Source organism: Bradyrhizobium xenonodulans, from assembly GCF_027594865.1.
GTDB classification, from domain to species: domain Bacteria; phylum Pseudomonadota; class Alphaproteobacteria; order Rhizobiales; family Xanthobacteraceae; genus Bradyrhizobium; species Bradyrhizobium xenonodulans.
Window position 1 is genome coordinate 5,185,578 of the sequence record NZ_CP089391.1, and the last position, 54,040, is coordinate 5,239,617.

General features: G+C 64.6%; 60 protein-coding genes and 1 riboswitch (2 of these 61 only partly in view). Of the genes, 30 read left to right on the forward strand and 30 right to left on the reverse strand.

Annotated features, from left to right (window positions below; translation table 11 throughout):
* The 4 genes from I3J27_RS24770 to cax form a co-directional block, all read left to right on the forward strand.
* Positions 1–445: the 3' portion of a helix-turn-helix transcriptional regulator gene (locus I3J27_RS24770; protein ID WP_270161263.1), read on the forward strand. Its footprint begins 233 nt before the window's first position; 445 of the gene's 678 nt are visible here — the last part of the coding sequence; its start codon lies beyond the left edge, outside the window; it ends in the stop codon at positions 443–445.
* Complete coding sequence (locus I3J27_RS24775) at positions 442–1,419, forward strand: NADPH:quinone oxidoreductase family protein (RefSeq protein WP_270161266.1); 978 nt, start codon at positions 442–444, stop codon at positions 1,417–1,419. Before I3J27_RS24770 ends, I3J27_RS24775 begins: the two co-directional genes overlap by 4 nt.
* Positions 1,420–1,455: 36 nt before the next feature.
* Positions 1,456–2,211 (forward strand): PaaI family thioesterase, encoded by a 756-nt coding sequence (locus tag I3J27_RS24780; RefSeq protein WP_270161271.1) that lies wholly within the window; start codon positions 1,456–1,458, stop codon positions 2,209–2,211.
* A 167-nt stretch (positions 2,212–2,378) separates the two neighbouring features.
* The gene (cax, locus tag I3J27_RS24785; RefSeq protein WP_270161273.1) at positions 2,379–3,473 is read left to right on the forward strand and encodes a calcium/proton exchanger; all 1,095 of its coding nucleotides are present in this window, start codon (positions 2,379–2,381) and stop codon (positions 3,471–3,473) included.
* A gap of 51 nt (positions 3,474–3,524) precedes the next feature.
* Here cax and I3J27_RS24790 read toward each other — a convergent pair whose 3' ends face one another.
* Positions 3,525–4,724, reverse strand: a complete 1,200-nt coding sequence (locus tag I3J27_RS24790; protein ID WP_270161275.1) for a TrmJ/YjtD family RNA methyltransferase — start codon at positions 4,722–4,724, stop codon at positions 3,525–3,527.
* Positions 4,725–5,114: 390 nt separating this feature from the next.
* Between I3J27_RS24790 and I3J27_RS24795 the strand changes: the two genes are divergently transcribed.
* Positions 5,115–6,329 carry an NADP-dependent isocitrate dehydrogenase gene (locus I3J27_RS24795; protein WP_270161278.1) on the forward strand — a complete coding sequence of 405 codons (1,215 nt, stop codon included), beginning with the start codon at positions 5,115–5,117 and terminating at the stop codon, positions 6,327–6,329.
* Between the two features lie 105 nt (positions 6,330–6,434).
* A complete protein-coding gene (locus tag I3J27_RS24800) occupies positions 6,435–6,929 on the forward strand; it encodes a DUF3455 domain-containing protein (protein WP_270161280.1) in 495 nt (164 codons plus the stop codon).
* Between the two features lie 4 nt (positions 6,930–6,933).
* Here I3J27_RS24800 and I3J27_RS24805 read toward each other — a convergent pair whose 3' ends face one another.
* Both I3J27_RS24805 and alaS read right to left on the reverse strand, forming a co-directional pair.
* Entirely contained in the window at positions 6,934–8,160 is a 1,227-nt protein-coding gene (locus I3J27_RS24805) for a cyclic nucleotide-gated ion channel (RefSeq protein WP_270161282.1), read from the reverse strand.
* A 6-nt stretch (positions 8,161–8,166) separates the two neighbouring features.
* The gene (gene alaS, locus I3J27_RS24810) at positions 8,167–10,845 is read right to left on the reverse strand and encodes an alanine--tRNA ligase (RefSeq protein ID WP_270161288.1); all 2,679 of its coding nucleotides are present in this window, start codon (positions 10,843–10,845) and stop codon (positions 8,167–8,169) included.
* A gap of 234 nt (positions 10,846–11,079) precedes the next feature.
* A riboswitch (glycine riboswitch) is annotated at positions 11,080–11,168 on the forward strand.
* Between the two features lie 159 nt (positions 11,169–11,327).
* Between alaS and gcvT the strand changes: the two genes are divergently transcribed.
* From gcvT to gcvP, 3 genes are all read left to right on the forward strand, one after another.
* Positions 11,328–12,476, forward strand: a complete 1,149-nt coding sequence (gene gcvT / locus I3J27_RS24815; protein ID WP_270161290.1) for a glycine cleavage system aminomethyltransferase GcvT — start codon at positions 11,328–11,330, stop codon at positions 12,474–12,476.
* Positions 12,477–12,486: 10 nt separating this feature from the next.
* Positions 12,487–12,855 (forward strand): glycine cleavage system protein GcvH, encoded by a 369-nt coding sequence (gene gcvH, locus I3J27_RS24820; RefSeq protein WP_270161292.1) that lies wholly within the window; start codon positions 12,487–12,489, stop codon positions 12,853–12,855.
* Between the two features lie 231 nt (positions 12,856–13,086).
* Positions 13,087–15,951, forward strand: coding sequence for an aminomethyl-transferring glycine dehydrogenase (gcvP, locus tag I3J27_RS24825; RefSeq protein WP_270172878.1), 2,865 nt, complete (start codon positions 13,087–13,089; stop codon positions 15,949–15,951).
* 138 nt (positions 15,952–16,089) lie between these two features.
* On the opposite strand, the gene I3J27_RS24830 is transcribed toward gcvP, so the two are convergent.
* The 4 genes from I3J27_RS24830 to I3J27_RS24850 form a co-directional block, all read right to left on the reverse strand.
* A complete protein-coding gene (locus tag I3J27_RS24830; protein WP_270161294.1) occupies positions 16,090–17,064 on the reverse strand; it encodes a hypothetical protein in 975 nt (324 codons plus the stop codon).
* Between the two features lie 59 nt (positions 17,065–17,123).
* Positions 17,124–18,122 (reverse strand): hypothetical protein, encoded by a 999-nt coding sequence (locus I3J27_RS24835; protein ID WP_270161296.1) that lies wholly within the window; start codon positions 18,120–18,122, stop codon positions 17,124–17,126.
* 301 nt (positions 18,123–18,423) lie between these two features.
* A complete protein-coding gene (gene recA / locus I3J27_RS24840) occupies positions 18,424–19,512 on the reverse strand; it encodes a recombinase RecA (protein WP_106951821.1) in 1,089 nt (362 codons plus the stop codon).
* A 722-nt stretch (positions 19,513–20,234) separates the two neighbouring features.
* Positions 20,235–20,357: a hypothetical protein gene (locus I3J27_RS24850; protein WP_270161299.1), complete on the reverse strand. Its 123-nt coding sequence runs from the start codon at positions 20,355–20,357 to the stop codon at positions 20,235–20,237.
* A gap of 533 nt (positions 20,358–20,890) precedes the next feature.
* Here I3J27_RS24850 and I3J27_RS24855 point away from each other — a divergent pair.
* Positions 20,891–21,091 carry a hypothetical protein gene (locus I3J27_RS24855; protein ID WP_270161301.1) on the forward strand — a complete coding sequence of 67 codons (201 nt, stop codon included), beginning with the start codon at positions 20,891–20,893 and terminating at the stop codon, positions 21,089–21,091.
* A gap of 12 nt (positions 21,092–21,103) precedes the next feature.
* Here the strand turns inward: I3J27_RS24855 and I3J27_RS24860 are convergent, their stop codons facing one another.
* On the reverse strand, positions 21,104–21,259 hold the full coding sequence (locus I3J27_RS24860) for a hypothetical protein (RefSeq protein ID WP_270161303.1): 156 nt from the start codon (positions 21,257–21,259) through the stop codon (positions 21,104–21,106).
* Positions 21,260–21,625: 366 nt separating this feature from the next.
* Here I3J27_RS24860 and I3J27_RS24865 point away from each other — a divergent pair, with 366 nt between their 5' ends.
* Positions 21,626–21,793: a hypothetical protein gene (locus I3J27_RS24865; protein ID WP_270161306.1), complete on the forward strand. Its 168-nt coding sequence runs from the start codon at positions 21,626–21,628 to the stop codon at positions 21,791–21,793.
* An 802-nt stretch (positions 21,794–22,595) separates the two neighbouring features.
* Here the strand turns inward: I3J27_RS24865 and I3J27_RS24870 are convergent.
* Positions 22,596–22,835 (reverse strand): DUF2798 domain-containing protein, encoded by a 240-nt coding sequence (locus I3J27_RS24870; RefSeq protein WP_270161311.1) that lies wholly within the window; start codon positions 22,833–22,835, stop codon positions 22,596–22,598.
* Between the two features lie 779 nt (positions 22,836–23,614).
* Here I3J27_RS24870 and I3J27_RS24875 point away from each other — a divergent pair.
* Both I3J27_RS24875 and I3J27_RS24880 read left to right on the forward strand, forming a co-directional pair.
* Complete coding sequence (locus I3J27_RS24875; RefSeq protein WP_270161314.1) at positions 23,615–23,803, forward strand: hypothetical protein; 189 nt, start codon at positions 23,615–23,617, stop codon at positions 23,801–23,803.
* A gap of 165 nt (positions 23,804–23,968) precedes the next feature.
* Positions 23,969–24,202: a DUF6894 family protein gene (locus I3J27_RS24880; protein WP_270161316.1), complete on the forward strand. Its 234-nt coding sequence runs from the start codon at positions 23,969–23,971 to the stop codon at positions 24,200–24,202.
* 52 nt (positions 24,203–24,254) lie between these two features.
* Here I3J27_RS24880 and I3J27_RS24885 read toward each other — a convergent pair whose 3' ends face one another.
* Both I3J27_RS24885 and I3J27_RS24890 read right to left on the reverse strand, forming a co-directional pair.
* Positions 24,255–24,509, reverse strand: a complete 255-nt coding sequence (locus I3J27_RS24885; RefSeq protein ID WP_270161326.1) for a hypothetical protein — start codon at positions 24,507–24,509, stop codon at positions 24,255–24,257.
* Between the two features lie 103 nt (positions 24,510–24,612).
* Positions 24,613–24,909, reverse strand: a complete 297-nt coding sequence (locus tag I3J27_RS24890; RefSeq protein WP_270161330.1) for a hypothetical protein — start codon at positions 24,907–24,909, stop codon at positions 24,613–24,615.
* Between the two features lie 363 nt (positions 24,910–25,272).
* On the opposite strand from I3J27_RS24890, the gene I3J27_RS24895 reads away from it, so the two are divergent.
* Positions 25,273–25,737, forward strand: a complete 465-nt coding sequence (locus I3J27_RS24895) for a PaaI family thioesterase (RefSeq protein WP_270161333.1) — start codon at positions 25,273–25,275, stop codon at positions 25,735–25,737.
* A gap of 124 nt (positions 25,738–25,861) precedes the next feature.
* Here I3J27_RS24895 and I3J27_RS24900 read toward each other — a convergent pair whose 3' ends face one another.
* The 3 genes from I3J27_RS24900 to I3J27_RS24910 all read right to left on the reverse strand — a co-directional run bounded on the left by I3J27_RS24900 (position 25,862) and on the right by I3J27_RS24910 (position 28,605).
* Positions 25,862–26,155 (reverse strand): HdeA family protein, encoded by a 294-nt coding sequence (locus I3J27_RS24900; RefSeq protein ID WP_270161335.1) that lies wholly within the window; start codon positions 26,153–26,155, stop codon positions 25,862–25,864.
* A gap of 170 nt (positions 26,156–26,325) precedes the next feature.
* Positions 26,326–28,359 carry a pyrroloquinoline quinone-dependent dehydrogenase gene (locus I3J27_RS24905; protein WP_270161337.1) on the reverse strand — a complete coding sequence of 678 codons (2,034 nt, stop codon included), beginning with the start codon at positions 28,357–28,359 and terminating at the stop codon, positions 26,326–26,328.
* 15 nt (positions 28,360–28,374) lie between these two features.
* Complete coding sequence (locus I3J27_RS24910; protein WP_270161340.1) at positions 28,375–28,605, reverse strand: hypothetical protein; 231 nt, start codon at positions 28,603–28,605, stop codon at positions 28,375–28,377.
* Positions 28,606–28,789: 184 nt separating this feature from the next.
* Between I3J27_RS24910 and I3J27_RS24915 the strand changes: the two genes are divergently transcribed.
* Both I3J27_RS24915 and I3J27_RS24920 read left to right on the forward strand, forming a co-directional pair.
* Positions 28,790–29,194: a hypothetical protein gene (locus I3J27_RS24915; protein WP_270161343.1), complete on the forward strand. Its 405-nt coding sequence runs from the start codon at positions 28,790–28,792 to the stop codon at positions 29,192–29,194.
* A gap of 124 nt (positions 29,195–29,318) precedes the next feature.
* Complete coding sequence (locus tag I3J27_RS24920) at positions 29,319–29,645, forward strand: hypothetical protein (RefSeq protein WP_270161345.1); 327 nt, start codon at positions 29,319–29,321, stop codon at positions 29,643–29,645.
* A gap of 70 nt (positions 29,646–29,715) precedes the next feature.
* Here the strand turns inward: I3J27_RS24920 and I3J27_RS24925 are convergent, their stop codons facing one another.
* From I3J27_RS24925 to I3J27_RS24935, 3 genes are read right to left on the reverse strand one after another with little or no spacing between them, the layout of a single operon-like run.
* Complete coding sequence (locus I3J27_RS24925) at positions 29,716–30,072, reverse strand: carboxymuconolactone decarboxylase family protein (RefSeq protein WP_270161348.1); 357 nt, start codon at positions 30,070–30,072, stop codon at positions 29,716–29,718.
* 21 nt (positions 30,073–30,093) lie between these two features.
* Positions 30,094–30,561, reverse strand: a complete 468-nt coding sequence (locus tag I3J27_RS24930) for a DUF6691 family protein (RefSeq protein WP_270161352.1) — start codon at positions 30,559–30,561, stop codon at positions 30,094–30,096.
* A 5-nt stretch (positions 30,562–30,566) separates the two neighbouring features.
* A complete protein-coding gene (locus I3J27_RS24935; RefSeq protein WP_270161359.1) occupies positions 30,567–30,995 on the reverse strand; it encodes a YeeE/YedE family protein in 429 nt (142 codons plus the stop codon).
* A gap of 85 nt (positions 30,996–31,080) precedes the next feature.
* On the opposite strand from I3J27_RS24935, the gene I3J27_RS24940 reads away from it, so the two are divergent.
* The 3 genes from I3J27_RS24940 to I3J27_RS24950 all read left to right on the forward strand — a co-directional run bounded on the left by I3J27_RS24940 (position 31,081) and on the right by I3J27_RS24950 (position 34,179).
* The gene (locus tag I3J27_RS24940) at positions 31,081–31,401 is read left to right on the forward strand and encodes an ArsR/SmtB family transcription factor (RefSeq protein WP_270161363.1); all 321 of its coding nucleotides are present in this window, start codon (positions 31,081–31,083) and stop codon (positions 31,399–31,401) included.
* A gap of 30 nt (positions 31,402–31,431) precedes the next feature.
* On the forward strand, positions 31,432–32,871 hold the full coding sequence (ccoG, locus tag I3J27_RS24945; protein ID WP_270161369.1) for a cytochrome c oxidase accessory protein CcoG: 1,440 nt from the start codon (positions 31,432–31,434) through the stop codon (positions 32,869–32,871).
* Between the two features lie 138 nt (positions 32,872–33,009).
* Complete coding sequence (locus I3J27_RS24950) at positions 33,010–34,179, forward strand: GNAT family N-acetyltransferase (protein WP_270161374.1); 1,170 nt, start codon at positions 33,010–33,012, stop codon at positions 34,177–34,179.
* A 4-nt stretch (positions 34,180–34,183) separates the two neighbouring features.
* Here the strand turns inward: I3J27_RS24950 and I3J27_RS24955 are convergent, their stop codons facing one another.
* From I3J27_RS24955 to I3J27_RS24970, 4 genes are all read right to left on the reverse strand, one after another.
* Positions 34,184–34,390, reverse strand: a complete 207-nt coding sequence (locus I3J27_RS24955) for a type II toxin-antitoxin system HicA family toxin (RefSeq protein WP_270161376.1) — start codon at positions 34,388–34,390, stop codon at positions 34,184–34,186.
* Positions 34,387–34,590 (reverse strand): type II toxin-antitoxin system HicB family antitoxin, encoded by a 204-nt coding sequence (locus I3J27_RS24960; RefSeq protein WP_270161378.1) that lies wholly within the window; start codon positions 34,588–34,590, stop codon positions 34,387–34,389. Before I3J27_RS24960 ends, I3J27_RS24955 begins: the two co-directional genes overlap by 4 nt.
* A gap of 57 nt (positions 34,591–34,647) precedes the next feature.
* Entirely contained in the window at positions 34,648–35,313 is a 666-nt protein-coding gene (locus I3J27_RS24965) for a DsbA family oxidoreductase (protein ID WP_270161379.1), read from the reverse strand.
* Between the two features lie 78 nt (positions 35,314–35,391).
* On the reverse strand, positions 35,392–36,213 hold the full coding sequence (locus tag I3J27_RS24970; RefSeq protein ID WP_270161380.1) for a helix-turn-helix domain-containing protein: 822 nt from the start codon (positions 36,211–36,213) through the stop codon (positions 35,392–35,394).
* Between the two features lie 101 nt (positions 36,214–36,314).
* Between I3J27_RS24970 and I3J27_RS24975 the strand changes: the two genes are divergently transcribed.
* The gene (locus I3J27_RS24975; protein WP_270161382.1) at positions 36,315–36,545 is read left to right on the forward strand and encodes a hypothetical protein; all 231 of its coding nucleotides are present in this window, start codon (positions 36,315–36,317) and stop codon (positions 36,543–36,545) included.
* A 36-nt stretch (positions 36,546–36,581) separates the two neighbouring features.
* On the forward strand, positions 36,582–36,980 hold the full coding sequence (locus tag I3J27_RS24980) for a hypothetical protein (protein ID WP_270161383.1): 399 nt from the start codon (positions 36,582–36,584) through the stop codon (positions 36,978–36,980).
* A gap of 146 nt (positions 36,981–37,126) precedes the next feature.
* Here the strand turns inward: I3J27_RS24980 and I3J27_RS24985 are convergent, their stop codons facing one another.
* Together I3J27_RS24985 and I3J27_RS24990 are read right to left on the reverse strand one after the other, a co-directional pair.
* Entirely contained in the window at positions 37,127–37,699 is a 573-nt protein-coding gene (locus I3J27_RS24985) for an SET domain-containing protein (protein WP_270161390.1), read from the reverse strand.
* A gap of 192 nt (positions 37,700–37,891) precedes the next feature.
* Positions 37,892–38,623, reverse strand: coding sequence for a TetR/AcrR family transcriptional regulator (locus I3J27_RS24990; RefSeq protein WP_270161398.1), 732 nt, complete (start codon positions 38,621–38,623; stop codon positions 37,892–37,894).
* A gap of 106 nt (positions 38,624–38,729) precedes the next feature.
* On the opposite strand from I3J27_RS24990, the gene I3J27_RS24995 reads away from it, so the two are divergent.
* The 6 genes from I3J27_RS24995 (at position 38,730) to I3J27_RS25020 (ending at position 43,009) form a co-directional block, all read left to right on the forward strand.
* Positions 38,730–40,127, forward strand: a complete 1,398-nt coding sequence (locus tag I3J27_RS24995; RefSeq protein WP_270161404.1) for a carotenoid oxygenase family protein — start codon at positions 38,730–38,732, stop codon at positions 40,125–40,127.
* A gap of 38 nt (positions 40,128–40,165) precedes the next feature.
* Positions 40,166–40,429 (forward strand): hypothetical protein, encoded by a 264-nt coding sequence (locus I3J27_RS25000; protein ID WP_270161407.1) that lies wholly within the window; start codon positions 40,166–40,168, stop codon positions 40,427–40,429.
* Between the two features lie 76 nt (positions 40,430–40,505).
* Positions 40,506–41,090, forward strand: a complete 585-nt coding sequence (locus I3J27_RS25005) for a hypothetical protein (protein ID WP_270161412.1) — start codon at positions 40,506–40,508, stop codon at positions 41,088–41,090.
* Between the two features lie 21 nt (positions 41,091–41,111).
* Entirely contained in the window at positions 41,112–41,666 is a 555-nt protein-coding gene (locus I3J27_RS25010; protein ID WP_270161414.1) for an inner membrane-spanning protein YciB, read from the forward strand.
* A gap of 106 nt (positions 41,667–41,772) precedes the next feature.
* On the forward strand, positions 41,773–42,069 hold the full coding sequence (locus tag I3J27_RS25015; protein WP_270161419.1) for a hypothetical protein: 297 nt from the start codon (positions 41,773–41,775) through the stop codon (positions 42,067–42,069).
* 19 nt (positions 42,070–42,088) lie between these two features.
* The gene (locus I3J27_RS25020; RefSeq protein WP_270161422.1) at positions 42,089–43,009 is read left to right on the forward strand and encodes an SH3 domain-containing protein; all 921 of its coding nucleotides are present in this window, start codon (positions 42,089–42,091) and stop codon (positions 43,007–43,009) included.
* Positions 43,010–43,260: 251 nt separating this feature from the next.
* On the opposite strand, the gene I3J27_RS25025 is transcribed toward I3J27_RS25020, so the two are convergent.
* On the reverse strand, positions 43,261–44,916 hold the full coding sequence (locus tag I3J27_RS25025) for a fumarate hydratase (RefSeq protein ID WP_270161428.1): 1,656 nt from the start codon (positions 44,914–44,916) through the stop codon (positions 43,261–43,263).
* 200 nt (positions 44,917–45,116) lie between these two features.
* Between I3J27_RS25025 and I3J27_RS25030 the strand changes: the two genes are divergently transcribed.
* The 3 genes from I3J27_RS25030 to I3J27_RS25040 all read left to right on the forward strand — a co-directional run bounded on the left by I3J27_RS25030 (position 45,117) and on the right by I3J27_RS25040 (position 46,890).
* Complete coding sequence (locus I3J27_RS25030) at positions 45,117–45,590, forward strand: hypothetical protein (RefSeq protein WP_270161430.1); 474 nt, start codon at positions 45,117–45,119, stop codon at positions 45,588–45,590.
* Positions 45,591–45,925: 335 nt separating this feature from the next.
* Positions 45,926–46,099: a hypothetical protein gene (locus tag I3J27_RS25035; protein ID WP_270161433.1), complete on the forward strand. Its 174-nt coding sequence runs from the start codon at positions 45,926–45,928 to the stop codon at positions 46,097–46,099.
* 116 nt (positions 46,100–46,215) lie between these two features.
* Positions 46,216–46,890 (forward strand): methyltransferase family protein, encoded by a 675-nt coding sequence (locus I3J27_RS25040; RefSeq protein WP_270161437.1) that lies wholly within the window; start codon positions 46,216–46,218, stop codon positions 46,888–46,890.
* 297 nt (positions 46,891–47,187) lie between these two features.
* On the opposite strand, the gene I3J27_RS25045 is transcribed toward I3J27_RS25040, so the two are convergent.
* From I3J27_RS25045 to fliR, 6 genes are all read right to left on the reverse strand, one after another.
* Positions 47,188–47,895 (reverse strand): glutathione S-transferase, encoded by a 708-nt coding sequence (locus I3J27_RS25045; RefSeq protein WP_270161440.1) that lies wholly within the window; start codon positions 47,893–47,895, stop codon positions 47,188–47,190.
* A 209-nt stretch (positions 47,896–48,104) separates the two neighbouring features.
* Positions 48,105–48,785, reverse strand: coding sequence for a lectin (locus I3J27_RS25050; protein ID WP_270161446.1), 681 nt, complete (start codon positions 48,783–48,785; stop codon positions 48,105–48,107).
* A gap of 145 nt (positions 48,786–48,930) precedes the next feature.
* On the reverse strand, positions 48,931–49,941 hold the full coding sequence (locus tag I3J27_RS25055; RefSeq protein ID WP_270161449.1) for a Tim44 domain-containing protein: 1,011 nt from the start codon (positions 49,939–49,941) through the stop codon (positions 48,931–48,933).
* Between the two features lie 236 nt (positions 49,942–50,177).
* Positions 50,178–52,757 carry a cell cycle histidine kinase CckA gene (gene cckA / locus I3J27_RS25060; RefSeq protein ID WP_270161452.1) on the reverse strand — a complete coding sequence of 860 codons (2,580 nt, stop codon included), beginning with the start codon at positions 52,755–52,757 and terminating at the stop codon, positions 50,178–50,180.
* Between the two features lie 154 nt (positions 52,758–52,911).
* On the reverse strand, positions 52,912–53,991 hold the full coding sequence (gene flhB / locus I3J27_RS25065; RefSeq protein ID WP_270161456.1) for a flagellar biosynthesis protein FlhB: 1,080 nt from the start codon (positions 53,989–53,991) through the stop codon (positions 52,912–52,914).
* A gap of 10 nt (positions 53,992–54,001) precedes the next feature.
* Positions 54,002–54,040 carry the final stretch of a flagellar biosynthetic protein FliR gene (gene fliR, locus I3J27_RS25070; protein WP_270161459.1) on the reverse strand. 732 nt of this gene lie beyond the right edge of the window, so 39 of the gene's 771 nt are visible here — the last part of the coding sequence; the start codon falls outside the window, past its right edge — the gene reads right to left on this strand; its stop codon occupies positions 54,002–54,004.

Sequence of the window (54,040 nt, forward strand, 5' to 3'; positions counted from 1 at the left end):
GGCCGGGTACGGCGATTCAGCCCTCGCCGTCCGCGGAATCGCGGTGCCGATGATCGGGTTGGATGGGCAGCGCTACGTCGCCCATGCCCTCCCTTTGACCGCTGGCGCGCGCCGGCGTGCAGGTGCGAATTACAGCGCCGTCGCGGCGTTGTTCGTTCGCAAGGTGGCGCTGACGACAACGTCGCATTCCGAGGTGATCCGGAAGGCATTCAAATTGACGCCGACCGAGTTGCGCGTCCTGCTCGCGATCGTCGAGCTCGGCGGTGTTCCCGAAGTCGCCGCGGCGCTCGGCGTTGCCGGTACGACAGTCAAAACGCATGTCCGTCGCCTGTTTGAAAAGACCGGTGCAGCGCGACAGGCCGATTTCGTCAAGCTCGTCGCGGGATATGCGACACCGCTCAGGGAACCTGCCGAATTTAGACAATCCGTTGGAGCCGCACGATGAGAGCGATCCTGTGCAACTCGTTCACCGGGCCGAAAGACCTGCGCCTCAGTGAGATCGACGAGCCCAAGCCCGCCGGCGACGAGATTCTCATCGACGTCCATGCGGCCTCCGTCAGTTTCATGGACCAACTGATGGTCTCGGGCCTCTACCAGATGCGGCCACCGACGCCCTTCGTGCCCGGCACCGAAGCATCCGGCGTCGTCGCCGCGGTCGGCGACAAGGTCACGACATTCGCGCCCGGTGATCGCGTCGCCTGTAGCAGCTGGACCGGCGGCTACGCCGAACGGATGACCGCCAAGGAATCGAAGAGCGTGCATCTGCCTGATGGCGTCGGGTTCGAGGCGGCAGCAACGGTGCTGCACAATTACGGCACGGCCTATTATGCGCTGGTCGAGCGGGCGCGGGCGCAGCGTGGCGAAACCCTCTTTGTCACGGGCGCGGCCGGCGGGGTTGGCCTGGCCGCCGTCGATCTCGGCAGCCACCTGGGCCTGCGCGTCATCGCCGGTATCGGCTCCGACGACAAGGCGGCGCTGGTGCGCAGCTACGGCGCCAGCGAAATCGTCAACTATCGCAGCGAAGATCTGCGCGACCGCATCAAGTCGGTCACATCAGGAAACGGCATCGATATCGGCTTCGATAACGTCGGCGGCGCGATCTTCGAGCAGATGGCCCGGCTGATGGCCTGGAGCGGACGGCTGATCCCGATCGGCTTCACCAGCGGCGAGATTCCATCGATCCCGATGAACCTGCCGCTCCTCAAGAACTATTCCATCCTCGGCGTCTTCGTCGGCGCCTGGGCGGAGAAATTTTCTGTCGAAGCCGCGCGCATGAAAGACACGCTGATGCAATTGCTCGCCGACGGAAAAATTCGTCCGCACATCGACCGCGTCCTCCCTTTGGAAGAGGCTGGCGAAGCCATGCGCGCCGTGGCCAACCGCACGGTTCAGGGACGAATTGTGCTCAATATCCGGTAGAGTGCGTGAGGGAACGGCAAGAGAGGTAGGCGAGAGTTGGCAGAGATCATCATCGACAAGCGCTATTGCGGCCCTCCGAACTCCGGCAACGGCGGCTATGTCTGCGGCCGGCTGGCTCGCCACATTCCCGGCGGCGCGGAGGTGACGCTGCGCGCGCCCCCTCCCCTGGACACCCCGCTCGCGACAGTCGCAACCGACGATGGCACCTGGGAGCTTCGCGATGGCGCCAAGATTGTCGCAACTGGGCGCGCCGCGAACGTCGAGCTTGCGCGCGTGGAGACAGCAAATTTTGAGGAAGCCCGAGCCGCCGAGTTATTGACGCCGGTGAAGCCGCACGAGCATCCCCTGCCGACATGTTTCGTCTGCGGCCCCGCAAGAGCCAAGGGAGACGGTCTGCGCATCTTCGCGGGATCACTCGGTCGTCAAGCGCACGCACCCGTTCTGGCAGCAAGCTGGACGCCCGATCCAAATCTCGCCGCCGACGACGGCCTGATCGCGCCGGAATTCCTCTGGTCAGCGCTCGATTGCCCCACCGGCTTCGCCTGCAATTGCAGTCCACAGAGCGACACCTACGACAAGACCCCGCTCCTGCTCGGGCGGATGTCGGCCCGCATCGAGGCCCGCCCACGCCCCGGCGAGCGCTGCATCATCACGGCCTGGCCAACCGGCCGCGACGGCCGCAAGCGCACGGCCGAGGCTGCGGCGCATGATGAGGCCGGGAGGTTGCTGGCGGTGGCGAGGACGACCTGGATTGCGGTGGAGCGCGAGGTTCAGCTCGGGCAAACGTCGTAGGGTGCGTTACGCCCGGCGGACTGCGCTTTGCGCAACCGCAAGGCTGACGCCTCTACAAAATGGGTCTCGTTGGGGACCTTCTGGCGGGCGCGCCTTGAGCCAAATCAACAACCGCCGGTCCGCGATGCCCAGTCTCATCCAGCCTGTCTTGCAGAAGGGGTTGACACATGGGATCGCTGCTGAGCGAAATTCGCCGTAACCCGCTACTCTGGATGCTCGCCTTCGTGCCGATCGTTTTGATCGCTGAAAAGGCCGCGCCTGACGCGCACACGGCGCTGTTCGTGCTCGCGGTCCTCGCCATCGTGCCGCTGGCGGCGCTGCTCAGCCACGCGACGGAGGCGGTCGCGGAAAAGACCGGCGACGCAGTCGGCGGCCTGCTCAACGCGACGCTCGGAAATCTCACCGAACTCATCATCGCGGTAACCGCGCTCCACGCCGGTCAGTACATGCTGGTGAAGGCCTCGATCGCGGGGGCCATCGTCACCAATTCGCTGTTCATGCTGGGCGCTTCGTTCCTGCTTGGCGGACTCAAATATCACGTGCAGGAATACAACCGCGCCGGCGGACGCTTGCAGTCGGGCCTGCTGCTGATGGCGACGGTCGCGCTGCTCGCCCCGTCTGCCGTCGCCGACCTCGATCTGGCCCATGGCGAGGTCGTCACGCAGAAGCTCAGCATCGGCCTCGCCGTGCTGCTCATCATCGCCTATGCGCTCGGCCTGCTGTTCTCGCTCAAGACGCACAAGGAGCTCTTTGCGAGCGAGCAGCATGGCGAGGCAGAGGCACCTTGGCCGATCGGGCTTGCGATCGGCACACTCCTCGGCGTCACCGTTCTGGTCGCGCTCGTCAGCGAGATCTTCGTCGAATCCGTGCAGAAGGCGGCGGAGACTTTTGGCATGAGCCCGGCCTTTGTCGGCTTCATCATCGTCGCCCTCGTCGGTGCTGCGGCGGAAATGGCAGTCGCGTTCTCTGCGGCGCGCAAGAACCGCCTCGACATGAGCGTCAGCATTGCGCTCGGCAGCGCCTCGCAGATCGCGCTTTTTGTGGCCCCCGTGCTGGTCCTGCTCAGCTACGTCACGGGACCGAAGCCCATGGACCTGCAATTTTGGCCCGGGGCGGTGACCATGGTGATGGTGTCGGCCCTGACAGCCAGCTTCATCACGAACAGCGGCCGGTCGGCGTGGTTTATCGGCGCGCTGCTTCTGTTCATCTACGCGATCTTCGCCCTGACGCTTTACGTGGTCCCACCGGGCTCGGCCGCGTGACGTCCCGCGCAATGGACGCTGCTTGCGACCGCAAGCACGACGTCACGAGACCTACTGCGATTGCTCCACCATCCCCTGCAGCCGCACCAGCTCGGCCTCGATATCCCGCTCCACATCCGCCGCGCGAATGTCGATCACCCGATAATCCCGCGCTTCGAGCCACGCCCTCCGCGACGCGCGATCCGCCGCGATGGCCTCACCCTCGCCCGGGTTGACCAGCTCGATCGCGATCCGGTGCGGGAACGAGACGAAGTCCGGGATGTGGCGCCCCACAGGGGTCTGGCGCTTGAACCCACCTGCGAAACGGCGGTCGCGCGTGAGCGCCTGCCACAGCAGGCGCTCGGCGTCGGTCGGGTTGCGGCGAAGCAGGCGGGCGAGACCGCGCACGGTGGAGCCGCTGTCGGGCACGCCGCCGCCCTGCCCGTGCTCGGCCAGCAGCGCGCGCAGGCGCGTGGCCTGCTCGCCGTCGAGCACGCCGCCCTTGGCCGGGCCCTTGCGCCCTTCCGCGATCGCCATCACCACGCCATGCAGGGTGTGCATGTCCTGCTTGGTCGGCTCCATCCGGCTGAAGATGTTGCGCAGGTTCACCAGCATGGTGTCGCGCTTCTCCGCCGGGCGCAAAAATTCGACCCGGTCGAGCTCGCGGATGAGGTTGTCGAAGAAGGCCTGCATCTGGTGCTGCGAGGCGCGCTCGGAGCGCTCCGGCATGGCGTGCGGCAGCTCGCCCGAGGTGGCGCGCTTGAACCATTCATAGCCGACCAGCAGCACGGCCTGGGCGAGGTTGAGCGAGGCAAAGCCCGGATTGACCGGGAAGGTGATGATGCGGTTGGAGAGCCCGACCTCCTCGTTGGTCAGGCCCCAGCGCTCGCGGCCGAACAGGATACCGGCCTTGCCGCCGGTCGCGACGTGTCCGGCGATCTCGCTGGCGGCAGCCTCCGGCCCGACCACCGGCTTGGCCTGGTCATGGGGGCGCGCGGTGGTGGCGAACAGCAGGTCGAGGTCGGCGACCGCCTCTTCGACCGTGCCGAACAATTCGACCTTTTCCAGAATGTGGTCGGCGCCGGCGGCGGCGCGCTGGGCGGCGATATTGGGCCAGCCGTCGCGGGGGTTGACGATGCGCAATCGGCCAAGCGCAAAGTTGCCCATGGCGCGCGCGGCCATGCCGATGTTCTCGCCGAGCTGCGGCTCGACCAGGATCACGATGGGACCGTCGAGGGAAAGACCCGCCTTGCTCTTGTCAGTCCCCGACATCTGGTTTCGCTTTCACACTGTCTCTCAAGGCCTTGTCAGAGCGCTCTCAGGAATTGATTCAGGGCCGGACTTGGCTCGGTCTTGGCTTGATCTTGGCTCGGACCTGGCTCGGTCTCGCCCCTGTCCTGGGCCGGCGGCCCGTTCGCCTGTCGTTTGCCTGTCCTGACGAAATTCTCAAGAGAAATAACGGGTTGGATTCGACTTTTGAATCTCGCCTGAAACTTCACCTCGCCCCTGCGGCCGGGCCCCGTCCCGCCCCCCATCTGTGGAAGCTGGATGAGCTAAAAGTGCATAATCACTTGGCTTTCGCCCGCTGCTATCAGGTGCTAAGAGGCGGCGGATATTCAATTTGGCGCCGGCGGCGCCGTTCCCAAGAAGGCTTCTCCGATCATGGCAAAAATCAAGGTATCCAATCCCGTCGTCGAACTCGATGGCGACGAGATGACCCGGATCATCTGGCAGTACATCAAGGACAAGCTGATCAACCCGTACCTCGATGTCGAGCTGATGTATTTCGACCTGGGCATGGAATACCGCGACCACACCAACGATCAGGTGACCATCGACGCCGCCGAGGCGATCAAGAAGGTCGGCGTCGGCGTCAAGTGCGCCACCATCACCCCGGACGAGGCCCGGGTGAAGGAGTTCAACCTCAAGCAGATGTGGAAGTCGCCGAACGGCACCATCCGCAACATCCTCGGCGGTGTGATCTTCCGCGAGCCGATCATCTGCAAGAACGTGCCGCGCCTCGTTCCCGGCTGGACCAAGCCGATCATCATCGGCCGCCACGCCTATGGCGACCAGTACCGCGCCACCGATTTCAAGTTCCCCGGCAAGGGCACCCTGTCGATGAAGTTCGTCGGCGAGGACGGCACCGTGATCGAGAAGGAAGTGTTCAAGGCGCCCGGCGCCGGTGTCGCCATGGAGATGTACAATCTCGACGACTCCATCATCGACTTCGCCCGCGCCTCGCTGAACTACGGCCTGCTGCGCAACTACCCGGTCTATCTCTCGACCAAGAACACCATCCTCAAGGTCTATGACGGCCGCTTCAAGGACATCTTCCAGGACATCTACGACCGCGAGTTCAAGAAGGAATTCGAGGCCAAGGGCCTGACCTACGAGCACCGCCTGATCGACGACATGGTGGCCTCGGCGCTGAAATGGTCCGGCGGCTATGTCTGGGCCTGCAAGAACTACGACGGCGACGTGCAGTCCGACACCGTCGCGCAGGGCTACGGCTCGCTCGGCCTGATGACCTCGGTGCTGCTCACCCCCGACGGCAAGACCGTTGAGGCCGAAGCCGCCCACGGCACCGTGACCCGCCACTACCGCGAGCACCAGAAGGGCAAGGAGACCTCGACCAACTCGATCGCGTCGATCTTCGCCTGGACGCGCGGCCTGTCGCACCGCGCCAAGCTCGACAACAATGCCGAGCTCGCCAAGTTCGCGAACACGCTGGAAAAGGTCTGCGTCGACACCGTCGAGGCCGGCTACATGACCAAGGACCTCGCGCTGCTGGTCGGCGCCGACCAGCGCTGGCTCTCGACCACCGGCTTCCTCGACAAGGTCGCGGAAAACCTGACGAAGGCGCTGGCGGCGTAAGCTGCCAACCGCAATTTCGCCCGACTGGGCCAGACATCATCACGGGCCGCGCCTGAAAGCGCGGCCCGTTCGTTTTTTTGAGACCCCTCGCGCGGAGATGCGACCATGTCGATCAAGCTTGCCGTCCCCTGCCTGTTGCTGCTCGCTGGACCGGCTGCGGCCGCGGAGACGCTCCCCGAGGCCATCGCCGCGCCCGGAGAGACGGTGGTGCTCAGCACCCACGCCGAAGGCGCGCAGGTCTATGAGTGCAAGGCCGGCACCGACGGCAAGCTCGCCTGGGCTTTCCGCGAGCCGATCGCGACGCTCCTCGCCGAGGGCAAGACCACCGGCCGCCACTATGCCGGCCCGAACTGGGAACTCGCCGACGGCAGCGCCGTGGTCGGCAAGGCCGTCGGCAACGCGCCGGGTGCGACGGCCGCCGATATCCCCTGGCTGAAGCTGGAGGTCGCCTCCCACCGCGGCAGCGGCGTGCTGACGCCTGTTACCACCGTCCAGCGCATCAACACCCATGGCGGCAAGCTCGACGGCGCATGCGACAAGGCTGGCGAGTTCAAAAGCGCGCCGTATTCCGCCGATTATATCTTCCTGAAGAAGGGCTGACCGCTCAGCGGTCTGTGCCCTCGCGCTCCGCCTGCGCCAGCTCCGCCGCAGCGAGATCGCCGCTGTCGGCCAGCCTGGCCTTGGCGACGGTGTGGACGTGGTCGGCGAGCGTCGGCATGCGCGCGATCAATGCGTGAAAATCCTGGGCGTCGAGCACCAAGAGGCGCGTCTTGCGCGCCGCCGTCACCGTGCCGCTGCGTTTGGTCTTGTGCAGCAGCGCGATCTCGCCAAAGAAGGTGCCATCGGTGAGCCGCACATGCTGGCTCGGCAGCGCGATCTCGACCTCGCCGGCGGTGATGAAATACATCGAGGACGCCGCATCGCCCCGCCGCACCAGCACCTCGCCCTGCTCGATGGTGCGCGCTCGCAACAGCCGCATGATGTCGGCGATCTCCGATGCGGACAGATGCGAGAACAGCGGCACCCGCGCCAGCATGCCCCAGGTGACGACGAAGTCGCGCCGCTTCAGCTCTTCGGCGAAGGCCGTGGAGATGATCGCGACCGGCAGCGCGATCATGGCGAAGCCCGCGATGATGGCGAATGTGGAGATGAATTTGCCGAGCGGCGTCACCGGCACGACGTCGCCATAGCCGACGGTGCCGAGCGTCACGATCGCCCACCACATCGCCTGCGGGATGGTGCCGAGCTTGTCCGGCTGCACCTCGCGCTCGATGGCGTAGAGCAGCGAGGCGAAGGTCAGCACGGCACCGATCAGGATGACGACGCAGCCGATCAGCGCCCGCCGCTCGGCGTGCACGGCTGCGAGCAGCGAGCGCATCGCCGGTGAGTACCGGATCAGCTTGAAGAACGGCAGCACGCCGAGCGCGGCCAGCGTCGCGTGCCGTCCCGTGGCCAGCACGATGGCCGCGGGCAGGAACGCCATGAGGTCGATGACGCCGAGCGCCGAGAAGACATAGCCGAGCCGGTCGGCCAGCGCAGAGCCCGTGCGCGGGGTGTGCCCCGCCACCGTCCAGAGCCGCGCCGCATATTCCAGCGCGAACACGATCACGGACAGGATGGTGATGCCTGCGAACAGCGTGCCGTACCGATCGTCCAGCTCCGGCACCGAGGCCAAAATCATCGCGGCGACATTGAGCACGATGACGCCGATGATGAGCTGGATGAAGCGCGACCCGATGGAATAGGCCAGCGGATCGTGCTCCAGCAATTCGTAGAGGCGATCCCTCAAATTGGGATCGGCTGAGCCACGTCCTCGCGGAACGGGGCGCATGGGCGTTTACGCAGCCCCCATCGCTTTTTCGATCGCCGCGAGGGCCTCGGGTGCCTTGGCACCGTCGGGGCCGCCGGCCTGCGCCATGTCGGGCCGGCCGCCGCCGCCCTTGCCGCCGAGCGCTTCGGAGGCGACGCGGACGAGATTCACGGCGTTGAAGCGCGCGGTCAGGTCGGCGGTGACGCCGACCACAACGCCGGCCTTGCCGTCCTCGGTGACGCCGACGATGGCGACCACGCCGGAGCCGATCTGCTTCTTGCCGTCGTCGGCAAGGCTCTTGAGATCCTTCATCTCGATGCCCTCGACCGCGCGCGCCATGAGCTTGACGCCGCCGGCCTCGCGCACGCTCGCCGCTGCGCCATCGCCGCTCGACGCGCCGCCGCCCATTGCGAGCTTCTTGCGGGCGTCGGACAATTCGCGCTCGAGCTTCTTGCGCTCGTCCATCAGCGCGGTGATGCGCGCCGGGACGTCGTCGATCGAGGTGCGCAGTTCGTTCGCCGCGGTCTTCGCCAGTGCCATGGTCTCGTTGGCGTGCCGGCGCGCATAGTTGCCGGTCAGTGCCTCGATGCGGCGCACGCCGGAGGCGACCGCGCTCTCGCCGGTCAGCGTGATCAGGCCGATATCGCCGGTGCGCCGCACATGGGTGCCGCCGCACAGTTCGACCGACCAGCCGAGCGCGTTGGCGCCGCGCTCGCGCGCGGTCCTGCCCATCGAGACGACGCGGACCTCGTCGCCGTATTTCTCGCCGAACAGGGCGCGCGCGCCGGCCTCGCGGGCCTCGTCGACGCCCATGACGCGCGTGGTGACCTCGTCGTTCTCCAGCACCACGTCGTTGGCGATGTCCTCGACGCGGGCAAGCTCCTCCACCGTGATCGGCTTCGGATGCACGAAGTCGAAGCGCAGCCGATCCGGCGCGACCATCGAGCCGCGCTGGGCGATGTGGTCGCCGAGCACCTGGCGCAGCGCTTCATGAATGAGATGCGTCGCCGAGTGATGCGCGCGGATCGAGGAGCGCCTGGAATGATCGACCTCGAGCTGGAGCGCAGTGCCCACCTTCAGCTCGCCGCTCTCGACCGTGCCGACGTGAACGAAGAAATCGCCGAGCTTCTTCTGCGTGTCGGTGACGCGGAATTTTAGGCCGCCCTCGCCCGTGAGCACGCCGGTGTCGCCGACCTGGCCGCCGGACTCCGCATAGAACGGCGTCTGGTTCAGCACGATTGCGCCGGTTTCGCCGGCCTTGAGGCTGGCGGCTTCAGCGCCGTCCTTCACCAGCGCGGACACCACGCCTTCGGCGCTCTCGGTCTCGTAGCCCAGGAATTCGGTGGCCCCGAGCTTCTCGCGCAGCGGGAACCAGATCGCTTCGCTGGCCGCTTCGCCCGAGCCCTTCCACGACTCGCGCGCCTTGGCCTTTTGCCGCTCCATCGCGTCGGTGAAGGCGGACTGGTCGACGCCGATGCCGCGCGACTTCAGCGCGTCCTGCGTCAGGTCCAGCGGGAAGCCGTAGGTGTCATACAGCGTGAAGGCGACGTCGCCGTCGAACATGTCGCCCTTCTTCAGGGACGCGCTCTTCTCGTCGAGAATGGCAAGGCCACGCACCAGCGTCTTGCGGAAGCGGGTCTCTTCCAGCCGCAGCGTTTCCTCGATCAGCTTTTCCGCGCGCATCAGCTCGGGATAGGCCTGGCCCATCTCGCGCACCAGCGCCCAGACCAGGCGATGCATCAGCGGCTCTTTCGCACCGAGCAGCTGCGCATGGCGCATCGCGCGGCGCATGATCCGGCGCAGCACATAGCCGCGGCCCTCGTTGGAGGGCAGCACGCCGTCGGAGACCAGGAAGGCCGAGGAGCGCAAATGGTCGGCGATGACGCGGAACGAGGCCACGGTCTGCTCGTTCGGCCCGCTGCCGAGCGCGGACGCCGTCGCGTCGATCAGGTGACGGAACAGGTCGGTCTCGAACACGCTGTCGACGCCCTGCATGATGGAGGCCATGCGCTCGAGGCCCATGCCGGTGTCGATCGAGGGACGCGGCAGATCCACGCGCTCCTCCTTCGTCACCTGCTCGTATTGCATGAACACGAGATTCCAGAATTCGAGGAAGCGGTCGCCGTCCTCTTCCGGCGAGCCCGGAGGCCCGCCCCAGATGTGCTCGCCGCGATCGATGAAGATCTCAGAGCACGGCCCGCACGGGCCGGTGTCGCCCATCGCCCAGAAATTGTCCGAGGTCGGAATCCGGATGATGCGGTCGTCGGAGAAGCCGGCGATCTTCTTCCACAGGCCAGCGGCCTCGTCGTCGGTGTGGTAGACGGTGACGAGCAGCTTGTCCTTCTTCAGCCCGAACTCGCGGGTGATCAACGTCCAGGCGAGCTCGATCGCGCGCTCCTTGAAATAGTCGCCGAACGAGAAGTTGCCGAGCATCTCGAAGAAGGTGAGATGGCGCGCGGTGTAGCCGACATTGTCGAGGTCGTTGTGCTTGCCGCCGGCGCGCACGCACTTCTGCGACGTGGTGGCGCGCTGATAGGGCCGCTTCTCGACGCCGGTGAAGACGTTCTTGAACTGCACCATGCCGGCATTGGTGAACATCAACGTCGGATCGTTGCGCGGCACCAATGGCGAGGACGACACGATCTCGTGGCCGTTCTCGGCAAAGAAGTTCAGAAAGGTCGACCTGATCTCGTTGACGCCGCTCATGTTCATCCAATCGGGTGTGCTTGGACCCGCTTCCCAGCCATCCAAACCGCACGTCTGGGCTGATATCTGCGGGCCAAAGCGCTTTTAGACAAGGCCAGCTTCGCTGTCCAGAAACTGTGCAGACGGATCAGTGGGTTGCCGCAGGCGCGCAGGTCCCGTTGCAATCCCGTTGAAAGCCGCTGATGCCGCGTTGACAGGCTTGGCTACCCTGTGGTCTGTACCCATCTGTATCGTACGGCCACGTCGGGAGAGACCGGCACTGGTGCCGGCGCCGAAGGAGCAACCGCCCCGGAAACTCTCAGGCAAAAGGACCGCGTGGCTTTGACGACATCTGGAAAGAGGCGCCGACGGGCAAAGACCCTTTAAGGGGTTGGTCCGGACAGCGCCCGCCGACGGGATAATACTCTCAGGCACAGCGACAGATGGGGCTTCGACTGGTGTCCTCAGGGAATCGTCCCCGGGGAACCGCCGAGGGCCCCGTAATGTCAGTGCGTGACGACAAAGACTCCCTGAAACGTACCCCCCTTTACGACCTTCATGTGTCGCTCGGCGGCAAGATGGTGCCGTTCGCGGGCTATGACATGCCCGTGCAGTACCCCGCGGGCGTGCTGAAGGAACACCTTCATACCCGCAGCTCCGCCGGCCTGTTCGACGTCTCCCACATGGGCCAGCTCGCGCTCCGGCCGAAGTCGGGCAAAGTCGAGGACGCCGCCCGCGCGCTGGAACGGCTGGTGCCGCAGGACATCGTGGCGATCGCGCCGGGCCGGCAGCGCTACGCCCAGTTCACCAATACGGATGGCGGCATTCTCGACGATCTGATGGTCGCCAATTTCGGCGACCATTTGTTCCTGGTCGTCAACGCCGCCTGCAAGGCCGAGGACGAGGCGCATCTGCGCGCGAATCTCTCGGACGACTGCGTGATCGATTCGCTGGAAGGCCGCGCGTTGATCGCGTTGCAGGGCCCGAAGGCCGAGGCCGCGCTGGCGAAATTATGTGCAGAGGTCCCCTCCATGACCTTCATGGATGCCGGTCCGCACAAGGTGGCCGGCCTCGCCTGTTTCGTCTCGCGCTCCGGCTACACCGGCGAGGACGGTTTTGAGATTTCGGTCCCTGCTGGCGATGCCGAGCGTCTCGCCAAGACGCTGCTCGAAAACCCCGACGTGATGCCGATCGGCCTTGGCGCCCGCGACAGCCTGCGGCTGGAAGCCGGGCTCTGCCTCTACGGCCACGACATCGACACCGCGACCACGCCGGTCGAAGCCGCGCTGGAATGGTCGGTGCAGAAGAGCCGTCGCAGCGGCGGCGCGCGCGCCGGCGGCTTCCCCGGCGCTGAAAAGATCCTCGCTCATTTCGACAACGGCGCATCCCGCCGCCGCGTCGGCCTGCGCGCCGAGGGCCGTGCCCCGGTGCGCGAGGGCGCGCTGCTGTTTGCGGACGCGACGTCGAGCGAGCCGATCGGAAAGGTCACGTCGGGCGGCTTCGGCCCGAGCCTGAATGCGCCGGTCGCGATGGGCTATGTGCCCGTGACCCAGAGCGCGCTCGGCACGCAAATCTTCGCCGAGGTGCGCGGCCAACGGCTGCCGCTCACCGTCGCCGCCATGCCCTTCGTGAAAAACACCTACAAACGCTGAGGACAAGACAATGACCACGACGCTGTACACCTCCGACCATGAATGGCTCGCCATCGACGGCGACGTCGCCACCGTCGGGATCACCGACTACGCCCAGTCCCAGCTCGGCGACGTCGTGTTCGTCGAACTGCCCAAGGTCGGCCGCGCGCTGAAGAAGGCGGAAGCCGCAGCCGTCGTCGAGTCCGTGAAGGCCGCTTCCGACGTCTACGCGCCCATCTCGGGCGAAGTGCTCGAAACCAATGCCGAACTCGCCGGCGAGCCCGCGCTGGTCAACTCGGACGCGCAAGGCAAGGCGTGGTTCTTCAAGATCAAGATTGCCGACAAGAGCGAACTCGGCGGCCTCATGGATGAGGCCGCGTACAAGGCACATACGGCGTGAGATGACGAGAACTCCAACCTCATTCTCAGTGTCATCACCCGCGCAGGCGGGTGATCCAGTACGCCGCTGCTTCTCGGTTAAATCACGAACGCCTGCGTCTACTGGATGCCCCGCCTTCGCGGGGCATGACAGCGGAGTGATGAGGCCAGCCGCCACCACATCATTGCCCGCCGGAGTGCGCAATTGCGCACTAGGCGGGCGATGACAGCAACTCCTAAGCGAGGACCCATGATGACCGCGCACCGCAAATCCAACGGCGACACCGCCACCTTCGCTCGCCGCCACATCGGCCCCTCCGCCCGCGATGTCACCGCCATGCTCGAAACCGTCGGCGCCAAGAGCGTCGATGCGCTGATGGCGGAGACGCTGCCGGCCTCGATCCGGCAGGCCGCGCCGCTCGATCTCGGCAAGCCGCTGAGCGAGACCGAGGCGATCACGCATATGGCCGAGCTTGCACGGCAGAACCAGGTCTTCACCTCGCTGATCGGCCAAGGCTATTCCGGCACGATTTTGCCCGCGGTGATCCAGCGCAACATCCTTGAGAATCCGGCCTGGTACACGGCCTACACGCCCTATCAGCCCGAGATCAGCCAGGGCCGGCTGGAAGCGCTGCTCAACTTCCAGACCATGATCTGCGATCTCACCGGGCTCGACGTCGCCAACGCCTCGCTGCTCGATGAAGCCACCGCGGCGGCCGAAGCCATGGCGCTCGCGGAGCGGCACTCGCGGGTCGAAGCAAAGGCCTTCTTCGTCGACAAGGACGTGCATCCGCAGACGCTGGCTGTGATGCGCACCCGCGCCGAGCCGCTCGGCTGGACCCTGGTCGTCGGCGATCCCCTCACCGATCTCGCGAAGGATGACGTGCTCGGCGCGCTGCTGCAATATCCGGGCTCATCCGGCGCAGTGCGCGACCTCAGGCCCGCGATCGCGGCGCTGAAGGCCAAGGGCGCGCTCGCGATCGTGGCCGCCGATCTCTTGGCACTGACATTGCTCGCCTCTCCCGGCGAGCTCGGCGCCGACATCGCGATCGGATCGGCGCAGCGCTTTGGCGTGCCGATGGGTTATGGCGGACCGCACGCGGCCTATATGGCGGTGCGCGATGCGCTGAAGCGCTCGCTGCCCGGCCGCATCGTCGGCCTCTCCGTGGACTCGCGCGGAATGCCCGCCTACCGTCTCGCGCTGCAGACCCGCGAGCAGCACATCCGCCGCGAGAAGGCGACCTCCAACATCTGCACCGCGCAGGTGCTGCTCGCCGTGATCGCCTCGATGTACGCGGTCTATCACGGCCCCGAGGGCCTCGCGCAGATCGCACGCAACGTGCATCGCCGCGCCGCCGTGCTCGCGAGCGGCCTGCGCAAGCTGGGCTTTGCGCCTGACAGCGACAACTTCTTCGACACGCTCAGCGTCGATGCAGGTGGCAAGCGCGCCCAGATCATCGCGCGCGCGGCTGCCGAGACAATCAATCTCGGCATCGGTGACACGAACTTGCGCATCGCGCTCGACGAGACCACCACGCCCGCGACGGTCGAGGCGGTCTGGCGCGCCTTCGGCGGCACGCTCGCCTATGCCGAGATCGACGCTTCGACGCGCGAGGCGCTGCCGGAGGACTTGAAGCGCAAGACCGCTTTCCTCACCCATCCCGTCTTCCACGCGCACCGCTCGGAGACCGAGATGCTGCGCTACATGCGCAAGCTCTCGGATCGCGACCTCGCGCTCGACCGCGCCATGATCCCGCTCGGCTCCTGCACGATGAAGCTGAACGCGACCACCGAGATGATGCCGCTGACCTGGCCGGAGTTTGGTAGCCTGCATCCGTTCGCTCCGCGCGAGCAGGCCAAGGGCTATCACGCGCTGTTCGCGCGGCTGGAAAAATGGCTGTGCGACATCACCGGATATGACGCGATCTCGCTGCAGCCGAATTCCGGCGCGCAGGGCGAGTACGCCGGCCTGCTGGCGATCCGCGGCTATCATGCCGCGCGCGGCGAGACGCACCGAAAAATCTGCCTGATCCCCTCCTCCGCCCACGGCACCAACCCGGCCTCGGCCGCGATGGTCGGCATGGACGTGGTGGTGGTCGCCTGCGAAAAGAACGGCGACGTCGACGTCAACGATCTCCGCGCCAAGGCCGAGAAGCATTCGAACGACCTCGCCGCGGTCATGATCACCTATCCCTCGACCCACGGCGTGTTCGAGGAGCACATTCGCGAGATCTGCGACATCGTCCATGGCCATGGCGGCCAGGTTTATCTCGACGGCGCCAACCTCAATGCGCAGGTCGGCCTTAGCAGGCCCGGCGATTACGGCGCCGATGTCAGCCATCTCAATCTGCACAAGACCTTCTGCATCCCGCATGGCGGCGGCGGCCCCGGCATGGGTCCGATCGGCGTCAAGGCGCATCTTGCGCCGTTCCTCCCCGGCCACCCGGTGACGAACGGCGAAGCTCCTGTCGGCCCGGTCTCGGCCGCGCCGTTCGGCTCGGCGTCGATCCTGACCATCTCCTACATCTACATCCTGATGATGGGCGGCGAAGGCCTGAAGCGTGCGACCGAGATCGCGATCCTCAACGCCAACTACATCGCCGCGCGCCTCGATGCGCACTTCCCGGTGCTCTACAAGAACGCCAAGGGCCGCGTCGCGCATGAGTGCATCGTCGACCCGCGTCCGCTGAAGACAAGCTCCGGCGTCACTGTCGACGACATCGCAAAACGCCTGATCGATTACGGCTTCCACGCACCCACCATGAGCTTCCCGGTGCCGGGCACGCTGATGATCGAGCCGACCGAATCGGAATCGAAGGCGGAGCTGGATCGGTTCTGCGACGCCATGATCGCGATCCGCAAGGAGATCGCAGAGGTCGAGGCCGGCCGCTTCAAGATCGAGGCTTCGCCGCTGCGCCACGCTCCGCACACCGTGCACGACATCGCGGATGATGATTGGGCCCGCGCCTACCCCCGCAGCGAAGGCTGCTTCCCCGCGGGCACCTCGCGCACCGACAAATACTGGAGCCCGGTGGGCCGCGTCGACAACGTCTACGGCGACCGCAATTTGGTGTGCTCCTGCCCGCCGGTGAGCGATTACGCGGAAGCGGCGGAGTAAGGTCTCGTAGGGTGGGCAAAGCGGCTTGTCCGCCGTAGCTCGAAGAGCGAAGGCGGAAAGCGTGCCCACCACCTTTCTCCGCGTTGAAATGTCGTGGGCACGGCGCGTGCGCGCCTTTGCCCACCCTACAGCACCGGCTCAAGGCGCAACCAACGATCGGCTTTCGCGATCCCACCGCCACAGTCGTTCGTTGGTGAGTTCAGTACCGCCCCACCAGCGTCTGATCGGGTTGTGGCGCCACATGTCGTCTTCGCGCGCCAGAAGTGAACGCCCGAGTTCAGTCAGCGTGACCTTCCACTCGCTCCTGCCGAAGTAGCGATCCTCGTTGTTGAACGCCGGATCACCCAACAGGACCGGCGGCGCCGAATAGTCCGCCAGTTCGAGCAAGGCATCGCGCGCGTCGTTTTGATCGAACACGTCGCGAAGCCACCTCGCTTCCTCGACGATCCTCGGGTCGGTGTGCCCGTCGTTCACAGAATCCAGCAGATCCATTTCGCTGGCACCGAGTCCCGTCACGCTGTCCGGAAGCTCCTCGAGCACAGCGATCAAGGCGGATCGAAGTCTCGGCAGGATCGTCAGGTCCGTCATCAGCAGATCGAAACAGGATTGCGGTGTTTCAGCCCGATAGGCTCGCCAGGCGCGGCTTGCCATCACCAGATGGTTCTCCGTCACCTTGAAGGCCGGCAGCTTCCATTTTTTCACGGACTCCGGAGCATAGTTCGCAACAGTGTCATCCGCATGCACCAGGCTCAGCTTTGTCGTGATCTCCCTGTAAGGGCGAAGCAGGTCGAGCAACCAGACCAGCACGAGCTGATCATTGGGCCGAGGGTCGACCCATATTTCAATTGAGTCGAACTTGGCGCACAGCTCGAAGAAACCGGTATCCCACGTGCCGAAACCGTTGAGCGAGCCGCGACAAACGTCATCGAGCCAATGATCGCCGGGATTGCAGTGCTTTGCCGATCTGCGCTCCAGCCCCATCAAGAGTTGCTCCTCGGAAGGCAATTTCCGCCAGATGAAGCGTGGATAGAATCCAAGCACGACGTTCGCGACCCGCGACTGGCGAAGCGCGTTTTCCGCGAGATCGTTCGTGGCTAAAATCAAATGGGACAAGGTCACCTCTCAATCGAAACCGATATGAAACCAGGAAGCGCTATCAGCAGCCCCCCGCATCAGGTCGGCGCAATCAACGAACGGGTCTTGGGATCCCATCGCCAGAGCCGCTCGTTGGTGAGGAGCGTGCCACCCCACCAGCGCCGAAGCGGATTGTAACGGCGGAAATCTTCGCGGCCTTCGAGAACTGCTCTTCCGAATTCGGTCAGCGACAGCCGGCTCCGGCGATAAGCGGCGTTGCGGCCGCGCGCATCGTGCGGGGCGAGCGTCGCGAGCTTCGGGTCGAGACCCGCGATCGCCGGCACGGGACCGGAGGCGAGCCCTTCGAGCAACGGGCCGAGCTCCCATTGGTCGAATACGCGCGTGTCGAGCAGCCCGCCCGGCTGAAACAGCTCCCGGGTACGGTTGTGCCCCTTTGCGATCAAGTCGAGAAGCTGCGTTTCCGTCGCACCCAGGCCCGTGATGGGTGACGGCAATTCTGCCAGCAACTGCTCCATCGCCGGCTTCAGGAAGGGCAGCTTGGGGAAATCCCTGCCGAGCAATCCGAAACAGAGCTCGGGCGTTGGTGCCCGGTAGGCCTCCCAGGCGATGCGGGCAGCCTCGAAGTCGCGCTCGGTGACGTCGAAGCCCCGCACGGTATGATCGCGAAGCCTGGCGCCGCCTGCTCCGAGCAAATCGAAATCGACGACTCGCAGCTTAAGACGCTCGGCCGCGTATGGTTCGGAGCGGAGATAGTCGAGTATCCAGATCAATAGCAATTGACTGTTCGGTTCGGAATCGAACCACAGCTCAATGAGATCGACGCCATAAGCGTTACAGAACCAGACCAATCCAAGATTCTTGTGTGCGAGGCCCGTCTGGGAGGACCGCCTCACGAGGTCGGACCACTGCACCTCCGGATCGCGTGGGTACTTGCGACCTTCGAGATATTGATCAAGATGATGCGACGTAGGCAACGGCCCGGAAACGAAGCGAAAGATGAGCGGGGCGACCATGTCGACGGGATTCGCGTGGATGAGGCCAACACCGGACGAACTCGTCAGGACTACGCGCTTCATGGCCCGGCACCCTACTCCCAAACGAGACACAATCGCCTCTCAGATCTTTCGTGTAGGCCGCAAAATAAGCCGAGAGCTTTTCCGCTGGCGGGAGCGGCCCCACGCAGATTGAAAATGGAACGGGATGATGATCTCGGCCAAACCCGATCGAGCAAGATCACTCCCGCCACCCCAGCCGGTCAAGATCAGACGCTTCATCGCGCCACCCGATCGCTACAAACAAAACGAAACGGGCACTGACGACGTCGGCAACTCAACGTCCTCAGCGCCCGCTCCTCGCGAAAAACTCTTCGCGTTAGTCTTACTCGTCCGCCGGCTCCTCGCCGTCGGCGTCGCGCTCGGGCGTGCCGGCGAGAATCTGCTCGGCGATCAGGCCGGAGTTCTGGCGGATCGAGGTCTCGATCTTGGCGGTGATGTCGGGGTTGGCCTTCAGGAACGCTTTCGAGTTCTCGCGGCCCTGGCCGAGGCGCTGGCTGTCATAGGAGAACCAGGCGCCGGACTTCTCGACGATGCCGGCCTTGACGCCGAGATCGAGGATCTCGCCCATCTTGGAGACGCCCTCGCCGTACATGATGTCGAACTCGACCTGCTTGAAGGGCGGCGCCAGCTTGTTCTTCACCACCTTGACGCGCGTGGTGTTGCCCACCACTTCGTCGCGCTCCTTGATCGCGCCGATGCGGCGGATGTCGAGGCGGACGGAGGCGTAGAACTTCAGCGCGTTGCCGCCGGTGGTGGTTTCCGGCGAGCCGTACATCACACCGATCTTCATGCGGATCTGGTTGATGAAGATCACCATGGTGTTGGACTTGTTGATCGAGGCCGTCAGCTTGCGCAGCGCCTGGCTCATCAGACGCGCCTGAAGGCCCGGCAGTGCATCGCCCATCTCGCCCTCGAGCTCGGCCTTCGGCACCAAGGCCGCGACCGAATCGACCACCAGCACGTCCACCGCGCCCGAGCGCACCAGCGTGTCGCAAATCTCCAGCGCCTGCTCGCCGGTGTCGGGCTGGGAGATCAGGAGCTCGTCGATATTGACGCCGAGCTTGCGGGCATAGACCGGGTCGAGCGCGTGCTCGGCGTCGATAAAGGCGCAGATCCCGCCCTTCTTCTGCGCTTCCGCAACCGTATGCAGCGCCAGCGTGGTCTTGCCCGAGGATTCCGGCCCGTAGATTTCCACGACGCGCCCCTTCGGCAGGCCGCCGATGCCGAGCGCGATGTCCAGCCCGAGCGACCCGGACGAGACCGCCTCGACATCCATCGAGCGGTCGTTCTTGCCGAGCTTCATCACCGAGCCCTTGCCGAACTGGCGCTCGATCTGGGAGAGCGCGGCAGCCAGAGCTTTACTCTTGTCCATGGAGGATCCTTCGACGATACGCAGGGCAGTGGTGGACATTGGGTCGTGCTCCTTATGGCGAGGATTCGCTAGAGGGACAAACGGTTGGCGGGGCGGCGCGGCGATAAAATCAATGTACCCCATTTGTTCTAGGTTCGCAATATGTTCTTTTGCGGATTTTGGCGCTGGCCTGTTTCCGACCTCAGCGGCCTAGTTTGAAAGTGGTAGTGGCCTAATTCGCGATTCTTCTTGAGCAACCCTGCCCTTAGTGAAACGTTAGGAACTATCACCGAACGGAACGTGGCTTTTATCGGTGATGAGAACGCCGGTTCGCGCTCCCGCCTTCCTCGAAAGGAAAGGAGCAGCGCCGTGCAAAAGCGACGCCGTTTCAGGCACCCCAAATCCCTTGAAGAACGTCTTGCGGATGAAGCCAAGGCTTTGCGTGAGGCAGCCAACGCCCTTCCGCCTGGCGTTGAGCGCGAGTGTATGTTGCTCAAAGCTCGACGCGATGAAACCGCATTGCACATAACGGAATGGCTTACCTCGCCCGGCCTGCGGCCGCCGACCTAAGCCCTAATTGAGCAAATCACACGCCGAAAAATGCCGCATGCGAGCGAAGCAATGCCGCTTGAATGCAGCTAACGCGCAAAGTGCGACTGAAGAAGAAGCTTGGCTTGATCTTGCTTCCGATTGGGCAAGTCTGGCGGCCGCCTTTGAAGTGGAGGATGGCCCCTCAAAGCCGAATGGAGGACAGTAGAGGCCGCCTCAGTTGGCGGCCTCTTTCATTTCTCAACGAACTGCGAAATGTCCTCGTCGTCCTGATCGGCTAGAATTTCTTTATCGATTGCAAGCTTCTGAATGAGGCGCTCAATTTCCTTCACGCCAATCTTGCCAGTGACGATCAAGCGAAAGCTTGCGTCCTTAGGCAACGTGGCCTGTTTTGAAAATTGCCGTGGCTCATTTCGGCCAGTACCCAAATTTGAGTACCGTCCGTATTTGACCCCTAGTGGCCTAAATTGAATTTGGCAGTGCCCTGTTTGGGACTAGGCCGCCCGATATTGGCACGAACTGCACATCACACGGGTTCCACTTCCGCTATCATGGCCTCACAGAGCCCGTGGGGAGGCCTCGATGCAAAACGAGCGCTTGTACATCGCTGCGGTAGTTGCATTTGGAACGCTACCTGTCCTGCTGACAGCCATTGCCGTCCTCATGCAGTAAGGCCGCCTCAGTTGGCGGCCTCTTTCATAGATCCAGTTCGAGTTTGTTGACCGAAGATGCGCTTGACGTGGCCCTCGTACTCGGGGCGATCACGCGTTGGATTTTGAGGGTGGCCTGATTGAATTGTGTCCACTCTGGAACCGACAGCCGCGCATCTGCGTACTTAGATCAAATCCCAGTAAGCCCCACGGATTAGGACCCGTTTTTGGAGGTTGCGATGAGTGAGCGGCGTCGGTTCAAACAAACAGACATTCTCGAGGTCCGTCTAGCCGAAGAAGCGGCTCGCCTACGTGAGAAAGCCAAATCACTTCCACCTGGAGCGGCTCGCGAGGAGATGCTGCGAAAGGCCCGAGAGGCAGAAACCGGCTCGCACATGAGCGAGTGGCTGCGGTCCCCCGGTCTACAGCCGCCGAAGTAAAGTAAGGCCGCCTCAGTTGGCGGCCTCTTTGATTTTCCCCGATCCACCGCATTTGGTGCACGGGCGAAACTCGATCTTTTCACCGAGCCGAACCGGCTTCATGCCGGCGTCCTGGCCCGTGCCGTCACATTCCGGGCAGTTGCGTTCGACGTCCTTCGGTTCTGTCATGTGTGCCTCCCGCTATCCCAAAGTTACTTAAACGTGCATTCTCGGGCAATGCTTCTTATCCAGACGGGCCGGGCAAAACGGGTTCGCAAATATTCGATCACCCTAGCGATCATCCTTTCGCTATCGGGAGCGTTTGCGGCTTTGCTGACACTGCATTGGTATGTCCTGCCGCCACGGAAGTAGGCGCTGTCCCGTGTCCAGATTCAGAGACGAGCGAGCTCGTCATGCCTCCTCTTCCACTGAACATGACGCGCATCAAAGACTCGGGCGCCCATCGCCGTCATAATTCCGCAATCGTTCGGCACTGAACCTTCCGTGATCGTCGGCTTTGTCTGGGTTGGGATCGCCATAGTGGGGACCTCTGTCATGACGGAAAATACGCACCAGGATGCTCTCAGGCGCAATCCCCTGCTCGAGGCGGCGCAGGAGGAGATGGTGAAATTCGAGCGGAAGGAAAACGAGTTCCGCAAGAAGGACCGCGCGGAGCGCGCCGCCGAGCTCCACCTCCCCTTGGGCGAGATCAAGGTTCATTAGGCCCGCGAGGGCCAGGCCTTCGGATCTGACCGCGGTCGCGCCGGCGCCAGGCTGACGGCCCGGGGACGCGTCACAGAGGGGTGGCCGCCAGGATGCGCCTTCGGAGGCCGGTCAGAAGCAGTAAAGGTATCCAAATACCGCAAGTAACCCATTGATCGCGCAGCGAAATCGCCAGGCCACCTACTGTGCATGGGGTTGTTTTCGACTTTTTTGTTTGGGACGCGCCCGCGGGTGTCCATCCTGGATGGCCGGCCCCCGTCCCCTCCCACCGCGCTACATCAGCACCAGCAGCGCGATGCCGATCACAAGCACGACGAAGCCAGCCGCCGTCGCGGCGGCGAATGACCGCTCTACGTTATCCATGATGCCACCCCGTTCCCGGCGCGCCACGTTTCCCCCATGGCTTCGCCGAACGAGACGGAATCTCGCTCGCGGGTGTGGCTCCAGTGGTGCGATCGGATGGCCAAATTGGGACGGGTGCGGGGTCAGTCTGCGGCCTCGAACGATGCCGATTTCGACGCCGCTGTCAGGCGCGCGTAAGCGTGGTCGCCTAGTCTCGTCACGCCCGGTGGACCAACACCGGGCCTCCATACCAGTCGAGGACCCCGCTCCCCCCGAGCGGGGTTTTCTGTTCGCGCCGACGCGCGCCGGAGGCCGGATCTGGCGCCGGTGTCAGGCTGACGTAAGCTCAACCGGCTAGGCTCGTTCGGCTAATGGTGTTGCAGCCCAGCACCTCAGCCTCCAATAACCTTCCACCCGCTTGGCTCTCCCCAAGCGGGTTTTTTCATGCCGGCCGTCCGGCTCACGAGGCCCGCTCCTCCCGCGTCAGCCGCAGCGAGAAGGCGCGGATCGCGGGCGCAGCGAGCAGCACGAGCGGCAGCATCGCGGCCCAGGCGATCAGCCACGACACCATCCAGTGCTCCAGGAAGACCATCGCGCTGATGGCGGGAAAGCTGGCGATGCCCGCGGCGATCAGCGAGGTCAGACCGGACTGGATGACACCGAAGACGAAATGAGAGTAGCGGCGGGGAATGCCGAGCATGAGGCGCCCATGTATGTTGACATGCTTGTTGACTGTCATGGGGCCAAGCAAGGCACATGCCGCAGCCCAGGCTTCGATCGCATCGCCGGTCTGGAATCAGTGCCGCGAGCTGGACAGCTGCGCGGGCTGTGTCGCTCCCGTGCACTCGGACCGCCACGACAGCCCCTCGAACCGCCAGAACGTGACCACACTGGTCTCGCCGCACCCTTCGCAACTGAGCTTCTCGTCACCGAGCATGAAACGCCCGCGCCTGAATGCCGGCAAGGATGCGGGACGCCGGCAATGAGGGCAGACCAGCGAGAAATTCCGTGCACCCCAGCGCAGCGCAAGATGTCTCAGCCAGTTCACGCCTTCCCCTTCGTGACATCGCGTTTGAACCGTCGTTCGCGAGCAGAGCATAGTTACGTGACACGCAAAAGTGGAAAAACGTCGAACGTACCCCGTACGCTTGGAAGGCCACGAGCGCGACAAGCCCAGACGCCGGAACGGAACCGGGAACCCGGAACAGCGATATTCGACGCATCATCCTTCCCGTGGTTCTCCGACCATGAACAGAGTTCCTCGGCGCGAACGGTCCCCGCCGTGACCGGTTGAATTGTTCCGCGTTGCCCAGATTCCGTGCACGTCTTTCGGAAGTTCTTTTCGTTTGTTTCGGACCGCGCGCGTTCTTGGGATTCCCGTGAACTCTCCAAGTCTTACCGGCAAATTTTACTTGTCGCGGGAATATGATGACGGCCAACATGTTCAGATGTCATGGACGTGAATCGTGGAGGGTGACCATGAATCACAGGGGCGTCGAGTTCAGCGTTGCCAAGACGGCGATTCCGGGAATCTGGCAGTGGCAGTTCCGCATCGGCGAGGAGACCAAGACCGGCAAGACCGAGACGAAGATCGATCTGCTCGCAATCCGGCGGGTGCAGCTTCGCATCGATCGGGAGTTGAAGGCGATCGGGCGCAAAACGGCTTGAACAGGACGGCTTGAACCAGGCGGCCGCAGCCCTGCAGGGAACCGCGACGCGCCCCGCGCAGTGCCGTCCGTAGCGGCCCGGAATTGATCTGTTCACGGTTTGGGATTGGACTGCGCGCGCCTATGGCCCGGCAGGCGGGACCATCACGCGCGACCGGTGCCAGCCATGCCGCTCTACTTCTTTCGAATCCGGAACGGGCGCTATTCCGGCTGTGCGGACCAGGCGACGGAATTTGCCGATCGCAATGCGGCCTGGAGAGAGATGACCAGCGTCTGCGCCGACATGGCCGCCGGCATCGCCCGCAAGCTCCACGAAAATTCCGAATGGCACATGGAGTTGCTGGACGAGACCAAGGAGCCCGTGTTCCGGATCCGCATCGTCGCGGAAACCTTCGAATAGGAAACCGCTTCGCACTTTGCGCTAACGCGGCCCTTCGGGTCCGGATCATGCTCTAGTCGGCGCTGGGCAGCCGCCGCATGGTGAATTCGATGTCGCCGCCGGGCAGCTCGCGCCAGGTCTCGACCACGCTCATATAGCCGGCCTTGGGGTAACGGGCGAAGAACGCCTCGGCCCTCGCCCGCGCCGCCGCGCGCGGCAGCGTGAATGTCTCGCGCAGATAGCCGTCGCCGCCGCTTTCGCCCGGCTTGCCGCCCATCTTGCGCCGGCGTGCCATCCGCTCGGCGAGATCCCGCGGACGCTCGGCCATGCCGTTCCTCCTCAACGCGATACGCTCTGGAAGATGTAGGGAGCAGGCCGGCCGGAGAGGAGTCCCGGCCGGAGGCGTCAACCGCCCCCGATCCGGCACAAGATCAGTTGGCGGTCGTGCCCGACTTCTTCTTGGGCGCACTGGTTGCGGCCGAGGCCTTCGGCGCAGCCGCCTGCTTCGGCGGATCGGAACGCATGCCACCCCAGGGATCGTTGGACGCCTTGGAGTCCGGAATCTTCTTCAGCGTTTCCTTGTAGGCCTTGTCACGCTCGACTTCCGCGGCCCTCTCCTCCGGGGACTTGCTTGGGGCGTCCTGCATCAAATTGATATTGGGCATTTGCGCATAGGCCGGTCCCGCCGCGACGGCCAGCAGCACCGCCGCCATACGGAAAAGCTTCATCACTCACTCCTTGATCATCCAGACAGGTGCGGATCAACCGCGCCCTGTCATTCCTGTCAACGGCCCACCGGGACCGAATGGCGCGCTAGAGCCGGTCCGATCTGCACGATTTCGGCGAATGCAGCCAGTCGTCCCAGATCGGGCCGCACCTGGTACAGCCGCTCAGCGCGAGGCCGACCGCCACCAGCGAAAACACGAGGACACACCGACGCAACATCGCCCACCCCATCCCAAGCGAGCTATCATATCGGGCGAAGTCGGGCATTTTCAAGCCGGCGGGCCGGTGCAAGACCGGGTGACTTTGCCGGGCCGATGCGCGCAGAATGGCTGAAATATCCGGCAACACGGGAGGAACCGACAGCAATGCCATCGCAGCCAGAGGCCGAGTTCGGCATCACTGATGCAAGACGCATACTCGGCGAGGTCTTCGCGCCCTGGGTCCTGGATCTCAACCTCTCCGTCGAGCGCATCGAGCACGTGCCGCCAGCGGATGTGCCGGACTGGCAGCCCGGCGCGCTCTTGCGCATGCCATTCGCCGAGCGGCTGTGCCGCAACGGCGGCGTGGTGTGCGGACAGGCGCTGATGGCGCTTGCCGACACCGCGATGGTGATCGCCAACCTCGCCGCCAATCGCGGCTATCGTCCGATGACGACGGTCGACCAGACCACGCATTTCATGCGTGCGGTCTCCTCGTCGGACGTGCTCGCCGACGCCCGCGTGGTGCGGCTCGGACGCACCATGAGTTTCGGCCGCGTCACATTGCTCTCGGCCGCCGACAACAAGCCGGTGGCGATGGTGTCGAGCGCGTTCGCGATGCTGCCGGGCTGAGCGGCACCCCAAAAGAAGAGAGCCGTGTGAGCGCAAGGCGCACCGCGGCTCTCCATCACGTTCGCATTGAAGCGGGAGACTGAAGCGCGATCGCATCCGCGCTTCAGTCGGCACGTTTCAAGAATTATTTGCCAAGAATCTCGTCAGCCGCGGTGACGACGCTGACGGTCGGATTCTTTCCGCAATAGGCGCCGAACTTCTTGGCGTTATCGATGAACACCTCGGTGTCGATGATCGCGTTGTCCTCGTCGCCCTTGTACCAGCCGTCCATCCAGGTCAGCACGACCGCGATGTTGTCCTCGCCGCTCTCGAGAAACTGCTTGCAGGTCATGGTCGAGAGGTCCCACTTGACGGCGTGGGCGGGCATCGATGTCAGCGAGAGCGCTGCGGCGAACAAGAGCGAAAGCGTGGTCTTCATCGGAATCTCCATCGGCGCTAACGCCATAAAGAAAAGGCTTGTGAGAAAAGTCGGCGGGAAGTGACTCACCGCTCCAACGTCGTAAACGAAGTCCGAAGCGCTATGCAAGTAGTGCCAGTATTGAGTTTAGCGCGATGCGAACGGCCGTTCGCATCGCATCCACAACACGATTATGATTGCGTGACACGACGACGTCGTCGCCAGCGCAGGCTCGCGATCGCAAGCGCAACGATCGCGATTACGATCGCTGAGGATGCCGCAAAAAATCGTCCGCCGGGACGATCGATGGTGCGAGACCATAGCGATGGCCCTTCGCCCGGCCGCGCCAGGCGAAACGCAACGACGCTGTCGCCGATCGACGTTGGACCGTCGGAATGGCCGCCAGCGCCAATCGCGACATATTGCTCGCCCTTCCAGAGATACGTCATGGGATTGGCGACGCCGGGCACCGGCAGCCTGCCCTGCCACAGCTCGCGCCCGCTTCGCGCGTCGAAGGCGCGCAAGTAGGCATCCATCGCGCCGGTAAAAACCAGACCTCCGGCAGTGACCGCGAGCCCGTTGACGAGCGGGGTGCCCCAGGGAAGAGGCAGGCCCAAAGGGGCGAGATCCTCGGTCGTGCCGACGGTCGAACGCCAGAGAATCCTTCCGTTCCTGAGATCGACCGCCACCATCTCACCCCAGGGAGGTTTGACGCATATCATTCCGAGTGGCGACGTCATCACTCCACGCAACATCGCGAACGGCGCGCCCTTCTGCTGGCCGAAATCATGACCGGGCGGCGGATCGAATCCGGCCGCCTCCGCGCGCGGGATCAGCTTGATGAGATGAACGGCGCGGCTGGTGTTGGCGTAGAGGATCTGGTTGGCGGGATCGAAGGCCGCGCTGCCCCAGCTGACCCCACCGCCGGTGAAGGGAAACTCCAGCGTGCCTTGGGTCGAGGGCGGCGTGAACAGCCCCTCGTTACGTGCCGCCGCGAACTGTCTTTCGCAGGACGAGCGGCCCAAGCCGGGCAGCAGCGAGAGCGCATCCTCAGTCGAGATCTTTTGCGACGTCAGCGCCGGCACATGCGTCGGGAACGGCTGTGTCGGCGACAGCATTTCACTCTCCGCGCCGCCCTGCGGCACCGCGCGCTCCTCGACCGGCCACACCGGTTTGCCGGTCTCGCGATCGAGCACGAAGACAAAACCCTGCTTGGTCGGCTGGATCACGACGTCGCGCTGACCTTCGCCGGTGTCGATCCGCGTCAGCGTCGGCTGCGCCGGCAGATCGTAGTCCCAGACGTCGTGATGCACGGTCTGGAATGCCCATACGAGCTCGCCGGTCTCGATGCGCAGCGCGACCACCGAATTGGCATGCTCGTTATTGCCCGGCCGTTTGCCGCCCCAGAAGTCCGGCGACGGCGAGGACGTCGGCAGGAACACCAGCCCACGCGCGGCGTCGACCGACATCGGCGCCCAGACATTGGCGTGACCGGCTTCGATGCCGTCGCGCTTGAGCGGCTCGAAGGTCCAGCGCGGCTGCCCCGTGCGCGCATCGAACGCGCGCACGACGCCGCTCGGTGCGTCGACGCGGCGGTTGTCGCCGATCGCGGAGCCGACCACGACGACACCGCGGCCGATCGCCGGCGGCGAGGTGATCTGGAATTCGCCGGGCCAGTCCAGCTTCATGCCGATATCGGGCCTGACCTCGCCGCCATGGCCGAAACCGGCACAGGGAATTCCCGTCTTCGCATCGAGCGCGATCAGGTGGACATCGTTCGTGCCCATGAAGATGCGCGATCGACAGGCGGCATTCGCAGGCGCCTCGTCGTCGATCCAATAGGTGACGCCGCGGCAGACGTAGCGGTTGGCGGGCCGCTGGTTGACCGCGATCTTCGGGTCGTAGCGCCATTTCTGCGCGCCCGTGCCGGGGTCGAGCGCAATCACCTCGTTGAAGGGTGAGCAGAAGATCAGGCTGTCCTCGACGAACAGCGGCGTCGCCTGGAATTTGGTTCGCCGCATCACCTCGGGCGGGCGCGCCGCGAGATCGCCGGTGTGGAATTCAAAGGCCCGGACCAGATTGCCGACATTGTCGGGCGTGATCTCGCGCAATGGCGAGAAGCGCGAGCCGCCGGCATCGCCGCCCCAGCTCTCCCAGGCGGTGCATGGCCGCGACAAAAGCAAGAGAAGCGCCAGGAGAGCGGCCGAATGATACGGGCGGGTCACCAGCGCCCACCCCGCTTATTTCGACTTCTTGGCAGGCTCGGCCGGCCGAGCCCCGCTCCACGGGTCGTACTTCTCCTTGGGTTCGGGAATGCGCTCGAGCGCGGCCTTGTAGGCCTTGTCGTCGACCTTGGGCTTGTTGTCCGCCTTCTGGCCGCCTTCATTCGGCTGGCCCCTGCCGCGCCCCTGCGCCTCGGCCGAAGCAGCCGTCAACGTCAGCACTGCGGCCGCTATGACCAAAATCCTCATTGGTGCAATCCCCCTCGCCTGGGGTACAAATTAGCCCGCCTTCCCCTAATAGCAAATGCCGCGGGTTCCAAGGTATTCGGTAAAACTTGGCTTCCGTAAACTTGGCTTCAGCAAATCTTGATCGGCGGGGGCTTCGCCAGATCGCATTCCTGCCTATCTGTTGGCCCGCAGGGGACCTTCACGGATGTTGCGGATTGTTGCTCATGCGGCGCTGATGGCCGGTGCCCTCGCGCTGGCTTCTTGCGGCTTTGCCGATAGCCGCGCGCCGGTGCCCGAATTCATGCGGCTGAAGGAAGCCGAGCAGCCGGCGCCCGAGCCAGCGCCCGACGTCAAACGCGTGGTGCGCGAGCAGATCAACGTGGTGTTCCTGAACACGTCCTATCCGCGCGAGGTGCACGTCGCCCCGCCCCATCGCGAGGTGCGGGGACCGGGCTGGACCGCCTGCGTCCGCGCACAGCTCACCTCCGCCACCGGCTCCGCGCTCGGCACCCAGATCTACATCGTGACGATCAACGGGGGAAAAGTGGTCGATCGCCGCCGCGCGGAGGCGGACGACATCTGCGGATCGGAGACTTACGAGCCGATCTAGGAACAATCACGCGATCCTAGGAACAATCACGCGATCCGGTTCCGGGAAAAACCTGTCAATTGACCGGAACGATCGCCGCCTCGCATTCTTGTTACCGCCGAGGGCAGTTTCGGAGGAGGACACGATGAGAACATTCACGATTGCACTGCTGGCTGGCGTCGGGGCCCTCGCTGCGGCGAGCGGCGCGAAAGCCGCCGACGTCTACACGACCAGCGAATACACCAGCCCAGATCTCATTCAGGAAGTCCGGCTCGTCTGCGACGACGCCGGTAATTGCTATCGCACCCGTGGCGGCTCACGCGTGATCGTGCGCGATTCCTACGCCACCATGCCGCGCGACCGCTATTACGAGCGGCGCACCTATCGCGACTGGGACGATGGCCCGCGTGCCGGCGTCGGCATTCGCGCGCCCGGCGTCAGCGTTGGCGTCGGCGTTGGCGATCACTGGTAGACCATGACGGCGGGACCGGTCGAGACGAATCGCCCGGTCCCGTTGACGTGCTTGAACGGGATTGCCGACGTCAGGCGGCAACCGTCTGCTGCTGAAATTGCTCATAGGCTGCGATCGCATCGGCGGCGTACATCAGTGACGGCCCGCCTCCCATGTAGACGGCCATGCCGAGCGTCTCCTCGACCTCCTCGCGCGTCGCTCCCAGCTTGACGAGCGCTTCGGTGTGAAAACCGATGCAGCCGTCGCAATGCGCGGCGACGCCAAGGGCCAGCGCCATCAGCTCCTTGGTCTTCTTGTCGAGCGCGCCCTCGCGCGTGGCGGCCTGGGCAAGCGCGGCAAATCCCTTCATGGTGTCGGGAATGTCGCCCCGCAGCTTGCGCATGTTGGCGGAGATGTTTCTGGTGATGTCGACGTAGTTCTTGTCCATGACTTACTCTCTGCGGTGACTTCAGGTTTCGAGCGGATCGGCTGGCGCGACGATTCGCCTTAGCGACGGCAAACGAGCGACGAAGCGTGCGAGCACCATGCCGGCGCACATCGCAGCGACGAAGATGACGGCGGACGCCGAGCCGAATCCGAGCGCAGTCAGCGCCGGGCCCGGACAGAAGCCCGCCAGTCCCCAGCCAACGCCGAAGATCGCCGGACCCGCGACGATCCTGGAATCGATGTCCCTTCGTGAGGGAAGATAAAATCGCTCGGCGAAAAACGGTCGCGCCCGCCTCAGGACACGATTGAAGCCGGTGAAAGTCACGGCCACCGCACCGGCCATCACGAAGGCAAGGCTCGCATCCCACGTTCCTGCGGGAATGCCGCCAACATCGAGGAAATTCAGAACCTTCGCCGGGTTCGACATGCCGGAGACGATGAGGCCGAGACCGAAGATCAGGCCGATCACGAATTGAACCGGGATTGCCATTGCCGTCAGCCCCAGTGCCGCATCACGAAGACCGTCGCCATGCCGGCCGCCATAAAGGTGATGGTCGCGACCAGCGAACGCGCCGAGAGCCGCGACAGGCCGCAGACGCCGTGCCCGGAGGTGCAACCGCTGCCCCACACCGAACCGAAGCCGGTGAGCAGTCCGCCGACGATCAAGATGGCCGGCCCCGCCTCAATCGTCTGCGCGGGCAGGCTTCCGGTGCCGAGCCGAACCAGCACGGGCGCGGCAAGCAGACCGACAACGAAGGCGAGCCGGCCGGCGAATTCGCGGTCCTCATAGGGCGGAAACAGCCGCGCCGCGATGCCGCTGACGCCGGCGATCCGTCCGGTCGCCCACATCAGCAGAACGGCCGACAGGCCGATCAGCGCGCCGCCGACGAGGGAGGCAATCGGCGTAAATGATGTCGAACCCATCAGAACCTCCGGATTTAGAACACTCTCGGCGGCAACGTTATTTAGTTGTTTCTTATTTTCGAATGTACTAATATATTGATCGATCATGAAGCGCAAGCCCCGGAATCAGGAATTGCTCGCCCTAGAGGAGAAGGCCGAAGAGGCCTGCCGCCTCCTCGCGGCCATGGGCAATCCCAAGCGGCTCCTGGTTCTCTGCAACATGCTGGACGGCGAAAAATCCGTCGGCGAACTCGCCGACATCGCGGGGCTGTCGTCGGCCGCACTATCGCAACATCTCGGAAAGATGCGCGCATTGAGCCTGGTCAAACCCAGGCGGGACGGCCAGACGATATACTACAGCATCGCGAGCCCTGAGGTCCGCGCGGTGCTGGAGACTTTGTACCGCCTCTTCTGCGCACCGGAATAGGGCTGCTGGCGCAAACCCGGGGAGCGCAGCATGACCGACGACACCTTCATCGAGGGACCTCTCTACGAGAAGCGAAGGAAGGTCTATCCGCAGTCGGTCCACGGCCCTTTCCGCCGCATCAAGTGGGCGATCCTCGGCGTCACGCTCGGGACTTATTACCTGCTGCCGTTCGCGCGCTGGAATCGCGGGCCCGGCTTGCCAGATCAAGCCGTGTTGATCGACCTGCCGCATCGCCGCTTCTACTTCTTCTTCATCGAGCTGTGGCCGCAGGAGGTCTACTATTTCACCGGCCTGCTGATCATCGCGGCCATGACGCTGTTCCTGATGAACGCGGTCGCGGGCCGTCTGTGGTGCGGCTACATGTGTCCGCAGACGGTGTGGACCGACCTGTTCTATGCCGTCGAGCGCTGGGTCGAGGGCGATCGGCGCGAGCGCATGCAGGGCGACAAGCGCTACTGGACCTTCGATCACATCCGAAAGGTCGCGCTGAAACACTTTCTCTGGGTCATGATCGCCTGGTGGACCGGCGGCGCCTGGGTGCTGTATTTCGCCGACGCGCCGACGCTGGTGAAGGAGCTCGCCACCTTCCAGGCCCCTGCCATCGCCTATCTCTGGATCGGAATCCTGACCGCAACGACTTATCTCTTCGCCGGTCACGCCCGCGAGCAAGTCTGCATCTACATGTGCCCGTGGCCGCGCATTCAGGCGGCGCTGACGGACGAATGGGCGCTCAACGTCACCTACCGCCGCGACCGCGGCGAGCCGCGCATGTCGGTCAAGAAGGCGCAGGTCGCACGAGCGCACGCTGATCTCGCCGGCGATTGCGTCGATTGCCACCAGTGCATCAACGTCTGTCCAACCGGCGTGGATATCCGCCATGGAATCCAGCTCGGCTGCATCCAGTGCGGCTTGTGCATCGACGCCTGCGACAACGTCATGCGCGAGATCGGCCGGCCCGCCGGCCTGATCGGCTACGACACCGACGTCAACATGGAGCGGCGACGGGAAGGCAAGGCGCCGATCTACCGCATCATCCGTCCACGCACGCTGATCTATACCGCGGCCATCGCCATCGTCGGCGGCATCATGCTCTATGCGCTCGCCACACGCGCAACGATGGACGTCAATGTACTGCACGAGCGCAATCCCCTCTTCGTTCAGCTCTCGGATGGCGGCGTGCGCAATGATTACACCGTCCGCATCCTCAACAAGGGCGCGCAGCGATCCTTTACGCTCGACGTCTCCGGCCTGCCAGGCGCAACCATTCGCGTGGCCGGCATCGAGGCCGGTCCCAGCGGCAAGCCGGTCGTCGAGGTCGGGCAGGATCAGACCCGCGAGGTCAGACTGTCGGTGCAGGTTGGCCTTGCCGACCTGCCGAAGACCTCGCGCGACATCGACATTGGCATCGCCGACACCGCCGGCGGCGGACGCGCAAACGCCCGCGACCATTTCGTGCCGGGTGACCGATAGGACTTGCAGAGCATCCGGCGGCTTGCCCCCGCATGCTCAACGAGACGTTAACAATACCACTCGAATTGAAGCGGCGTCCCAACGGTATTTTCCAATGTTTGCGCTAAGCATGACCTCCTGAACGGGGAACGACGGGACGTGGTCGACATCGCGCGCCAGGCTGCGATCAATCCGGCATCGGCAAGGCACGCCGCGGCAACGCACGCGCTCGTCCCGCTCAATTCCATCGAACCCGGCCAATGGCGCGCGCTCGCCCAGCGCGCGATCGAGCCGAACGGCTATTACCTGCCGGGCTGGGAGCTTGCCGTCAGCGCCACCGCGCGCGGCCGCACCTCAGCCTCGGCGCTGCCTGCATGCGACGGATCCTCGGCCCGGCTGATCGGGCTGATGCCGGTGATCTCGCTCTGGCGCGCCTGGAAGATCCCCCTGCCCGCACTGGTGAGCGCGCATCCCTACGGCACACTGTGCAGCCCGCTGATCGACCGCGACGCCCCGATCGAGGCGGCGACGCGTCTGTTGCGGCAGGCGCGCGAGGCCGGAGCGCATGCGCTGGTGCTGACCGACGTCGCGCTCGACGGTGCGGCAATGAATTCGCTCAAGCAGGCTCTCGATCGCGACGGCCTGAAGCCGCGTATCCTCTCCTCCTACATCCGCGCCGGCTTGGATGCGACGCAGGATGGTGAGACGCTGCTCCACGATGCGCTCGGCGCCAAAAAGCTCAAGGAGCTGCGCCGCCAGCGCCATCGTCTCGAAGAGCATGGTCCTGTGGCGTTCGACGTCGCGCGCAAGCCAGACGAGATCAGGCCTGCGCTCGAAACATTCCTGCAACTCGAAGCCAGTGGCTGGAAGGGCAAGCGCGGCACCGCGCTGATCCAGCATGCAGGCGATGCGACCTTCATCCGCCGTGCCGTGCCTGCGCTCGCCGAGACCGCGCAATGCGAGATCATCACCATGCGCGCCGGCACGACGCCGGTGGCCGCCGGCATCGTGCTGCGTCACCAGGATCGCGCCTTCTTTTTCAAGCTCGGTATCGACGAACGCTTCGCAAAATATTCGCCGGGCGTGCAGCTCACGCTCGACCTCACCCGTCACCTGTGCGCTGATCCCACCATTGCGAGTGCGGATTCCACGGCGAGCGCCGACCACCCCATGATCAACCCGATCTGGCGAGGACGCTTTGCGATCGGCGACGTGCTGATCCCGCTGCGTCGGAACGACCCAATTGTAGCGCTTATTCACGGAGCGCTAACCGGCCTCAACGCCGCGCACGATGCGGCGCGACGCGTGGTGCACTTGATCAGGAAGTGACGAACTACAAATCCGAGTCAGACAGCTCAGCTATTTTGATCAGATGACGGAGCAATCCGGCCTTCAGAGGCTTGTTGCCGTGAATGGGGACCGATAACCGGACGATGCTACCGGGCTTACCATAGATGTGATGGCTGCCGCTGACCCGAAGTAAACTCCAACCGTGGCGCTCGACGATTCGTGCGAACTCCCGACCGGAGATTGACTTCACGCCGGCAATTCCAAAATCCGCTCAACGCCACCCGGCTCGGGTGGTGCAACTTCGACGGATAGACAGCCCTCGATCGCATCCCGGAGGTTGGCCATCAGCTCATCCATGGTATCGCCTTCGGTGGCACAACCAGGAAGCGCTGGAACCTCGGCCCAATAGCCTCCCTCTTCAGCCTCGTGCACAACGATTTTGATCTTCATGACAACCTCGCACTTCGGATAGTCGCCCAAGCTGCCGACATATTCAACCTCAAGAGGCTACTCCGCCGCCTGCGCGTTGATCTCCGCCGACACCTGGCGGATGGCGCGCGCGAGCATGTTCGGATCCTGCGCGCCGGAGACGGCGTATTTCTGCGCGAACACGTAGGTCGGCACGCCGGAAATGCCCTTCTCGGCGGCCTCCTGCGCGTCTGCGGAGACGCGCGCGACGTCCTCGTCGGTGGCGAGGCGCTTGCGGACGTCGTCGGCATCGAGGCCGACATCGGCCGCGGCCTGCACCAGCACGTTGACATCGGTGAGGTCGCCGCCGTCGCGGAAATACAGCTCCATCAGGCGCTGCTTCATCTCCGGCGCCTTGCCGATCGCCTCGGCCCAGAGGATCAGGCGGTGGCAGTCTGTGGTGTTGGGCTGACGCGCCACCAGCTCGGGCTTGTAGATGAGGCCCTCCTCGCCCGCGGCCGCAACGACGCGGCCGGCGATATTCTTATAGGCCTCCACCGAGCCGAACTTGGTGGTGAGATAGTCCTCGCGGCTGATGCCATCGCGCGGCACCCAGGGATTGAGGAAGAAGGGGCGGAAATTCAGCTTGACCGGCACGTCGGGAACGAGCGCCAGTGCGCTCTCGATCCGGTGCTTGCCGATATAGCACCAGGGGCATACCACATCGGAGACGACGTCGATCTGGAGCGGTTTCAGCGTGCTCATGAGCGCCTCCTTCGGGCGATGGGGTTTGATCCAAGATAAGCCGAACCCGCCCCGAGGCAAGAGCACCAGATGAGCGCGCTAGCTCATGGCTGCTGCCATCTGCCTGAGCCGCTCGGCGGTGCGCTCGTCCGCCGGGAAGAACGTCTCCAGCGCCAGCTCCGACAAGGTGATGTCGACGGGCGTGCCGAACACCATGGTGGTGGAGAAGAAACTTAGTATCTCCCCCTGATGGCGCAGCTTGAAGGGAATCGCGACATTGTCGCTCGACAGCGGCGCCGCGCGCGCCGGAATCGGATAGCCCTTGAGGTCGTTGTAGAGCTTGATCAGCTCAGGATCGGCCGTGGCCTCGCATTGCCGGTGCAAGCGCTCCAGCAGATGCCCGCACCACTCCGCGAGATTGACCGTGCGCGGCGCCAGCGCCTCGGGATGGAAGGCGAGCCGCAGCACGTTGAAGGGCTGGCCGAGCAGCCGCGGCGGGATGCCGTCGAGCAGCGGCGCCACCATGCGGTTGGCGGAGACCAGGTTCCAATGCCGGTCATAGGCCAGCGCCGGATTGGGCTCGTGCGCCTTGAGGACGAGGTCGATCGCCTGGCGGGCTGATTTCAAGGCGGGATCCTCCAGCGGGCGCTGCGGAAAGGCCGGAGCAAAGCCGGCCGCGACCAGCAGCACGTTGCGTTCGCGCAAGGGCACGTCGAGACGCTCGGCGAGCCGGAGCACCATGTCGCGCGAGGGCGCGGCGCGGCCGGTCTCGACGAAGCTTAAGTGCCGCGCGGAGATTTCGGCCTCGCCCGCGAGATCGAGCTGGCTCATGCGGCGGCGCTGCCGCCATTCGCGCAAATGATCGCCGATATGGACCGGCTGGCTGCGCTCAGTGTGTGCCGTGGATGCATGTGCGTTCATGGTCGAAAACCTAGCATGCGAAATTCGGTGCTTCCATTACCCGCGAGGTAATCGAATTGGGCCGCAGCCCGGCGCATCTTCGGTCGCAACAGGAGATGACCATGATCGCGCTGCTGCTCTACCGGACCATTGCAGACCACCTTGCCCCCTGGGCCGTGACGCTCACGACCCGGATGCTCGCGCGCAGCCTCAACATGCCGGAGCCGCTGGTGCATTCGACCGGCGACTATGTCGTCGCGCGGGTCGCAGCCTTCGAGCATGGCGTCGGCAGAAGCCTCTGCCCGTTCCGCCTCGCCCGCCTGCTTCGCGCCTGGTGGCGCGGATTGCACTGAATTCTCCCCAGCCCACCCCAACCATGGAGACCTCAGATGATCGACGCATCCACCTTCCTCCGCCGCGCCCTGCTGGCCGACGCGATCTTCAGCGGCGCCGCCGCCCTAGGCTTCACCTTCGGTGCCAGCGCGTTCGCAACGCTGTTCAACCTGCCTGAAGCGCTGCTGCGCGAGACCGGCCTGTTCCTGATCGCCTACACCGCGCTGGTCGGCTGGCTCGCCTCGCGCGCGTCAGTGGCAAAGCCGCTAGTGCTGCTGGTCGTGGTCGGCAATGCAGCCTGGACGGTCGGCAGCATCGCACTGCTGCTCTCGGGCGCGGTGTCGCCGAACCTTGCCGGCGAGCTCATGGTCGTCGCGCAGGCGATTGCGACAGGCGTGTTTGCCGAGCTGCAATATGTGGGATTGCGGAGGAGCGGGAGTGCGGTGGCGGCGTGAGGCCACATCACTCGCTGTCGTCGCCCGGCCTTGTGCGCAATTGCGCACTGGACCGGGCGACCCGGTATTCCAGAGACGTCAGTGATAGAATCGAGAAGCTGCGGCGTACTGGATGCCCCGGGCAAGCCGGGGCATGACAGCGGTGGCTACGCCCGCGCGCGGCCGTTCTTCGTGGCAACGGCGTGGCCGTTGAGCTTCTTCTTTTTCGCGCCCTTGCTGGCGCTCTTGGCACCCGCCTTCTGCGCCTTACGCTCCGAACGCGCCTTGACCTTGGCGCGTTCGGCCCGCGCCTCGGCGCGCAGCTTCTTGCGCTTGGTCTCGCAGGAGGGGCATTTGCAGCCGATCGGCTTCAGATACGCCTTGAAGTAATCGGTGCCGTAATCGTAGTTGATCTCGTCGCCCGGCTCGATGTTCTTGATGGCGCGGATGAAGACCTTGCGCTCGCGCGGCCGGACGTCGGATTCGGCGTTGGGCCGGCAGGAATGGTTGATATAGCGCGCGAGGTTCTTGCGCACCGAGCCGTCGATGGTCCAGCGGCCGTTGAGCTCGAACAGATATTTGTTTTCGATCTCGTCGTGCGCGGGAATCCGGGAGTCCAGAATCGGTCCGAAGTAGCGGATGATCCGGGTGCCCTTCTTGATCGGCATGGTGGCGAAGAGGCCGAGCCCGGTTTTCGAGCGGCCGACGCGATAGGATTTGCTGGGAGCGATGGCTGGCATGATCGAATGAGATGTCGCGAACGGAGCGCGGTAAGCGCCGGCGGAAGGCGCCCTTCTAGAACGATTCCGCGCCGCTGTCAGGTCTATCCGGCCTTTGTTTGAACCTTGCCCACAATGAAGACGTCCGATGGAGGGAGTTCCCGCTGTATCGAGTCCGCATGACCCATCGCATGCCTGCGGCTCCCCGGTCGATCAGGGGCATGGCAGCTTCCCCGTGATCGGGGCCATCAGCATCGCCTCGAGCAGGCGTTCGGCCGTCGTTCCCTCGGGCAGCCGCCCCAAGATGTCTTGCAGCCGCCCGTCGAGCAGCAGCGTGGTGAAGCCATGCACCATCGACCAGGCGCGCGCGATTGCGGCGCCCTGATTCAGCGTCAGCGCATCTTCGCTGATCTGCTCCTGCCGCATCATGCCGATGGCATTGGCAAGCCCCGCGAAGGAGGCTTCAGCCGCCTCGTGCAGCGAGGGCCGGGAATAATCGAGCCGTTCGGTGCGGAACATGATGCCGTACATGCCGGGATGCGCCTGCGCATAGGCGACATAGGCCTTCGGCCGCGCCAGCGCCCGCTCGAGCGGCGTGGTGGCGGCGTCGCAGGACGAGGCCATCGCCGCGTTGAACTGGCGGAAGCCGACGGCCGCGAGTTCGCTGAGCACACCCGTGAGATCGCCGAAATGATGGGTCGGCGCGGCATGCGAGACGCCGGCCTCGCGCGCCACCGCGCGCAATGTCAGCCCGGACAGCCCCTCGCGTTCCAGCACCCGCTCGGCGGCCTCGAGCAGCGCCTCGCGCAGCGCGCCGTGGTGATAGGGCGTCTCGGTCTTCGCGCTCGTCGCGCGGCGTGCCGGACGCGATGCCGCGGTCGACGTCGTTCTTCTGGGGGCACGCGAGCTTCGCGCCGTTTCGCTCTTGGTGTCGGTCTTGGCCATTTGCAAGCTATATGACGCAATATTGACAGTGTAAAGATTTCGCTTGACCAAAATCGCAATCGGCGCTATTTGATCTTTACGATGTAAAGATAGGGAGGGATACGCCGTGCAGCACGACGCCATCGCCGAGCGCCGCAACAATATCGCGCCGATCCCATTCGAGGCGGACGCGCCCTTCCTGAAGATCGTCGGCGAATTGCCGCGCGATCTGAACGGCGTGCTGTACCGCAACGGTCCCAATCCGCAGTTCGAGGCTCCCGGCGCGCACTGGTTCGTCGGCGACGGCATGCTGCATGCCTTCCATCTCGAGAACGGCCGCGCCAGCTATCGCAACCGCTGGGTCCGTACGCCGAAATGGCTCGCCGAGCACGACGCCGGCCGCGCTCTGTTCGGCGGTTTCGGCCGCAAGCTGCCGGATGCGCCACAAGACCTCACCGATGGCGGCGTCGCCAACACCAACATCATCTTCCATGCCGGCAAGCTGCTGGCGCTGGAAGAGGCGCATCTGCCGACCGAGATCGAGCCGGGCACGCTGGCAACGCACGGCTACCACAATTACCAGGGCCGCGTCGCCGGCAGTTTTACCGCGCATCCCAAGATCGATCCTGTCACGGGCGAGCTGGTGTTCTTCGGCTACAACGCCGCGGGACCGCTGACGCCCGCCCTCTCCTACGGATCGATCGATGCGTCCGGCAAGGCGACGCAATTCGAACGGTTCGAGGCGCCCTATGCCAGCATGGTGCACGACTTCATCGTCACCGAGAACCATGTGCTGTTTCCGATCCTCCCGATCACCGGCAGCATGGAGCGTGCGATGAGCGGGCGGCCGCCTTACGCCTGGGAGCCGGACAAGGGCGCCTATGTCGGCGTGATGAAGCGCAGCGGCACGGCGAAGGACATCGTCTGGTTCCGGGCCGAGGCCTGCTACGTCTTCCACGTCATGAACGCGTGGGAGGACGGCGAGCGCATCATCGCCGACGTCATGCAGTTCGAGGAAGCGCCGCTGTTTCCGCATCCCGACGGCCGGCCAACCGATCCGGAGAAGTCACGCGCCCGCCACTGCCGCTGGACGTTCGATCTCTCTGGCAATACCGACCGCTTCCAGCAGACCTATCTCGACGACCTCACCGGCGAATTCCCGCGCATCGACGATCGCCGCGCCGGGCTGAAGAGCCGTCACGGCTGGTACGCCTGCGCCAATCCGAAGCTGCCGATGTTCGGCGCGCTCTCAGGCATCGTCCATGTCGACGGCAACGGAAGGCGTCTCGGCCATTATCTGCTGCCGGCCGGCGACACCATCTCCGAGCCGGTGTTCGTCGAGCGATCGAAGGACGCAGCCGAAGGCGACGGCTGGCTGCTGGCGGTGGTCTGGCGCGCGCGGGAGAACCGCAGCGACCTCGCCGTGTTCAACGCCACTGATGTCGAGGCCGGCCCCGTCGCGCTGGTGCAACTCGGCCACCGCGTGCCGGATGGCTTTCACGGCAATTGGGTGGGCGCCCAGTAGCTCCCTCGACATCGCGGATGTCACCAAGGAGGTCTCTCATGCATATGCCTTCGATCACTGCGGACTGCCTCGCCGTCCTCGTCCTCATCTGCGCCGCGCTCACACTCCAGATGATCCGGCTACGGCGGAGCGGCCAGACCATCTTCAACGGCGGCATCTTGCTCGCCCTCGGCCTCTCGATCGCCTGCGCGCTCCCCGTCCTGCCGCGCCTGCCATGGGCGGAATTCGCTGACGAAATGGCCGAGCAAGCCGTTGCAGCAATTCAGTTTTTGGAAGTCGCCTACGTCATTTTGACACTGTAAAGATTTTACTTGACGCTGCGCCGGCCTAGGATTATTTATCTTTACATCGTAAAGATAAGCCCGACCGAGGCGGCCCATGGCGATTTTCCTGATCCTCGCGCCCTACGGCGCCTACACGTTCCTGATGCTGGTGACGTCGGCCACTTCAAGCGTGTTCGCGGCCTCCGCAATCTGCCTCGTCACCGTCGCGATCGACGTCGCGCGTGGCCGCTCGGTGAAGATTTTGGCGGCGGGCTCGGCGATCGTGTTCGCCGCCATCGGCCTCTACCTCGCGCTGGTCGACCCGACGCTCGGCACGCTCGGCACGCTCGGCGTCAAGCTGTCGGTCGATATCGGCATCTTCGTCATCTCGCTCGGCTCGATGCTGGTGCGCCGTCCGTTCACGCTGCAATATGCGGTTGAATCGGTCCCGGCCGAGACCGCGGCAATCCCCGGCTTCCTCACCGCCAACTACATCATTACCGGCGCATGGACCGCCGCCGCGCTGCTGATGGCGGCCGCCAACATCGTCCTGCTCTACTTCCCCGGCCTGCCGCTCTGGTCGAGCCTTGCAGTCGCCTTCGCCGCCCGCAACAGCGCGATCTACTTCACAAAGTGGTATCCCGAGTATCGCCAGATCAAGTACGGTGCGCCCGCTCGCGCACTGCCCCACCCGCGTTGAAGACAGGACACAGGACAGACGATGAAAGACGTATTCCGCCGGCTCGTCTCCGACTTCCTCTCCACCATCGTCTTCCTGGTCATCTATCTCGCGACCGACAACGTCATCCTCGCAACCACAGTCGCCATCCTCGGCGCGATTGGCCAGGTGGTCTGGTCACGCATCAAGGGCCAGACCCTGGGCTACATGACGTGGGCAAGCCTCGGCCTCGTCATCGTGCTCGGCGGCGCAACACTGCTGACCCACGACCCGCGCTTCGTGCTGGCCAAGCCCGCGATCGGACATGTCGCGATCGGCTTCATCATGCTCAAGCGCGGCTGGATGCTGCGCTATCTGCCTGCGATCGTGACCGAGACCATTCCGGAATACGTCACCGTCGCGGGCTACGCCTGGGCGGCGCTGATGTTCGTGCTCGCCGCAGGGACCGTCGCCGTCGCCATGACAGGGGACATGAAGCTGTGGGCCTTCTATATTTCGGTGGTCCTGATCGGCGCGAAGATCGCTGCCTTTGCGATCCAGTATGTTGCCTTCCGCCTTCTCATCGGCAGCCGCATGCGCGCAGCCGCCCGTGCGTGAGGCCGTCAAAGAGAGCGTTAGGCACGCCAACCGAGTTGGGCTATAGGCGTCCCTGGCCAGCCATGCGGATTGTCGCGAGGCGCCGGAAAAAAGTTGGGAGATACGAATGGCCGTGGACGGCAACTGGACTCTGACCATGACGACGCCCATGGGCGAGCGCAATGCGACGCTGAGCCTGACGGCCTCCGGCGGCACGCTCACGGGCACGCAGGGTGCGGAAGGCAATACCGCCGAGATTTTCGACGGCACCGTCTCCGGCGACAACGTCTCCTGGAAGGTCTCGATCACCAACCCGATGCCGCTCACGCTCGAATTCACCGGCACCGTCTCCGGCGACAGCATCAGCGGCGAGATGGGCATCGGCCCGATGGGCAGTTTTCCGTTCACGGGCGCGCGGGCGTAACGCCTCACGTCAAATGACCATGCGCGCGCTCCGTCTCATCGCGGCGACGATTCTGTCTGTCGTGACACAAGCGGCGCGCGCGGACGACACCGAACCGGCGTGGCGCGCAAGCGCGCTCGCCATGGTGCCGGCGGGCCACGTCGCAGGCCTCGCCTACCGGACCGAAGCCTCGACCGGTTACCTCGCCGTCTATCCCGCGACATCGAACGATCCGAAGACGCCGGCCAGCGTGTTTGCTGCGCGCCAGACCCTCGTGGTGGCGCTGACGCCGGACGAGAAGCGCGCGGTCTCGGCCGAACTGAAGCCGCGCAGCGGGCCGGACCCTGACAACGACGACACCGATTTCGCAAAGCTACACGCCGACCTTGCCGCGAAGCGCCCAACGCTGCCCGAGGGCACCGAGCCCTGCGATCTCGGCGCCTGGTCCATCGACAAGGATCCTGATGGCCTCAATGTCCGCGCCGAGCCGTCGGCGAAGGCGCGTGTGCTCGGCACGCTGCCGCCGCCCTACAAGCTGAAGCTCGGCGGCGCCGAGAACACGCCCGACGGCGGCTGGCTTACCGAATTCCGCATTATCGGCTTCAGGAATGGCTGGTTTCTGATCGAAGGCGCAAAACCGCCGGGCAAGGATTACGAGGACGAAAAGCGCTATCCGCGCAACGCGCCAAGACCCTATGCGGGACGCGGCTGGGTCGCCTCCAACAAGGTCGGCGCCTCCTACGCCAATGGCGCCACGCGCATGGGCGGCCTGTTTCAGGCGCCTTTCGTGGATGCCAAATGGATGCCCGCCCAACGCGAGCTCGGCGGCGCAATCGATACCGACGGCGGCCCCAAGCGCATCTTCGCGTGCAGCGGGCTCTGGGGTCTGGTCGAGAGCCGGGACGGCGTCCGCGGCTGGTGGCGCGCGCTGTGCTCGAACCAGGTCACGAATTGCAGTTGAGTATTCTCCCTCGCCCCGCAAGCGGCAAAGCAATGGCGCTTTGCGAGTCCTGAGCGCGCGCCTCGTCCTTCGAGACGACCGCTTCGCGGTCTCCTCAGGATGAGGCTAAGCATCGGTGCTCGTTGAAACTACAGCCGCGCGGTCGGTCCTCATCCTGAGGGCCCGCCAACGGCGGGCGTCTCGAAGGATGGCCACAGGCGAAATCGCTCCGCTCTGCGATGATCCCGCCGCAAGCGGGGCAAGGTGCAGCGCTAACCCAGATTCAGCTCCTTGAAGAAGTCGTTGCCCTTGTCATCGATGATGATGAAGGCCGGGAAGTCGACGACTTCGATGCGCCAGATCGCTTCCATGCCGAGCTCGGGATATTCGAGCACCTCGACCTTCTTGATGCAGTGCTCGGCAAGGTTCGCCGCGGCGCCGCCGATCGAGCCGAGATAGAAGCCGCCATACTTCTTGCAGGCCTCGCGCACGGCCGGCGCGCGGTTGCCCTTGGCCACCATCACCATCGAGCCGCCCGCGGCCTGGAACTGGTCGACGAAGGAATCCATGCGGCCCGCCGTGGTCGGACCGAAGGCGCCGGAGGCGTAGCCCTCGGGCGTCTTGGCCGGGCCGGCGTAGTAGACCGGATGGTTCTTGAAATAATCCGGCAGCGGCTCGCCCTTTTCCAGCCGCTCGCGCAGCTTGGCGTGCGCGCTATCGCGCGCGACGATCATGGTGCCGGTCATCGAGACGCGCGTCTTGGTCGGATATTTCGAGAACGTTGCCAGGATGTCCTTCATCGGCTGATTGAGGTCGATCTTGACGACATCGCCGCCGAGCGACTCCTCGACCTCAGGCAGATACTGCGCCGGGTTGTGCTCGAGCTCCTCGAGATAGACGCCGTCCTTCGTGATCTTGCCCAGCACCTGGCGGTCGGCTGAGCACGATACGCCAAGCCCGATCGGCAGCGAAGCGCCATGACGCGGCATGCGGATCACGCGCACGTCGTGGCAGAAATACTTGCCGCCGAACTGCGCGCCCACTCCCAGGCTTTGCGTCATCTTGTGGATTTCCTGCTCCATCTCGACGTCGCGGAAGGCGTTGCCGTCAGGCGAGCCGTGGATCGGCAGCGCGTCGAGATAGCGGGCGGAGGCAAGCTTCACCGTCTTCATGCAGAGCTCAGCCGAGGTGCCGCCGATCACGATGGCGAGGTGATAGGGCGGGCACGCCGCGGTGCCGAGCGTCAGGATCTTTTCCTTGAGGAAGGCCAGCAGACGGTCCTTGGTCAGCACCGAGGGCGTGGCCTGGAACAGAAAGCTCTTGTTGGCGCTGCCGCCGCCCTTCGCCATGAACATGAACTTGTAGGCGTCATCGCCCTCGGCGTAGATCTCGCACTGCGCCGGCATGTTGTTGGCGGTGTTCTTCTCCTCGTACATCGACAAGGGTGCGACCTGCGAGTAGCGCAGATTGCGGCGCAAGTAAGCATCACGCGCGCCTTCCGACAGCGCTGCCTCGTCGTCACCGTCGGTGATGACGTTGCAGCCCTTCTTGCCCATGATGATCGCGGTGCCGGTGTCCTGGCACATCGGCAGCACGCCGCCGGCCGCGATGTTGGCGTTCTTCAAAAAGTCGAGCGCGACGAACTTGTCGTTCGGGCTCGCCTCGCCGTCCTCGAGGATCGCACGGAGCTGCTTCAGATGGCCGGGCCGCAAATAATGGTTGATGTCGCCAAAGGCCGCCTCCGACAGCGCCCGCAGCGCCTCGCGCGACACCACCAGCATGTCTTTCCCCAGGACCTTCTCGACCCGGACGCCCTCGGCCGTGATCTTCTTGTAGGGCGTCTCGTCCTTGCCCAGCGGAAACAGCGGAGTGTGCTTATAGGGCGGAACGGGCTTTGACGGGTCGGGGAAGGCGGTGGGAGCGTTCATGGGGTGAATCCAGGGGTTTTGGGCCTCGCGGGCCTCTCAGCATAGAAGCGTTCTAAGCGTATTTTAGTGGGAAAAGAAAGGGAGCGATATGCATAGGAGCCTGGGCTCGGGCATTGGCAGAGCACGTGGAAATGCTCCGACCCGCCCTTGCACTTCGCGTCCACCGACGCTTGAATGCGTCCCTTAAGGGGCTTTCCATCATGATTTTCAAACTGAACGTCCGCGGCGCGATCCTGGTCGCCGCCGCCATCACCGGCCTTGTGACCCTCGCCTCGCCTGCCCGCGCTGATCGCTGCGACGACAGCGCCAAGGAGCTGGCGAACCAGGTCGATCGCCTCAAGGTGAATTTTCGCGCCGCCAACGTCGTCTATCTCTCGCACCCGGCAGCCAAGGAGCTCTCCGTGGGCTGCCGCGGCGACAAATATTCCATCGAGCTCTACGCCAAGGGCGACCGCAAGCCGACGCCGGAATTCCTTGCGCTGGTGGGCTCGATGGCGGCGATCGTCTTCACCGTGACCAAGGACGACACCACGACGGGCGCGACACGCTGCCTGAAACGGATGGGCCTGCTCCGCGGCGACAAGGTCGTCATGCGCTACCGCCGGCTCAACATGGAATGCACCCGCACCAAGACGGACGCGTCCATCGCGATCACGCGCGGCAAGGACGAGTAGAAGGGGCGCTCGCTCTTTCCACGCGCTCGGCGCAACGCATCGCGACGCCGCCCACCACACGCTCCGTCATTGCGAGCCAACGGGTCCGCGCGAAGCGCGGCCCGATGACAGGCTCCGCGAAATAATCCAGAGTTCCCTCCGCGAAGACAAACTGGATTGCTTCGCCGCAAGGGCTCCTCGCAATGACGAGGAGAGATCGCTCACACCCAGCGCGATGGGGCGAGAAAGCAGCACATCCCGTCGCACCAATTTCCTCGCATTTTAACGATTGCCTTGAAGGAAATTTCGCTCCTCGCGGTGCAGGGTCAATTGTTTCCATGTGTGAGGATTTGCGGATGAACGTTTCTACCGTTGCGCCGCCGCCCATCGCGATCGTGGTCCCGAACTACGACACGACCAAGCCGCAGGACGACCAGACCAAGGCCAAGGACAGCGACCCGACCTACAAGCCGCAGCCGCCCGCGCCGCTGCCGCCGGGACAGGGCACACGGATCGATCAGCTCGCCTGATCAGGCCTCGGCAAGTTGAAACGCCCGATCCGGTCGATCGGGCTTTTCGCGATTCCGGCCGCATCTTCGCCGGATAGCGGAACCAATATCGTGCGCGGCTGCTCCGGAACCTGCGCATGATTGCAAGACTGCTGTTGCAGAACACGATCATCACTGTCGCGATAGGCGCGCTGCTGTTCGCCTGCGCCGGGACCTTGCATTGGCCTTCGGCCTGGGTGTTCCTCGCCACCTGTGCCCTGCTCGGCCCGCTCTGCGGCTGGTGGCTTTATCGGGTAGACCCCGCGCTGCTCGCCGAACGCCTGCGGCCGGTCCTGCAAAAGGACCAGCCCGCCGCCGACAAGGTGTTCATGACCGTCTTCATGGTTGCGATGCTGGCCTGGCTGGCGCTGATAGGCCTCGACCGGCGTACGCTATCCTCGGACATGCCGGTGGCGTTCCAGGTGCTCGGCCTCGTGCTGTTCCTGCTCTCGATGCTGTTCACGCTCTGGGTGTTCCGCGAAAACTCGTTCGCCGCTCCCGTGGTGAAGCTCCAGGCCGAGCGCGCACAGCACGTGATCTCGACGGGGCCTTACGCGCATGTTCGCCATCCCATGTACAGCGGCATGATCCTGTTCTTCGCCGGCGTGTCGCTGCTGCTGGGCTCGTGGTGGGGCCTTGTGATGGTGCCGCTCATCCTCGCCCTGTTTGCGGTCCGCATCGGCATCGAGGAGCGCACGCTGCGCGAGGGCCTGCCGGGCTATTCCGACTATGTGACGCGCGTGCGCTATCGCCTGATGCCCGGCGTGTGGTGAGCGCATAACGCTCTGCATGGCGCGGAAAAGCGCATCGCCTCCTCCGATCGACTGACGTCGCCACAGACGAACCTCGCTAGAGGGAGCCCGCACCCAAATAGCGGGAGACGCGACGATGTTCTGCAAGCCCCCCTGCCCCGACGAGCCTGATCTCTCTCCCGTTCCCGATGCCTCAGGCAACCGACCCTCCCCACAGCCTGCGCAGGCGCCCGGGGGCCGCGACGTGTTCGGGCGATTGATCGCGCCCGAAACGGCCGGTCCGGAACGGGGGCTGCCGCCAGCCACCGTCCGGACCGGCTAACTATCGAGCTCCTTGTAGCGACGAAAGATGCCCTGCTCGTTGAAGGGGATACGGCGCTCGCTTGCGAGATAGGCCTTGATGTTCGGCCGCGCGGCGATGCGGTCGTGCAGGCCGACGAGGCCCGGAATATCTTTCTCGAACGACGTCATGCGTTTGGGGAAGGCGTAGCGCAGCCCGTCGACGATCTGGAACAGCGAGAGATCGACGTAAGTGAGCCTGCGTCCCGTGACATAGGCGCCGCCATTGCCGGCGAGAAGCTGCTCGAAATAGCCGAGATATTTCGGCACGCGCTCGTCCCAGAAGTCGGCCGTGCGCTTCTTCGCCGGCGCCTTCTGGTCCTCATAGTACTGCGAGGGCCCGAGCGGATGATGGGTGTCGTGGATCTCGACCACAAGGTCGGTGATGGTGAGCTGAAGCTGGTGCACCCAGAGTTTGCCGGCTTCCGTCTTTGGCGCAAGGCCATGACGGCTGCCGAGATAAAGCAGGATGTTGGCGGTCTGGCCGATGACGAGCTTGCCGGCTTTCAGGAACGGCGGCGCAAAAGGCGGCGAAGCCTCATGCGCGTCCATCATCTTCATCATCGCAGCCGTGCCGCGCGGCCCGCGCGCGACGTCGAGATAGGCTGCGCCCGCCTCTTCCAGCGCCAGCCGCACATATTCACCGCGCCCCTGGATCTCGGGCCAGTAATAGAGCTCGTATTTCATGCAGGAAATCCTCGAGGAGAGCGCCTCAGGATAAGCCTAGCACGCCTCCGCAAGTTCCGTTGCGGCGAGTCGGAACGTTACCACCACACGTCATTGCGAGCGCAAGCGAAGCAATCCAGCTCATCTCCGCGGAGAGACTCTGGATTGCTTCGTCACGTCAGCGCAAAATTGCTTTGCAATTTTGTCGCGAGCTCCTCGCAATGCGAGTCTCAATTCGCCGCGAAGCAATACAGCAGACCGTCGCCACCGGTGCTCTTCAGATCGGCCTGCGAGCAGCCGCCGTCGGGACCGCGCGAGGGGTGCGAGCTGTTCCAGGACTTCGAAGGCTCGTCGTCGCGCAGGCCCTTGCGATCGGCATGGCCGACCACCGCAGCGCCTTGCGTGCTCGACGTCCAGTTCTTGCAGGTCTTGTCGTCACCCGCGGGAAAAGCGGTGCCGTCGGCCTGCGATCCGGTGAGGATGTCGTGCCGGTTCGGCGTGTCGCCGGCGCCGTTGATGACCTCGCCCTTCTCGCTGAGCGCAGTCTGCTTGGTGAGATTGTTGGCCGAGCCATGCAGGTCGGCCAGGTCCTTGGCGATGACCGCGCCCTTGGCATTTTGCCACGGTCCCTTGCCGATGCGGTCTTTTGCGTTGACGGCCGGCTTGCCGTCTGCGGCCTGCGTCGAGAGATAAGCGCGCCAGGTCTTCGTGCCGGCGCCGCCGGCCTGCGCCAGCTTCTGGCATTGCGCGTCGGCCCCCTCCAGGCCGCCGAGATCGGCGCCCTTGCCAGGGCCGCTGGACGTGACGAAGAAGGTCATGTCGGCGGATTGCGCCTGCGCCGATGGCGCCGCAAGCAGGGCCATTGCGAGTGCAAGGCCTGAAATCGTCGCGGATCTCTCGATGCGGATCATGTTGTCCTCCCAATTGTGTTTGTCGTTGGCCGCCTGATTTCAACCCGACGCGCGCCGGCTTATTCCGATGCCGCGATGCGAGATGTGCAAAAGAAAAGGGCGCCGTGCAAAAGCACGACGCCCTGGTTTCTCATGTGGGACGCGATCAGTTGGTCTGCTGGATCGCCGACAATTCCCAACCGCTGCCAGGACGGCGGGCGAAGGTCCAGACTTCGGTGGCCTCGCCCGGCTGCTCGCTGCCGGCGACAACCGCGTTGGTGTTGCGGTCGAGCGTCTTGTCAGTGAGCGCGAAGCGCAGCGCCACCGTGGCGTACTCGGTCTCGCCTTCGCGCCAGGCTTCCGCGAGGTCGCCCTGCAACAGCTTCACATTCGTGACCTTGTTGACGACGTTGCGGGCGCGGTTCTGGCCAAGATCCTGCTCGAAATAAGAGACCATTTCCGGCGTCGCGAGCGTGTGCAGCTTGGCCACGTCCTCGTTCGACCATGCGGTCTGGACATCGCCGAGCAGACGCTCGAACGCCTCATAGTCATCAGGCTTGATCTCGAGCGGGGCGTTGTTGGCGGCGCCGAAGCCAAAGCCGCCGAGGCCACCACCAAGTCCGCCGCCGCTGCGATAGTTCGGCTGCGGTCCCGGACCGGCGCCGGCATCAGCGTTGGCATAGGCCGTCTGCGGGGTATGGCGGCGCTGCCACCAGGACATCGCGAACCGGACCACCAACACGACGAGGGCGATCTGGATGATCAGGCCGATGATCGACGACAGGCCGCCGAGGCCACCGAACAGGCCGCCGCCGAACAGCATGCCGAGCAGGCCTGCGCCGAGGAAGCCGGCCGCAAGGCCGCCCATGAAGCCGCCGGCGCGGCCGAACAGGCCGCCGCGCGCGGGCGCAGTGGCGGCAGAATTCATGCCTGCGCCCGGCTGGGTGTAGGTGCGGTTGAACTGCGAGGTCGAGCCCGGCGCGGTCGTGGTCGAGGGCGGCGCCGAATAGGTGCGCGAGCCGCGCGACCCCGACGACATGCCGCCGCCGACGCGCGCGTCAGCGGACGAGATCGCCAGTGCAGTCGGCAGTGCAAGCGCCAGCACGACGGCGATCGTCTTGAAGAGACTGCGGGAGCGTTGCGAGAAAGTCATGTGCGTTTCCCAAATCCCCGGCATGGGGACGTGCCCCTAAGATGGGCAGACTTCCCGAAAAGTGAAGACGGTTTCGGAACCTATGGCTGCGGCCCTCAGTCGCGGGGATGTGGCAAAAGCCCATATTTGGCGAGGGTTTGGCGGGATGCGGCGGGGAACCGTGGTCGCTGGTTACCGGCGGGTTTACGCCCGAAATTCCGCTTTTTCCCCTCCTCGTCGAGGGCCCAGCTCTCTCCGCGGCAATGACGAGAGCGCGACCCTCACCCCTGCTTCGCCATCGTCTCCTTCACGGCCGCCACGAGCTGGCTCAGCGTGAACGGCTTCGGCAGGAAGTCGAACTGCTGGCCTTCCGGCAGGCTCTTCTCGAAGGCGTCCTCGGCATAGCCGGAGACGAAGATGAACTTGATATCGGGATTCTTCTCGCGCATCGCCTTCAGCAGCGTGGGGCCGTCCATCTCCGGCATCACGACGTCAGAGACGACGAGATCGATGCCGCCGCTCTGCTCCTCCAGCACCTCCATGGCCTCGACGCCGTTCTCGGCCTCGACCACGGTGTAGCCGCGCGAACGCAGGCCGCGGGCGTTCAGCGCGCGCAGGCCCTCTTCGTCCTCGACGAGTAGGATGGTGCCCTGCCCGGTGAGATCGGTGCGCGGCTTGGCCTCGACCGCCGCAGGTGCGGCGTCCTTCGCAGCGCCATTGGGTGCGGCAACCGCCGGCTGCTCGACCTGCACGTCCGGTTCGGCGTGATGACGCGGCAGGAAGATGTGGAACGAGGTGCCCTGCCCCGGCTCCGAATCCACGTAGATGAAGCCGCCGGTCTGCTTGACGATGCCGTAGACGGTGGAGAGCCCGAGGCCTGTGCCCTTACCGACTTCCTTGGTCGAGAAGAACGGCTCGAAGATCTTGTCGCGGATATCGGCGGGAATGCCCGTGCCGGTATCGGCGACCTCGATCCGCACATAGTCGGCGGCCGGCATGCCCTTGTAGGCGAGCCTGGCCGCTTCCTCAGTGGTGACGTTGGCGGTGCGGATGATCAGCTTGCCGCCGTCGGGCATGGCGTCGCGCGCGTTGACCGCGAGATTGACGATCACCTGCTCGAACTGGGAGACGTCGACCTTGACCGGCCAGAGATCGCGGCCGTGGATGGTCTCGTGCTTGACCTTCTCGCCGATCAGGCGGCGCAGCAGCATGGCGAGGTCGGACAGCGCGTCGCCGAGGTCGAGCACCTGCGGCCGCAACGTCTGGCGCCGCGAGAACGCCAGCAGCTGCCGCACCAGTGTGGCGGCGCGCGTCGCGTTCTGCTTGATCTGCATGATGTCCTGGAACGACGGATCGGTCGGCTTGTGCGCGTTCAGCAGGAAGTCGTTCGCCATCATGATGGCGGAGAGCACGTTGTTGAAGTCGTGGGCGATGCCGCCGGCGAGCTGGCCGACCGTCTCCATCTTCTGCGACTGGTTGATCTGGTTCTCCAGCGCGCGCCGCTCGGTGGTCTCGAGCATGTGCACGATGGCGGCTTCCGCGTCGTTCTCGCCCCCGTCCACCGGCGTGACGAAGAACTGGCCCCAGCGTTCCTTGGTTCCTTCGAGGGCCACCTCGACCGGTGCGATGTCGGCCTGGTTTTCGGCGGCCTGGTTGATCGCCGCGATCAGCAGGTGCCGGTCACGCGCATTGACCGCGCGGAAGATCGACTTGGAGGCGCTGTCGAGCCCGAGCGCCTGACCGAGCTTGGCGTAGCGCGCATTGGCGCGCACGACATTGCCGCCGCGGTCGACGGTCGCGATCGCCATCGGCGTGTGGTCGAAGAAGCGCATGAAGCGCACTTCGGCGGCACGGTCGGGATCGCTGCGCTCGTCGCGGGCGCGGCTGATGACGAGCGTGCGCGAGGGCCCCGGCGCGCCGTCGGCACCGAAGGCGAGCTTGTGATAGAGCCGCACCGGCATGGTCTTGCCGGTGCGCATACGCAGGTCGATGTCGAAGACTTCCGTCTTCACCTCGCCCGGCACCGCCACGATCGCGGTGAGCAGCGAGGCGCCGTCGCCGGAGACGATGTCGGTGAGCTTCAGCCCGCCCGAGCCGATCTCGGCGAGGTCGTAGTCGAGCCAGTTCGCCAGCGTCGCGTTGACGTAAGCGAGCTCGCCGGCCGGATTGACCGAGAAGAAACCGCAGGGCGCGTGGTCGAGATATTCGATCGCGTGCTGGAGCTCCTGGAACACGTCCTCCTGGCGCTCGCGGTCACGGGTGATGTCGGCAATCGACCACACCGCATATTTCGCCTCGCGCTTGCCGCTGCCGAGCGGGCGCACCCGCATGCGCAGCCAGCGGCCCTGGCTGCCGTCATGGCCGGAGATGCGCACCTCTTCCTGCTGCCGCTTGCCTTCGCGCGCGGCCTTGAGCAGGCGGAACACGGCTTCGGAGACATCAGGGTTGCCGATGAAGACGCGCTCGACGGGGCGTACCTCCTGCGGGCCGGTTGCGCCGGTCAGCGTCAGATAGGCCGCGTTGGAATAGACCACGTGGCCGCGCGGATCGGTCACCGCCAGGCCATCGAAGGCATGATCGGAAATACGGCCGATGATGGGATCATCGAGATTACGGTCGGCGAAGCGGATGATGCCGGCGGCGAACGCGAACAGGTTGAACAGGCCGACCATCGCCAGCACGGCGAGGGTGCCGAGGATGTAGGGCTGCGCCTGCGCGCGCCCGAGCGTCATCAGCCCGACGGCGACGGCGACGAGGCCGGCGGCCACCAGCAGCACCAGCGCGATGCTGCCCGAGCGCGGCGACGGCTCGTGCGCCGCAACGGGCTCGCGTGTGAGGTCGTGGTCGGTCTCAGCAGTCATCTCAAGCTGGCGCAGCCTGTTGGCAGAGAATCAACGCGCTGCGGCGCGCGCGGGGTCTTCCCTGCCTCATCAGGACCCGCAGGCGCAAGGGCAGCAAGGGCGAAAGGTACGCTGATTCCCAGTTTACGGCCATTTCCGGTATTTTTCGGGTGTTTTAGCCTCGCCCGGCGCTGAAGCCACGCTTCAGCCGCATGACGTAGCCGATGACTTCGGCGACCGCATGGTAGTGCTCGGTCGGGATTTCCTGGTCGATTTCGACGGTGGCGTAGAGCGCGCGGGCCAGCGGCACGTTTTCGACGATCGGAATGTCGTGCTCCCGCGCGATCTCCCGAATCTTGAAGGCGAGGTTGTCGACGCCCTTGGCGACGCAGATCGGCGCCGACATGCCGCGCTCGTAGGACAGCGCCACCGAATAGTGGGTCGGGTTGGTGATGATCACGGAAGCCTTGGGAACCGCCGCCATCATGCGCTTCTTGGCGCGCTGCTGCCGCAGCTGCCTGATCTTGCCCTTGATGTGCGGGTCGCCTTCGGACTGCTTGAACTCTTCCTTGATCTCCTGGAGCGACATCTTCTGCCGCTGGAACCAGCTGCGATACTGGAAGAAATAGTCGGCGATGGCGACGACCGCGAGCGCCGCGACCACCGCGCCGAGCAGGTGGACGGTCATGCTGGTGGTGGTACCGAGCATGGCGGCCGGATCGAGCCTGACCATCGCCTCCATGCGATGCCGCTCCGGCCACAGGATCATGGTCATGACCACGCCGAGCGCGATCAACTTGCCGATGCCCTTCAGGAAATTCGCCGCCGCCTGCTTGCCGAAGATGCGCGCGAAGCCGGCCGCAGGCGAAATCTTGCTGAATTTGGGCGTCAGGGATTCGGCCGACCAGACCAGACGGTGCTGGAGCATGTTGCCGGCAATGGCCGCCAGCACCAGCATCAGCAAGGGCACCCCGACCGCCGCGAGCACGGCGACTTCGATCTGCTGCATCAGCGCGAGCAGAGCCCTGCCGTCGGTCTTGATCATCCAGGCATTGGCGAGCAGGTTCCGCATCGGCGTCACCAGTCCGCTGCCCACCGAGGCCGAGAAGGTCGAGAGCACGAGCGTGGCGCCCGCGATCATGAACCAGGTGTTGATCTCCTGGCTCTTGGCGACGTCGCCGCGTTCGAGCGCCTCGTCGAGGCGTTTTTGCGTCGGGTCTTCTGTTTGACTCTCGGGATCCTTGTCTTCCGCCATCGATCCCTCGTTACCTGAGCGGCATCATCTGGTGCATCACACCGATGAA

Coding starts and splice junctions, on each gene's coding strand:
- I3J27_RS24795 (WP_270161278.1), top strand. CDS start 5,115: ATGGCAAAAATCAAGGTATCCAATCCCGTCGTCGAACTCGATGGCGAC.
- I3J27_RS24975 (WP_270161382.1), top strand. CDS start 36,315: ATGATCGCGCTGCTGCTCTACCGGACCATTGCAGACCACCTTGCCCCC.
- I3J27_RS25025 (WP_270161428.1), bottom strand. CDS start 44,916: ATGAACGCTCCCACCGCCTTCCCCGACCCGTCAAAGCCCGTTCCGCCC.
- I3J27_RS24775 (WP_270161266.1), top strand. CDS start 442: ATGAGAGCGATCCTGTGCAACTCGTTCACCGGGCCGAAAGACCTGCGC.
- I3J27_RS24865 (WP_270161306.1), top strand. CDS start 21,626: ATGACGGAAAATACGCACCAGGATGCTCTCAGGCGCAATCCCCTGCTC.
- flhB (WP_270161456.1), bottom strand. CDS start 53,991: ATGGCGGAAGACAAGGATCCCGAGAGTCAAACAGAAGACCCGACGCAA.
- I3J27_RS24900 (WP_270161335.1), bottom strand. CDS start 26,155: ATGAAGACCACGCTTTCGCTCTTGTTCGCCGCAGCGCTCTCGCTGACA.
- I3J27_RS25000 (WP_270161407.1), top strand. CDS start 40,166: ATGCATATGCCTTCGATCACTGCGGACTGCCTCGCCGTCCTCGTCCTC.
- I3J27_RS24970 (WP_270161380.1), bottom strand. CDS start 36,213: ATGAACGCACATGCATCCACGGCACACACTGAGCGCAGCCAGCCGGTC.
- I3J27_RS24895 (WP_270161333.1), top strand. CDS start 25,273: ATGCCATCGCAGCCAGAGGCCGAGTTCGGCATCACTGATGCAAGACGC.
- I3J27_RS24800 (WP_270161280.1), top strand. CDS start 6,435: ATGTCGATCAAGCTTGCCGTCCCCTGCCTGTTGCTGCTCGCTGGACCG.
- I3J27_RS25020 (WP_270161422.1), top strand. CDS start 42,089: ATGCGCGCGCTCCGTCTCATCGCGGCGACGATTCTGTCTGTCGTGACA.
- I3J27_RS24805 (WP_270161282.1), bottom strand. CDS start 8,160: ATGCGCCCCGTTCCGCGAGGACGTGGCTCAGCCGATCCCAATTTGAGG.
- I3J27_RS24990 (WP_270161398.1), bottom strand. CDS start 38,623: ATGGCCAAGACCGACACCAAGAGCGAAACGGCGCGAAGCTCGCGTGCC.
- I3J27_RS24790 (WP_270161275.1), bottom strand. CDS start 4,724: ATGTCGGGGACTGACAAGAGCAAGGCGGGTCTTTCCCTCGACGGTCCC.
- I3J27_RS24940 (WP_270161363.1), top strand. CDS start 31,081: ATGAAGCGCAAGCCCCGGAATCAGGAATTGCTCGCCCTAGAGGAGAAG.
- I3J27_RS25045 (WP_270161440.1), bottom strand. CDS start 47,895: ATGAAATACGAGCTCTATTACTGGCCCGAGATCCAGGGGCGCGGTGAA.
- gcvH (WP_270161292.1), top strand. CDS start 12,487: ATGACCACGACGCTGTACACCTCCGACCATGAATGGCTCGCCATCGAC.
- ccoG (WP_270161369.1), top strand. CDS start 31,432: ATGACCGACGACACCTTCATCGAGGGACCTCTCTACGAGAAGCGAAGG.
- I3J27_RS24885 (WP_270161326.1), bottom strand. CDS start 24,509: ATGGCCGAGCGTCCGCGGGATCTCGCCGAGCGGATGGCACGCCGGCGC.
- I3J27_RS25050 (WP_270161446.1), bottom strand. CDS start 48,785: ATGATCCGCATCGAGAGATCCGCGACGATTTCAGGCCTTGCACTCGCA.
- I3J27_RS24875 (WP_270161314.1), top strand. CDS start 23,615: ATGAATCACAGGGGCGTCGAGTTCAGCGTTGCCAAGACGGCGATTCCG.
- I3J27_RS24925 (WP_270161348.1), bottom strand. CDS start 30,072: ATGGACAAGAACTACGTCGACATCACCAGAAACATCTCCGCCAACATG.
- I3J27_RS24920 (WP_270161345.1), top strand. CDS start 29,319: ATGAGAACATTCACGATTGCACTGCTGGCTGGCGTCGGGGCCCTCGCT.
- I3J27_RS24965 (WP_270161379.1), bottom strand. CDS start 35,313: ATGAGCACGCTGAAACCGCTCCAGATCGACGTCGTCTCCGATGTGGTA.
- I3J27_RS24980 (WP_270161383.1), top strand. CDS start 36,582: ATGATCGACGCATCCACCTTCCTCCGCCGCGCCCTGCTGGCCGACGCG.
- I3J27_RS25035 (WP_270161433.1), top strand. CDS start 45,926: ATGAACGTTTCTACCGTTGCGCCGCCGCCCATCGCGATCGTGGTCCCG.
- I3J27_RS25015 (WP_270161419.1), top strand. CDS start 41,773: ATGGCCGTGGACGGCAACTGGACTCTGACCATGACGACGCCCATGGGC.
- I3J27_RS24890 (WP_270161330.1), bottom strand. CDS start 24,909: ATGAAGCTTTTCCGTATGGCGGCGGTGCTGCTGGCCGTCGCGGCGGGA.
- I3J27_RS24985 (WP_270161390.1), bottom strand. CDS start 37,699: ATGCCAGCCATCGCTCCCAGCAAATCCTATCGCGTCGGCCGCTCGAAA.
- I3J27_RS25010 (WP_270161414.1), top strand. CDS start 41,112: ATGAAAGACGTATTCCGCCGGCTCGTCTCCGACTTCCTCTCCACCATC.
- recA (WP_106951821.1), bottom strand. CDS start 19,512: ATGTCCACCACTGCCCTGCGTATCGTCGAAGGATCCTCCATGGACAAG.
- I3J27_RS24835 (WP_270161296.1), bottom strand. CDS start 18,122: ATGAAGCGCGTAGTCCTGACGAGTTCGTCCGGTGTTGGCCTCATCCAC.
- I3J27_RS24910 (WP_270161340.1), bottom strand. CDS start 28,605: ATGAGGATTTTGGTCATAGCGGCCGCAGTGCTGACGTTGACGGCTGCT.
- cckA (WP_270161452.1), bottom strand. CDS start 52,757: ATGACTGCTGAGACCGACCACGACCTCACACGCGAGCCCGTTGCGGCG.
- I3J27_RS24960 (WP_270161378.1), bottom strand. CDS start 34,590: ATGAAGATCAAAATCGTTGTGCACGAGGCTGAAGAGGGAGGCTATTGG.
- I3J27_RS24860 (WP_270161303.1), bottom strand. CDS start 21,259: ATGACAGAACCGAAGGACGTCGAACGCAACTGCCCGGAATGTGACGGC.
- I3J27_RS24870 (WP_270161311.1), bottom strand. CDS start 22,835: ATGCTCGGCATTCCCCGCCGCTACTCTCATTTCGTCTTCGGTGTCATC.
- I3J27_RS25055 (WP_270161449.1), bottom strand. CDS start 49,941: ATGCCGGGGATTTGGGAAACGCACATGACTTTCTCGCAACGCTCCCGC.
- alaS (WP_270161288.1), bottom strand. CDS start 10,845: ATGAGCGGCGTCAACGAGATCAGGTCGACCTTTCTGAACTTCTTTGCC.
- I3J27_RS25005 (WP_270161412.1), top strand. CDS start 40,506: ATGGCGATTTTCCTGATCCTCGCGCCCTACGGCGCCTACACGTTCCTG.
- I3J27_RS25030 (WP_270161430.1), top strand. CDS start 45,117: ATGATTTTCAAACTGAACGTCCGCGGCGCGATCCTGGTCGCCGCCGCC.
- I3J27_RS24930 (WP_270161352.1), bottom strand. CDS start 30,561: ATGGCAATCCCGGTTCAATTCGTGATCGGCCTGATCTTCGGTCTCGGC.
- I3J27_RS25040 (WP_270161437.1), top strand. CDS start 46,216: ATGATTGCAAGACTGCTGTTGCAGAACACGATCATCACTGTCGCGATA.
- gcvT (WP_270161290.1), top strand. CDS start 11,328: ATGTCAGTGCGTGACGACAAAGACTCCCTGAAACGTACCCCCCTTTAC.
- I3J27_RS24855 (WP_270161301.1), top strand. CDS start 20,891: ATGAGTGAGCGGCGTCGGTTCAAACAAACAGACATTCTCGAGGTCCGT.
- I3J27_RS24935 (WP_270161359.1), bottom strand. CDS start 30,995: ATGGGTTCGACATCATTTACGCCGATTGCCTCCCTCGTCGGCGGCGCG.
- gcvP (WP_270172878.1), top strand. CDS start 13,087: ATGACCGCGCACCGCAAATCCAACGGCGACACCGCCACCTTCGCTCGC.
- I3J27_RS24915 (WP_270161343.1), top strand. CDS start 28,790: ATGTTGCGGATTGTTGCTCATGCGGCGCTGATGGCCGGTGCCCTCGCG.
- I3J27_RS24880 (WP_270161316.1), top strand. CDS start 23,969: ATGCCGCTCTACTTCTTTCGAATCCGGAACGGGCGCTATTCCGGCTGT.
- cax (WP_270161273.1), top strand. CDS start 2,379: ATGGGATCGCTGCTGAGCGAAATTCGCCGTAACCCGCTACTCTGGATG.